Source organism: Sinorhizobium sp. GQ132, assembly GCF_059758575.1.
The window spans coordinates 1-54,839 of the sequence record NZ_JCAXDX010000010.1; the positions used below are offsets into that span (position 1 = coordinate 1).

The 54,839-nt window shown below is 61.8% G+C and carries 56 protein-coding genes, 1 tRNA gene and 1 pseudogene (1 of these 58 running past the window's edge); 34 read left to right on the forward strand and 24 right to left on the reverse strand.

Going from position 1 to position 54,839, the window contains the following annotated elements; all coding sequences use genetic code 11:
- From AC6CIG_RS22405 to lipB, 3 genes and pseudogenes are all read right to left on the reverse strand, one after another.
- Positions 1-79: pseudogene (locus tag AC6CIG_RS22405) on the reverse strand (GNAT family N-acetyltransferase); the annotation flags it as partial.
- 89 nt (positions 80-168) lie between these two features.
- Complete coding sequence (locus tag AC6CIG_RS22410; protein ID WP_437407813.1) at positions 169-567, reverse strand: helix-turn-helix domain-containing protein; 399 nt, start codon at positions 565-567, stop codon at positions 169-171.
- A gap of 183 nt (positions 568-750) precedes the next feature.
- Positions 751-1,509, reverse strand: a complete 759-nt coding sequence (lipB, locus tag AC6CIG_RS22415) for a lipoyl(octanoyl) transferase LipB (RefSeq protein WP_018097855.1) — start codon at positions 1,507-1,509, stop codon at positions 751-753.
- Positions 1,510-1,667: 158 nt separating this feature from the next.
- Here lipB and AC6CIG_RS22420 point away from each other — a divergent pair.
- The 4 genes from AC6CIG_RS22420 (at position 1,668) to AC6CIG_RS22435 (ending at position 7,187) form a co-directional block, all read left to right on the forward strand.
- Positions 1,668-1,752, forward strand: a tRNA-Leu gene (locus AC6CIG_RS22420).
- Positions 1,753-2,336: 584 nt separating this feature from the next.
- Positions 2,337-4,286 carry a PrkA family serine protein kinase gene (locus tag AC6CIG_RS22425; protein WP_018097854.1) on the forward strand — a complete coding sequence of 650 codons (1,950 nt, stop codon included), beginning with the start codon at positions 2,337-2,339 and terminating at the stop codon, positions 4,284-4,286.
- 24 nt (positions 4,287-4,310) lie between these two features.
- On the forward strand, positions 4,311-5,627 hold the full coding sequence (locus tag AC6CIG_RS22430; RefSeq protein ID WP_018097853.1) for a YeaH/YhbH family protein: 1,317 nt from the start codon (positions 4,311-4,313) through the stop codon (positions 5,625-5,627).
- A 12-nt stretch (positions 5,628-5,639) separates the two neighbouring features.
- Positions 5,640-7,187, forward strand: coding sequence for a SpoVR family protein (locus AC6CIG_RS22435; protein ID WP_498323842.1), 1,548 nt, complete (start codon positions 5,640-5,642; stop codon positions 7,185-7,187).
- A 280-nt stretch (positions 7,188-7,467) separates the two neighbouring features.
- Here AC6CIG_RS22435 and AC6CIG_RS22440 read toward each other — a convergent pair whose 3' ends face one another.
- The 3 genes from AC6CIG_RS22440 to AC6CIG_RS22450 form a co-directional block, all read right to left on the reverse strand.
- Positions 7,468-7,821 carry a hypothetical protein gene (locus AC6CIG_RS22440; RefSeq protein WP_010969207.1) on the reverse strand — a complete coding sequence of 118 codons (354 nt, stop codon included), beginning with the start codon at positions 7,819-7,821 and terminating at the stop codon, positions 7,468-7,470.
- 156 nt (positions 7,822-7,977) lie between these two features.
- Positions 7,978-8,244 (reverse strand): hypothetical protein, encoded by a 267-nt coding sequence (locus AC6CIG_RS22445; RefSeq protein ID WP_102762927.1) that lies wholly within the window; start codon positions 8,242-8,244, stop codon positions 7,978-7,980.
- A gap of 78 nt (positions 8,245-8,322) precedes the next feature.
- A complete protein-coding gene (locus AC6CIG_RS22450) occupies positions 8,323-8,841 on the reverse strand; it encodes a peptide deformylase (protein ID WP_437407811.1) in 519 nt (172 codons plus the stop codon).
- Positions 8,842-9,059: 218 nt separating this feature from the next.
- Here AC6CIG_RS22450 and mgtE point away from each other — a divergent pair, with 218 nt between their 5' ends.
- Positions 9,060-10,481: a magnesium transporter gene (gene mgtE / locus AC6CIG_RS22455; RefSeq protein ID WP_018097850.1), complete on the forward strand. Its 1,422-nt coding sequence runs from the start codon at positions 9,060-9,062 to the stop codon at positions 10,479-10,481.
- 83 nt (positions 10,482-10,564) lie between these two features.
- Positions 10,565-10,951 carry a MerR family transcriptional regulator gene (locus tag AC6CIG_RS22460; protein ID WP_003536722.1) on the forward strand — a complete coding sequence of 129 codons (387 nt, stop codon included), beginning with the start codon at positions 10,565-10,567 and terminating at the stop codon, positions 10,949-10,951.
- Positions 10,952-10,960: 9 nt separating this feature from the next.
- Here the strand turns inward: AC6CIG_RS22460 and AC6CIG_RS22465 are convergent, their stop codons facing one another.
- The 3 genes from AC6CIG_RS22465 to AC6CIG_RS22475 form a co-directional block, all read right to left on the reverse strand.
- Entirely contained in the window at positions 10,961-11,434 is a 474-nt protein-coding gene (locus AC6CIG_RS22465) for a methyltransferase family protein (protein WP_437407810.1), read from the reverse strand.
- 3 nt (positions 11,435-11,437) lie between these two features.
- A complete protein-coding gene (locus AC6CIG_RS22470; RefSeq protein ID WP_437407809.1) occupies positions 11,438-12,460 on the reverse strand; it encodes a heparan-alpha-glucosaminide N-acetyltransferase in 1,023 nt (340 codons plus the stop codon).
- 139 nt (positions 12,461-12,599) lie between these two features.
- Positions 12,600-13,331: a DUF599 domain-containing protein gene (locus AC6CIG_RS22475; RefSeq protein WP_018097847.1), complete on the reverse strand. Its 732-nt coding sequence runs from the start codon at positions 13,329-13,331 to the stop codon at positions 12,600-12,602.
- Positions 13,332-13,940: 609 nt separating this feature from the next.
- Between AC6CIG_RS22475 and AC6CIG_RS22480 the strand changes: the two genes are divergently transcribed.
- Both AC6CIG_RS22480 and AC6CIG_RS22485 read left to right on the forward strand, forming a co-directional pair.
- Complete coding sequence (locus tag AC6CIG_RS22480; protein ID WP_437407808.1) at positions 13,941-15,341, forward strand: L-serine ammonia-lyase; 1,401 nt, start codon at positions 13,941-13,943, stop codon at positions 15,339-15,341.
- 86 nt (positions 15,342-15,427) lie between these two features.
- A complete protein-coding gene (locus AC6CIG_RS22485) occupies positions 15,428-15,862 on the forward strand; it encodes a DUF1489 family protein (RefSeq protein WP_018097845.1) in 435 nt (144 codons plus the stop codon).
- A gap of 197 nt (positions 15,863-16,059) precedes the next feature.
- Here the strand turns inward: AC6CIG_RS22485 and AC6CIG_RS22490 are convergent, their stop codons facing one another.
- From AC6CIG_RS22490 to AC6CIG_RS22515, 6 genes are all read right to left on the reverse strand, one after another.
- Complete coding sequence (locus AC6CIG_RS22490) at positions 16,060-16,329, reverse strand: hypothetical protein (protein WP_018097844.1); 270 nt, start codon at positions 16,327-16,329, stop codon at positions 16,060-16,062.
- A gap of 174 nt (positions 16,330-16,503) precedes the next feature.
- Positions 16,504-18,000: an SPOR domain-containing protein gene (locus AC6CIG_RS22495; RefSeq protein ID WP_437407807.1), complete on the reverse strand. Its 1,497-nt coding sequence runs from the start codon at positions 17,998-18,000 to the stop codon at positions 16,504-16,506.
- 242 nt (positions 18,001-18,242) lie between these two features.
- Entirely contained in the window at positions 18,243-18,971 is a 729-nt protein-coding gene (locus AC6CIG_RS22500; RefSeq protein WP_437407806.1) for a hypothetical protein, read from the reverse strand.
- A gap of 219 nt (positions 18,972-19,190) precedes the next feature.
- Positions 19,191-19,799 (reverse strand): transglutaminase-like cysteine peptidase, encoded by a 609-nt coding sequence (locus AC6CIG_RS22505; RefSeq protein WP_127710734.1) that lies wholly within the window; start codon positions 19,797-19,799, stop codon positions 19,191-19,193.
- Positions 19,800-20,283: 484 nt separating this feature from the next.
- Positions 20,284-20,892: a PilZ domain-containing protein gene (locus AC6CIG_RS22510; protein WP_018097840.1), complete on the reverse strand. Its 609-nt coding sequence runs from the start codon at positions 20,890-20,892 to the stop codon at positions 20,284-20,286.
- Positions 20,893-20,959: 67 nt separating this feature from the next.
- Positions 20,960-21,541 (reverse strand): PAS domain-containing protein, encoded by a 582-nt coding sequence (locus tag AC6CIG_RS22515; RefSeq protein WP_437407804.1) that lies wholly within the window; start codon positions 21,539-21,541, stop codon positions 20,960-20,962.
- A 360-nt stretch (positions 21,542-21,901) separates the two neighbouring features.
- Between AC6CIG_RS22515 and AC6CIG_RS22520 the strand changes: the two genes are divergently transcribed.
- A complete protein-coding gene (locus AC6CIG_RS22520; protein ID WP_018097839.1) occupies positions 21,902-22,642 on the forward strand; it encodes a rhomboid family intramembrane serine protease in 741 nt (246 codons plus the stop codon).
- Between the two features lie 386 nt (positions 22,643-23,028).
- A complete protein-coding gene (locus AC6CIG_RS22525; protein ID WP_018097838.1) occupies positions 23,029-23,457 on the forward strand; it encodes a CBS domain-containing protein in 429 nt (142 codons plus the stop codon).
- Between the two features lie 158 nt (positions 23,458-23,615).
- Here AC6CIG_RS22525 and AC6CIG_RS22530 read toward each other — a convergent pair whose 3' ends face one another.
- The 3 genes from AC6CIG_RS22530 to folE all read right to left on the reverse strand — a co-directional run bounded on the left by AC6CIG_RS22530 (position 23,616) and on the right by folE (position 26,080).
- On the reverse strand, positions 23,616-24,581 hold the full coding sequence (locus AC6CIG_RS22530) for a patatin-like phospholipase family protein (protein WP_018097837.1): 966 nt from the start codon (positions 24,579-24,581) through the stop codon (positions 23,616-23,618).
- Positions 24,582-24,911: 330 nt separating this feature from the next.
- A complete protein-coding gene (gene hisI, locus AC6CIG_RS22535) occupies positions 24,912-25,364 on the reverse strand; it encodes a phosphoribosyl-AMP cyclohydrolase (RefSeq protein ID WP_018097836.1) in 453 nt (150 codons plus the stop codon).
- Positions 25,365-25,465: 101 nt separating this feature from the next.
- Positions 25,466-26,080 (reverse strand): GTP cyclohydrolase I FolE, encoded by a 615-nt coding sequence (gene folE, locus AC6CIG_RS22540; protein WP_003534700.1) that lies wholly within the window; start codon positions 26,078-26,080, stop codon positions 25,466-25,468.
- A gap of 338 nt (positions 26,081-26,418) precedes the next feature.
- Here folE and AC6CIG_RS22545 point away from each other — a divergent pair, with 338 nt between their 5' ends.
- The 5 genes from AC6CIG_RS22545 (at position 26,419) to thrS (ending at position 30,309) form a co-directional block, all read left to right on the forward strand.
- A complete protein-coding gene (locus AC6CIG_RS22545) occupies positions 26,419-26,865 on the forward strand; it encodes an iron-sulfur cluster assembly scaffold protein (protein WP_100673958.1) in 447 nt (148 codons plus the stop codon).
- 3 nt (positions 26,866-26,868) lie between these two features.
- Entirely contained in the window at positions 26,869-27,243 is a 375-nt protein-coding gene (gene yidD / locus AC6CIG_RS22550) for a membrane protein insertion efficiency factor YidD (RefSeq protein WP_018097834.1), read from the forward strand.
- Positions 27,240-27,677, forward strand: a complete 438-nt coding sequence (locus AC6CIG_RS22555) for a DUF2267 domain-containing protein (protein ID WP_437407803.1) — start codon at positions 27,240-27,242, stop codon at positions 27,675-27,677. Before yidD ends, AC6CIG_RS22555 begins: the two co-directional genes overlap by 4 nt.
- Entirely contained in the window at positions 27,674-28,213 is a 540-nt protein-coding gene (locus tag AC6CIG_RS22560) for a DUF1697 domain-containing protein (protein ID WP_437407802.1), read from the forward strand. The genes AC6CIG_RS22555 and AC6CIG_RS22560 overlap by 4 nt, the downstream gene beginning before the upstream one ends.
- 113 nt (positions 28,214-28,326) lie before the next feature.
- A complete protein-coding gene (gene thrS, locus AC6CIG_RS22565; protein ID WP_018097831.1) occupies positions 28,327-30,309 on the forward strand; it encodes a threonine--tRNA ligase in 1,983 nt (660 codons plus the stop codon).
- Positions 30,310-30,501: 192 nt separating this feature from the next.
- On the opposite strand, the gene AC6CIG_RS22570 is transcribed toward thrS, so the two are convergent.
- Positions 30,502-31,497, reverse strand: a complete 996-nt coding sequence (locus AC6CIG_RS22570) for an RgsD C-terminal domain-containing protein (RefSeq protein ID WP_437407801.1) — start codon at positions 31,495-31,497, stop codon at positions 30,502-30,504.
- Between the two features lie 100 nt (positions 31,498-31,597).
- On the opposite strand from AC6CIG_RS22570, the gene AC6CIG_RS22575 reads away from it, so the two are divergent.
- Both AC6CIG_RS22575 and AC6CIG_RS22580 read left to right on the forward strand, forming a co-directional pair.
- Positions 31,598-32,182, forward strand: coding sequence for a nitroreductase family protein (locus AC6CIG_RS22575; protein ID WP_018097829.1), 585 nt, complete (start codon positions 31,598-31,600; stop codon positions 32,180-32,182).
- Entirely contained in the window at positions 32,182-32,784 is a 603-nt protein-coding gene (locus AC6CIG_RS22580) for a flavin reductase family protein (RefSeq protein WP_275598046.1), read from the forward strand. Before AC6CIG_RS22575 ends, AC6CIG_RS22580 begins: the two co-directional genes overlap by 1 nt.
- A 45-nt stretch (positions 32,785-32,829) precedes the next feature.
- Here AC6CIG_RS22580 and AC6CIG_RS22585 read toward each other — a convergent pair whose 3' ends face one another.
- Entirely contained in the window at positions 32,830-33,549 is a 720-nt protein-coding gene (locus AC6CIG_RS22585; protein WP_498323851.1) for an aldolase/citrate lyase family protein, read from the reverse strand.
- 71 nt (positions 33,550-33,620) lie between these two features.
- On the opposite strand from AC6CIG_RS22585, the gene AC6CIG_RS22590 reads away from it, so the two are divergent.
- The gene (locus AC6CIG_RS22590; RefSeq protein WP_437407799.1) at positions 33,621-34,751 is read left to right on the forward strand and encodes a DUF2336 domain-containing protein; all 1,131 of its coding nucleotides are present in this window, start codon (positions 33,621-33,623) and stop codon (positions 34,749-34,751) included.
- 15 nt (positions 34,752-34,766) lie between these two features.
- Here the strand turns inward: AC6CIG_RS22590 and AC6CIG_RS22595 are convergent, their stop codons facing one another.
- Entirely contained in the window at positions 34,767-35,198 is a 432-nt protein-coding gene (locus AC6CIG_RS22595) for a hypothetical protein (RefSeq protein WP_100673950.1), read from the reverse strand.
- A 271-nt stretch (positions 35,199-35,469) separates the two neighbouring features.
- Here AC6CIG_RS22595 and AC6CIG_RS22600 point away from each other — a divergent pair, with 271 nt between their 5' ends.
- Positions 35,470-35,940 (forward strand): GNAT family N-acetyltransferase, encoded by a 471-nt coding sequence (locus AC6CIG_RS22600; protein WP_437407798.1) that lies wholly within the window; start codon positions 35,470-35,472, stop codon positions 35,938-35,940.
- A 14-nt stretch (positions 35,941-35,954) separates the two neighbouring features.
- On the opposite strand, the gene parE is transcribed toward AC6CIG_RS22600, so the two are convergent.
- The gene (gene parE / locus AC6CIG_RS22605; protein ID WP_018097823.1) at positions 35,955-38,015 is read right to left on the reverse strand and encodes a DNA topoisomerase IV subunit B; all 2,061 of its coding nucleotides are present in this window, start codon (positions 38,013-38,015) and stop codon (positions 35,955-35,957) included.
- Between the two features lie 192 nt (positions 38,016-38,207).
- Here parE and AC6CIG_RS22610 point away from each other — a divergent pair, with 192 nt between their 5' ends.
- Entirely contained in the window at positions 38,208-39,143 is a 936-nt protein-coding gene (locus tag AC6CIG_RS22610) for an alpha/beta hydrolase (protein ID WP_437407797.1), read from the forward strand.
- A gap of 147 nt (positions 39,144-39,290) precedes the next feature.
- Entirely contained in the window at positions 39,291-40,616 is a 1,326-nt protein-coding gene (locus tag AC6CIG_RS22615; protein WP_498323853.1) for an FAD-binding oxidoreductase, read from the forward strand.
- On the opposite strand, the gene AC6CIG_RS22620 is transcribed toward AC6CIG_RS22615, so the two are convergent.
- Positions 40,613-41,218 (reverse strand): YceI family protein, encoded by a 606-nt coding sequence (locus tag AC6CIG_RS22620; RefSeq protein ID WP_437407796.1) that lies wholly within the window; start codon positions 41,216-41,218, stop codon positions 40,613-40,615. The two genes, AC6CIG_RS22615 and AC6CIG_RS22620, sit on opposite strands and share 4 nt — an antisense overlap.
- Positions 41,215-41,841 carry a cytochrome b gene (locus AC6CIG_RS22625; protein ID WP_100673946.1) on the reverse strand — a complete coding sequence of 209 codons (627 nt, stop codon included), beginning with the start codon at positions 41,839-41,841 and terminating at the stop codon, positions 41,215-41,217. The genes AC6CIG_RS22620 and AC6CIG_RS22625 overlap by 4 nt, the downstream gene beginning before the upstream one ends.
- A 257-nt stretch (positions 41,842-42,098) precedes the next feature.
- Here AC6CIG_RS22625 and tpiA point away from each other — a divergent pair, with 257 nt between their 5' ends.
- The 13 genes from tpiA to lpdA all read left to right on the forward strand — a co-directional run.
- The gene (gene tpiA / locus AC6CIG_RS22630; RefSeq protein WP_437412521.1) at positions 42,099-42,869 is read left to right on the forward strand and encodes a triose-phosphate isomerase; all 771 of its coding nucleotides are present in this window, start codon (positions 42,099-42,101) and stop codon (positions 42,867-42,869) included.
- Between the two features lie 122 nt (positions 42,870-42,991).
- Positions 42,992-43,477 carry a preprotein translocase subunit SecG gene (gene secG / locus AC6CIG_RS22635; RefSeq protein WP_018097817.1) on the forward strand — a complete coding sequence of 162 codons (486 nt, stop codon included), beginning with the start codon at positions 42,992-42,994 and terminating at the stop codon, positions 43,475-43,477.
- 134 nt (positions 43,478-43,611) lie between these two features.
- Positions 43,612-45,249 (forward strand): CTP synthase, encoded by a 1,638-nt coding sequence (pyrG, locus tag AC6CIG_RS22640; RefSeq protein ID WP_437407828.1) that lies wholly within the window; start codon positions 43,612-43,614, stop codon positions 45,247-45,249.
- A gap of 151 nt (positions 45,250-45,400) precedes the next feature.
- A complete protein-coding gene (locus AC6CIG_RS22645) occupies positions 45,401-46,291 on the forward strand; it encodes a VOC family protein (RefSeq protein ID WP_018097814.1) in 891 nt (296 codons plus the stop codon).
- The gene (gene kdsA, locus AC6CIG_RS22650; protein ID WP_437407795.1) at positions 46,291-47,133 is read left to right on the forward strand and encodes a 3-deoxy-8-phosphooctulonate synthase; all 843 of its coding nucleotides are present in this window, start codon (positions 46,291-46,293) and stop codon (positions 47,131-47,133) included. The genes AC6CIG_RS22645 and kdsA overlap by 1 nt, the downstream gene beginning before the upstream one ends.
- A 136-nt stretch (positions 47,134-47,269) precedes the next feature.
- Complete coding sequence (eno, locus tag AC6CIG_RS22655) at positions 47,270-48,544, forward strand: phosphopyruvate hydratase (RefSeq protein ID WP_010969226.1); 1,275 nt, start codon at positions 47,270-47,272, stop codon at positions 48,542-48,544.
- A gap of 414 nt (positions 48,545-48,958) precedes the next feature.
- Positions 48,959-49,279, forward strand: a complete 321-nt coding sequence (locus tag AC6CIG_RS22660; RefSeq protein WP_018097812.1) for an FtsB family cell division protein — start codon at positions 48,959-48,961, stop codon at positions 49,277-49,279.
- A 136-nt stretch (positions 49,280-49,415) separates the two neighbouring features.
- Complete coding sequence (pdhA, locus tag AC6CIG_RS22665; RefSeq protein WP_003535472.1) at positions 49,416-50,462, forward strand: pyruvate dehydrogenase (acetyl-transferring) E1 component subunit alpha; 1,047 nt, start codon at positions 49,416-49,418, stop codon at positions 50,460-50,462.
- A 17-nt stretch (positions 50,463-50,479) separates the two neighbouring features.
- Entirely contained in the window at positions 50,480-51,859 is a 1,380-nt protein-coding gene (locus tag AC6CIG_RS22670; RefSeq protein ID WP_437407794.1) for a pyruvate dehydrogenase complex E1 component subunit beta, read from the forward strand.
- A gap of 13 nt (positions 51,860-51,872) precedes the next feature.
- On the forward strand, positions 51,873-53,219 hold the full coding sequence (locus tag AC6CIG_RS22675; RefSeq protein WP_018097810.1) for a pyruvate dehydrogenase complex dihydrolipoamide acetyltransferase: 1,347 nt from the start codon (positions 51,873-51,875) through the stop codon (positions 53,217-53,219).
- Between the two features lie 56 nt (positions 53,220-53,275).
- Positions 53,276-53,917 carry an SGNH/GDSL hydrolase family protein gene (locus AC6CIG_RS22680; RefSeq protein WP_437407793.1) on the forward strand — a complete coding sequence of 214 codons (642 nt, stop codon included), beginning with the start codon at positions 53,276-53,278 and terminating at the stop codon, positions 53,915-53,917.
- Between the two features lie 2 nt (positions 53,918-53,919).
- On the forward strand, positions 53,920-54,501 hold the full coding sequence (locus AC6CIG_RS22685) for a GNAT family N-acetyltransferase (protein ID WP_437412526.1): 582 nt from the start codon (positions 53,920-53,922) through the stop codon (positions 54,499-54,501).
- Between the two features lie 17 nt (positions 54,502-54,518).
- A protein-coding gene (gene lpdA, locus AC6CIG_RS22690; protein ID WP_437412520.1) for a dihydrolipoyl dehydrogenase crosses the window boundary here: on the forward strand, positions 54,519-54,839 show its beginning. It continues 1,125 nt past the right edge of the window; 321 of the gene's 1,446 nt are visible here — the first part of the coding sequence; its start codon is at positions 54,519-54,521; its stop codon lies off the right edge, out of view.

Genomic DNA, 54,839 nt, shown 5'->3' on the forward strand with positions numbered 1-54,839 from the left:
CCCGAGGGCCTTCGAGCTGCACGGTCATGACCTCCAGCGGCTTGCCGGCTTCCAGGGCCACGGCGGCGCGTACGTCCATTTCTCTACTCCATCAAACTAAGAACAACGAGGCGGGGCGACCGTCATATCGCGCCGGTCGCCACCGGCAAGAGGAAAAATCCTATCCGATCACCGAACGTCCTGGGTCAGGCGTTCGAATTCCATCTCGAGTGCCGAAATGGCCTCGGCGGTTTGATCGTGCAGCTTCTTTACGAGATCCAGCTGCTTGCGAAGTTCGTCCCCCGAAGCATCTGCGGCGTTATCATCCGGTGCGCGTCCGATACCGGCCATCAGCCAGGCGGGCGTCACGCCAAGCACGCCGGCCAGCATGAACAGGCGATTGGCCCGTGGCTCGGCGCGATCGCGTTCCCAGGAGGAAATGGTGTCGCTGCGGACACCGAGCTTGCTGGCAAGCTCCTTGGTAGAGAGTCCCGTCGCGTCACGCGCTCTCCAGATACGACCGCCCAGCGTATCGCCGTCTCCTGTCTCACGCAGACGTGCAATCGCATTCTCGGTTGATAACAGCATGGTAGCTCCTTTCGCCTGTTGTCGTTGTCGGGTGCCGAGGCACCCTGACTGCCCGCGGTGGGGCGAAGGTGAGGGGAGCTTATAGGCTTTTCCTTGCGGATGGGGCAATGTGAAGCGGCAAAAAGACGGCTAAAAGCGGCTTTGCCGACGTTTCCGAACGGAGCAACGTGCCGTGGGACCCTGCTATTCGTTCTCGATGCGGGTCGGGCCGAAGACCCTTTCGAAGGCCTCCCTCAGCCTGATATCGACATCGGCCATCATGACGGGCAGACCGAGATCGACGAGGCTGGTGACACCATAGCCGCGAATGCCGCAAGGCACGATGCCCCCGAAATGCTCAAGGTCCGGATCGACGTTCAACGACAATCCGTGAAAGCTCACCCATTTGCGCAAGCGAATGCCGATTGCCGCTATCTTGTCCTCCGCCATCGTGCCGTCCATGAGCGGCGGCTTTTCCGGGCGGCGCACCCAGACGCCGACACGATCTTCACGGCGTTCGCCCTTGACATTCATGGAATCGAGTGTGGCGATGATGACGCTCTCGAGTGCGGCGACAAATCCGCGGACGTCCTGGCGTCTGCGCTTCAAGTCGAGCATGACGTAGACGACCCGCTGCCCGGGACCGTGATAGGTGTATTCGCCGCCTCTTCCGGTGGCAAAAACCGGGAGCATATCCGGCATCACGAGGTCGGCGGCGTTGGCGCTGGTTCCCGCGGTGAAAAGCGGCGGGTGCTCGACCAGCCAGACCAGCTCGTCGGCGGTGCCGTCCGCGATCGCGGCGGCTTCGCGCTCCATCGTCTCGACGGCCTCCGGATATTCGACGAGGGAAGGCGCAATGCGCCACCGCACCGGCGGTGCATCCGGCGGAGCAAACATGCTCTGGATAAGATCTTCGCGTTGCATGGGAACCTTGCGAATACTGATTTTTTCCGGCCTGTACATGGGGTCGCCGACGGCAAGAGTCCAGCGTTTCCAGTGGTTCGCGGGGAGCCGATCGAAATAGTTTTGTTTCTCGTCAAATTTCTGTCGTCACGCACTTGTGCACCCGGAATCCTTTTGCTACATGCAGCCCCGCCGACGCAATCGGCACCTACCACGATGCGGTCGTGGCGGAATTGGTAGACGCGCAGCGTTGAGGTCGCTGTGGGGCAACCCGTGGAAGTTCGAGTCTTCTCGACCGCACCATCTAAGATGAAGAAGCCCTCGTAACCAAATGGTTCCGTGGGTTTTTTTATTTTTAATCCTCTTTCACGACGTTGTTGCTGGACGCGGTAGGACGCGAGGACTATCCTCTGATTTACGGCGCAAAACAGCTCGGCGTCATGCCTCGGGCCACAGCGTCGTCCAGGTCTCTGCTCCGTGCCGATGCGGAGCGCCCGCCACGACATCGACATGGCGGTGCCCGATCACGAAATCACCGTTCTACACGATGTTGTTGATGGCTAAATTCGTGGAATCGCAAAAAAAAAGTCGGCGAATGAGCAGGGACAAGTTATGATTCGCTTGTCATGACGGATTCGCGAGAAGCGCCGGCATGATGGGGTGACAGAGCGACGAGTCTTGCGGAGTGCGCCTCATAACGTTCATGAGGCGCCGATCGGTCGGTCCCGAACTGATAGGCGGATGTTCGTCGCTGGCTGCTGCTTCGGTATCCGTTTCAGTGTCGGTTACGTGAAGGAACTTTGAAGCTAGGAAAACCGTTCACCTGAAGCAGATGCCGAAAGGCAGCGAGCCCGTTTCAACCAAGCGGCCCGCCGCGGGAGAGCACGATGCAAAGGAGTGAATCTGACGTCTTCGATCTCTTTTCGGAGATTTATACGAGTGCAGCGCAAGAAGAGATAAGTCTACAGGAATATCTCCTCGCATGTCGCGATGACAAAAGCATGTACGCCACCGCTCAGGAACGAATGGTGGACGCAATTGGAGACCCGATTCTCGTCGATACCAGCGCTGACGAGCGTTTAGGTCGGATCTTCGCAAACCGAACCATCAAAATCTACCCGGCCTTCTCCGACTTCTTCGGCATGGAAGACACGATCGAGCGGATCGTCGGCTACTTCCGCTATGCCGCCCAGGGTCTCGAGGAGCGCAAGCAGATCCTTTATCTTCTGGGGCCGGTCGGCGGCGGCAAGTCTTCGCTCGCCGAAAGATTGAAGAAGCTGATGGAACTTCGACCCATCTACACGCTGATGGTCGACGGCAAGATCAGCCCGGTTTTCGAATCGCCGCTCGGCCTGTTCCATCCCGAACGGATGGCCGATCTCCTGGAAGACAAATACGGCATCGCCCGTAGGAGGCTGACAGGCCTGATCTCTCCCTGGGCCGCCAAGCGGCTGGACGAGGTCGGTGGCGACATATCCAAGTTCAGCGTCGTCAAGCTGATGCCGTCGCGCCTGCGTCAGATCGGCATCGCCAAGACCGAGCCGGGCGACGAGAACAATCAGGATGTCTCCTCGCTTGTCGGCAAGGTCGATATCCGCCAGCTCGAGAACTACAGCCAGGCCGACCCGGATGCCTACTCCTACAGCGGCGGCCTGAACCGCACGACGCAGGGGCTGCTCGAATTCGTCGAAATGTTCAAGGCGCCGATCAAGGTTCTGCATCCTCTTCTGACGGCGACCCAGGAAGGCAGCTACAACGGTACGGAAAACTTCGGCGCATTCCCGTTTCAGGGCACCATTCTCGCCCACTCCAACGAATCGGAATGGCTGCAGTTCAAGAACAACCGCAACAACGAGGCTTTCCTGGACCGCATCCTGGTGGTCAAGGTGCCCTATTGCCTGCGCGTCACCGAGGAGAAGCAGATCTACGAAAAGCTTCTTCGCGAGAGCGAACTGGTCAGCAATCCCTGCGCACCCGAGGTGTTGGAGATACTGAGCCGCTTCACCGTATCCACCCGGCTCGTTCCTCACGAGAACTCGTCTCTCTACACCAAGATGCGCGTCTATGACGGCGAGAACCTCAAGGATGTCGACCCGAAGGCACGATCGGTGCAGGAGTATCGGGACGCTGCCGGTGTCGATGAGGGCATGACGGGCGTCAGCACGCGCTTTGCCTTCAAGGTCCTGTCCGAGGCCTTCAATTACGACACGAAGGAGGTCGCGGCCGATCCCGTACATCTGATGTACATCCTGGAGCAGGCCATCAAGCGCGAGCAGTTTGCGAAGGAAACGGAGGCAGCCTATCTCGACTTCATCAAGTCGGAACTCGCAACGCGTTATGCGGAATTCATCGGTCACGAGATCCAGAAGGCCTATCTCGAGTCCTACAGTGAATACGGCCAGAACCTGTTCGACCGCTATATCGCCTATGCCGATGCCTGGCTCGAGGACCAGGACTTCAAGGATCCCGATACGGGGCAGATCCTCAACCGCAAGATCCTGGACAGTGAGCTGTCTCAGATCGAAAAACCGGCGGGCATCGCCAATCCGAAGGACTTTCGCAACGAGGTGGTCAAGTTCACCTTGCGGGCGCGGGCCAAGAACCATGGCAAGAACCCGTCCTGGACGAGCTATGAAAAACTTCGCGAGGTCATCGAGAAGCGCATGTTCGGTCAGGTCGAAGACCTGTTGCCGGTCATCAGCTTCGGGTCGAAGAAGGACAGCTCCACAGAGAAGCAGCATGTCGAATTCGTACAGCGCATGAAGGAGCGTGGGTACACCGAACGGCAGGTGCGGCGTCTCGTCGACTGGTACATGCGTGTAAACAAGGCGGGTTGAGGCTGCGGATGCGGGGGTTAGCTAATGCCGAATTTCATCGACCGTCGCCTCAATCCGAAGGATAAGAGTCTCGGTAACAGGCAACGCTTCCTGAAACGGGCACGAGAGGAACTGAAGCGCACCATCAAAGAGCGGGTCAAGTCGGGCAAGATCGCGGATGTCGATGCCGAACAGAACGTGTCCATGCCCGCCCGCGGCGTCAACGAGCCGGCTTTCCAGCCGGACTCCAACAGCGGCGAGCGACGCCACGTCCTGCCGGGCAACCGGGAGTTCGCGGCGGGAGACCGTATCCCCAAAAGGGGGTCAGGTGGCGGTGCGGGCAATGCGGGAGCCGGGACCGGACAGAGCGAAGACGAGTTTCAGTTCGTCCTTTCGCGCGAGGAGGTGCTCGATCTCTTCTTCGAGGACCTCGAACTCCCCGATATGGTAAAGCTCAATCTGAAGGAATCGGTTACCTTCAAGCGACGGCGGGCCGGCTTCAGCGCAAGCGGCTCCCCGACGAACATCAATGTCGGCCGCACCATGCGCAACAGCTACGGACGCCGCATCGCATTGCGGCGGCCGTCGCGCCGGGAAATCGAGGCGATTGCCGACGAGATTGCCGGGCTGGAGACGGAGCCGCGCGGACGCATCAAGCACCGGCAGCGCCTGGAGGAACTGCGCCAGAAGCTCGACGGTCTCGAGCGCCGGCGCCGGCGTATTCCCTATGTCGATCCCGTGGACATTCGCTTCAACCGGTTCGAGCCGCAGCCGCTGCCCAATGCGAGTGCGGTCATGTTCTGCCTCATGGATGTCTCCGCTTCGATGGGGGAGCGGGAAAAGGACCTCGCCAAGCGTTTTTTCGTGCTGCTGCACCTCTTCCTCAAGCGGCGCTACGAGCGGATCGACATCGTGTTCATCCGGCACACCGACGAGGCCGGCGAGGTCGACGAGAATACCTTCTTCTACAGCAAGCAGAGCGGCGGCACGGTCGTTTCCACCGCGCTGGAGGAGATGCTGCGCGTCATCCGGGAGCGCTATCCTGCCCATGAATGGAACATCTATGCCGCGCAGGCATCGGACGGCGAGAATATCTCAGGCGACTCCGAACGCTGCGCTTCCCTTCTTCACGACGAACTGATGGGACTTTGCCAATACTACGCCTATGTCGAGATTATCGATGAGCGAGAGACGGAGATTTTCGGCACTACCGATAACGGGACTTCGCTCTGGCGGGCCTATCGCACCGTCGACGGCGAATGGCCGAATTTTCAGATGACCCGCATCGCGAAACCGGCGGATATCTACCCCGTCTTCCGAAAACTCTTCGGCAAGCAGCCGGAAATGCAATTGCGCAAGTGAAAAGGGACCGGGATGTCAAAGGGCGCCGCCTCAAACCTTCTGTTCCAAAGTTCCGACTGGAATTTCGAGACGCTGGCGCGCACCTACGATGCCATCGAGGAGATCGCGCTCGACGATCTCGGTCTCGACGTATACCCCAATCAGCTCGAGATCATCTCCTCCGAGCAGATGCTGGATGCCTATTCGTCGGTGGGCATGCCGCTCATGTACCAGCATTGGTCCTTCGGTAAGCGCTTCGTTTTCGAGGATCATCTCTATCGCAGGGGCCGGCGGGGCCTCGCTTATGAGCTGGTGATCAACTCCAATCCCTGCATCACCTACTTGATGGAGGAGAACACCATGGCCATGCAGGCCCTGGTGACCGCACATGCAGCCTTCGGCCACAATCATTTTTTCAAGAACAATTACCTCTTCCGCCAGTGGACCGACGCCAGCGCAATCCTCAGCTATATGGACTTCGCGAAGAAATACATCAGCAAATGCGAAGAACGGCACGGAACGACGGCGGTCGAGGCGATCCTCGACTCTGCCCATGCACTCATGGAGCAGGGCGTCTTCCGCTACAGACGGCCCCCGCGTCTGTCGACCGAAAAAGAGCAGGAGCGGATGCGCGAGAGGCTGGAATATGAAGAGCAGACCTTTAGCGACCTGTGGAGAACGCTTCCGCCCGCGGGAGAGAATAACGATCCGACGCAATTGGAACGGGAGCTCTCCGAGCGGAAAAAATCGCTGAACCTCCCGGAAGAGAACCTGCTCTATTTCCTGGAGAAGACCAGCCTCATCCTTGAGCCCTGGCAGCGGGAGATACTGCGAATCGTTCGCGTGATCGCGCAGTACTTCTATCCGCAGCGACAGACGAAGGTCATGAACGAGGGTTGCGCCACTTTCGTCCACTACACCATCATGAACAGCCTCTTCGACCAGGGCAAAATAAGCGAAGGCGCGATGCTGGAGATTCTCCAGAGTCATACCAATGTCGTTTTCCAGCCGGGCTTCGACGATCCCCGCTTTCCGGGGATCAACCCCTATGCGTTGGGATTTGCCATGATGCAGGACATCGAACGCATCTGCGTCGAGCCGACGGCGGAGGATCGCGATTGGTTTCCCGAAATCGCCGGCACCGGCAATTGGCGCGAGACGCTTCTCGATGCCTGGGCGAACCACCGTGACGAGTCCTTCATCCTGCAATTCCTCAGTCCTGCGCTGATCCGAAAGTTTCGGCTGTTCCTGCTGACGGACGAGGCGGACGACAATTTCTGCGAGGTGGCATCCATCCATAACGAGCGCGGCTACGAAACGATTCGCGGCGCTCTCGCCCGCAGCTACGACATCGGAAACAGCCAGCCGGACATCCAGGTGATGGATGTCGATTTGTTGGGCGACCGGCACCTGCGATTGCAGCATAATGTAAAGAATGGAGTGCTCCTGGAGGAGAACAGCCGCGATGCCACTCTGCGCCACGTCCGCCGTCTGTGGGGCTACGAGGTGAGCCTCGCCGGCGTCGACATGCAGAGCGGCGAGACGCTCTACGAGTGCTCGACGGAGGAGCTGTCGGACTAAGGCCGTGCGCCACTCTTCACCCTCATCCTGTGCTCGTCACAGGGATCCAGCAGCGCCGCGTCTGCGGCGCGGGAAGTGTTCTTTCAGCCCAAGGACTTGGTCTGGCTGGATTCCTGTGACAAGCACAGGAATGAGGAAATCAAAGAAGCGGGGGCGGCCCGAATCTCCAGCACAGAGACAGGGGAAGGGAGAGACGGGCCGAGTGTGAGCGTCTTCGCCCGGCATACCGCCTCTCATAATGTTCTGAGCGCCTGCACCGGCCCGGCCGTCGACCAGGCGATTATTTCTCGGTCCCCTCCGGGGAAACCTGCTGCGACTCGCCGCCGGTGCCGGTCTGTGCCGTGGGATCCCGGTCGGTCGGGACGGGCTGTCCGGTGCCGACGCTGCCCGTCTGCTCCGGCGAGGGCGCCGGTTGAACCTGTTCGGTTTCGGTCAGGCGATCGTTGTCGGTGCTTTCACCCCAGATTTCGACGGCGCCCCAGGCGAGGAGGGCGAGGAACAGTCCGCCGACGAGGACCCCAAGCACCGGAACGCCCGTGCGGCCCTGCTTGGCTTCCTCACCGGTGAAATTCTCTCGATCCGCTCCGTGCGTTGCCGAGGCCGGATCGCCGCGTTCGTCAAGATATTTGGCCATCGCTTTGACTCCACTGGCTAACTACAGCGCCGCGCCTCAAGAGAGGCGAAAGGTCGGTGTAGCACCTTGAATTGCTGCATTTTTCGTCCTTGGACCGGCTAGGATCCGAGGATACATGCAGTAGGGAACGGAGCGGAGGCCGACAATGTTCCGTGATCAGTCGCCGGGCGGCCAGGAGTCGGCGACGCTGCGGCGAACGAGCTTATATGTATGGTCGGGTTGAACCTCATAGGTCTCGAAGACCATGGTGCCCTTATGAAGGAACCGGTTCTGGATCATGGTCCCAGGGGCCGCACGGGTCTTCCGAGAGGAGGCAGCTTCTCCATAGGTGAGGCTTCCGGGAAGCGGCTCCAGGTCGGGAGGGGTTGCGGTACAGGCTGCAAGCGCAACACCGCAGAGAAGCATGAGGGCTATTTTCTTCATCAATTGTCCTTCGCCTTGCTGTTTGGAGCCGATGGCCGACCGGAAGACGGTTTACGGCAGATCGAAGGGGTGCCGCAATCATTGCGTGCCGGGAAATGCTTCGGCGCGGTTAAATTTCTCGAACCGCTTGACGGCGCGTTCGCGCTTCAGCCTGGAAAGCCGTCGAATCCAGAAGATACCGTTGAGCTGGTCGATCTCATGCTGCAGGCAGACCGCCATCAATCCCTCGGCTTCTTCCTCGCGTGTCTCGCCGTCCAGAGTTTGAAAGCTGACACGCACGCGCGCCGGCCGCTCCACTTCTTCCGTGACACCCGGCATCGAGACACTGCCTTCGCTGTGGCGCACCGTCTCGCTCGACTGCCAGACGATTTCCGGGTTGACGAAGCTGCGCGGTCCCATCTGCGGGTCGACTTCGATGGCCGTCAGCCGCTGCAAAATGCCGATGTGGGGCGCGGTGATGCCTATGCCGGGGGCTGCGCGCATGGTGTCGACGAGATCTTCTGACAGCTGGCGAAGAGCGCCATCGAACCGGCTGATCCGCTCGGCTGAGGTCGTCAGCAGCGCACTTGGAAAGCGTATGATCGGTCGGACAGCCATGAGAAATGTCTCTGCTCGGGTGAGTGGTCGGGCCGGCGCCCGGTGGGATCGTCACATTCGTTTCATCATTTCCTATGTTTTTGCAACAGCTTGGATAAATGTTCCAAGGCGGACCGCCGATCTCGTCTCGACTGTGGACTGAGGCGGAGCTTTGCGCTAGCAGGGCAGAGGAGCCGTTCCGGCGCGGGCTCGGTCGGCGGTAATCTCTGGAGGGGGCCATGAGCAGCACCGGCGACGACGACCGCGGTTCCGACGAAATCGCTGTCCACGGCGACTCGGACATCTACGCTGAAGACGGCTCGGTACGCTCCGATTTCCTGATGCATGTCGGCGCCGCAATCGCGGATCGCGACATCATTTACCTTCGCCAGCATGTCGCCGGCCTTCATGCCTCAGAACTGGGCGACCTGATCGAGGCGATCCAGCCGGAGCAGCGTATCGCACTGGTTCTGCTGCTTGGCAAGGATTTCGACCTGGCTGCGCTGACCGAGGTCGATGAAGGAATCCGTCTCGACATCGTCGAACATCTGCCGAACGAGCAGATTGCCGAGGCGATCGGCGAGATGGATTCCGATGACGCGGTCTACATTCTCGAGGATCTCGACGAGGAGGATCAGGAAGAGATCCTCGCCAAGCTTCCCTTTACCGAGCGCGTCCGCCTGCGCCGCTCGCTCGATTATCCGGAGAGCACCGCCGGGCGGCGCATGCAGACCGAGTTCGTCGCGGTGCCGCCTTTCTGGACCGTCGGCCAGACGATCGATTACATGCGCGAGGACGACGACCTTCCCGAAAGTTTCACGCAGATCTTCGTCATCGATCCGACTTTCAAGCTGCTCGGGGCAGTCGATCTGGACCGGGTGCTGCGCGCGAAGCGCTCGGTAAAGATCGATGCGATCATGCGTGACACAAGCCATTCCGTGCCGGCGGAAATGGACCAGGAGGAGGCGGCGCAGCTTTTTGAACAGTACGACCTCCTCTCGGCCGCCGTCGTCGATGAAAACGGCCGGCTCGTCGGCGTGTTGACGATCGACGACGTGGTCGACGTGATCCAGGAAGAGGCGGAAGAGGATTTCCTGCGCCTGAGCGGCGTCGGTGACGAAGAGCTGTCGGACTCGGTCGCGGAAGCCGCGCGCTCACGCGTTCCCTGGCTTTTCATCAACTCGATGACGGCTTGCGTTTCTGCCTCGGTCATCGGCCTGTTCGATGCGACGATCCAGCAGATCGTCGCACTTGCGGTCCTGATGCCGATCGTCGCGGGCATGGGCGGCAATGCCGGATCGCAAACCATGACCGTGACGGTGCGTGCGCTCGCCACCCGGGGGCTCGATATTCACAACGCGCCGAGAATCATCCGCCGCGAGGCGGGCGTCGGACTCCTGAACGGCGTGATCTTCGGTGCGTTCATCGGTCTTGTTGCGGGACTTTGGTTCCAGGATCCCGACCTCGGCGGCATCATCGCGACCGCCATGCTGATCAACATGATGGCCGCCGCTCTCGCCGGCATCCTGATCCCGATTCTGCTCGAAAGATACGGTGCCGACCCGGCGGTCTCTTCCGCCGTCTTCGTGACGACCGTCACCGACATAACCGGCTTCTTCAGTTTTCTCGGCATTGCGACATGGTGGTTCAGTATCAGCTGAGGTGCGACGCACGCGGGGCCGCCGTGTTTGACTTTTACGTCAAAGTCAACAATAGTTGGGGGCGACTTTGATGGAATGGCTGCGTGAACAAATATTATAGCATTACCGAGCTGACCCGGGAATTCGGCATCTCGACCCGGACACTGCGCTTCTATGAGGATGAGGGTCTGATTCATCCGGAGCGTCGTGGCCGCACGCGTCTGTTCCGCCCCGCCGACAGGCACCTCATAAAGGAGATCCTGCGTGGTCGGCGCATTGGCTTTACCATTGCCGAAATTCGCGAGATCATTCAGGTCTACAAGGATCCGCCGGGTGAGATGGGTCAGTTGCAGCTCTTGATCAAGCGCGTCGAGGAGAAGCGCGAGGACTTGCGGCAGAAGCGCAAGGACATCGAAGACACACTTAGCGAACTCGACAATGTCGAAGAGGCCTGCCTCACGCGCCTTGCCGAAATCGGCGTCGGCACCTGACATCTCCGCTTAAATCCAACGGCTCGTGTGCCGGCAATATCGCTCGAACTCGAAACCGAAGCGCGACAGCAGGTGCCGCTCCTCCTTGCGGATCGCAAAAAGCGTGGTCAATCCGACCGCAGCAATTGCCGTGATGAAGAACCAGGGGTTGATCGTCGCCAATCCGAGGCCGGTCATCGCCAGCGTGTAGCTGAAATAGATCGGGTTGCGGGTGAAACGAAATGGGCCGCAGGTAACGAGGCAGGTGGCGCACCGGTTCGGAAGTACGGCTGTGTGGCGGTCAAGGAGGGTCTTGACGGCCCAGAGATCGATGGTGATCGCCAGCACGACAAGGCCGTAGCCCACCAGCGAGAGGATCCAGCTGTGCTCGTGCGCCACCGGAATCGGGAAAAGGTGGCCAAGGGCCAGCGCGGTGAGAACGGCCGCGCCATAGAGCAGAGGCGGCCATGGAAACTTCAGCGGCTTGGCACGAAAGGCATTCATGTCCTAGTCCCCCGACTGTGCCTCTCCTGATTGTGCATCCATTGTGCACTGACCCGCGATTCGCGCAATGCGTTCATCCGTGCTCACGTCGATCTTGCCCAGGTTCAGATCGTCGAACAGGTTCTGTTCCTTCAGGCCGGCGAGTGTGCAACCGCAAAAGGCGCTGCAGGAGATCGCGGAACTTTCGTTGCTGCATGCCCGTTCGCAATTCAGCAGATAGACCTGTGCCGGATCCGGCGTCGGGGCGGGAACGGCAAGAGAGAAAAGATAGACTGCCGCGATGAGCAGCGGCTGGTGGATGAGATATATCAGAAGGCTGTGACGGCCGCCAAAGGCGAGAGGCGTCATCCACGGGAGCTTACGGGTCCCGACGCTTCGGCTGCGCCGGGCGGAAAATAGCGGGTGGAGCAGCTTCGCGGTGCCGAGGCCGAGCAGGAAAGGGGCAACCCACGGAAGCAGAGGAACGTAGTCATTCGAGCGCGGGATCGCTTCCGAGAGGCCGACCCACCAGAGCGCCGGCATGTCGAAAAACGACGAGCGCAGATAGAGGGGAGCCGCGAAGGCCGCGGCAGCTGCAAGAAAGGAAACGGCGGCCGGCAATTTCAGAAAAAGGAGGCCGACGAGGCTTGCCGCGGCAATGGCGTGAAGAATCCCGAAGAAGATGAACGACTGGGGGAAGGCGAACCAGGTCCCGATGCTGATCAGCGCGGCTGCGCCGGCGATCTTCGCGAAACGTATGACGAAAGCGCGCGGACGGAGTTTCGGGAATTGGCCGAGCACGAGGCTGTAACCGGCAAGAAACAGGAAGCTGCTGGCAATCAAGCGTGCAAACATCCGCCAGCCGCCCGTCCCGGCGGTGCCGGCCGCGACATAGCCGAAGAATTCGAGATCCCACACAAAGTGATAGAGGGCCATGGCGACGAGGGCCAGGCCGCGCAGCGCATCCAGGAGGACCATCCGGTGGGTTCCGGTCACCTCCGTGCGCATTTGCACTTCAGGGGTCGTCGTCGCGCTGTGTTCGGACATCGAAGAGTCGCTCTGCTGCTGGAGATGGGTCTACGAGGGCGCCTCATTTCAGTCGCGTCGCGAATATGTTGAAATGAGGGCCGTCAGTCATTCGATCGCTTACCGCAAACCGCGGACCGGGTACAATCGCTGCAGCCTATTACGCATTCTCGATCAGCGCGGCGCGCGCTTCGGAGAAGAACTGCCGGCGCGCGAGGACGAAGATGACGAGGGCGGTAAGCACCATGAACACATAGGGGCTGATGAACCAGCCAAGATAGCCGATCGACAGGAAGATCGCCCGGAGCCCGGCATTGAAGTGCTTGGCCGCAAGTATGTTCATGCGGATCGCACGCTCCGCGGCGCGCTCGGCCGCCTTCTGGTCGCGTTGCATGTCCGCCGTCATCGGTATGCCGCCCATCAGGATCGAGCAATAGTTGAACAGCCGGTATGACCAACCGAACTTGAAGAAGGAATAGCCGAAGAGGCAGGTCAGTCCGCCGACTTTCAGCTCGAAGGCGGTCCGCCCGCTTCGGAATATCTGCGGAAGGTCGCTGAAGATCATCTGCACTTGGTCTGTCGCGCCGAGCAATGCGAAACAACCGCCGAGCGCGAAGATCGTCGTCGAGGCGAAGAAAGCGGTGCCAGCCTGCAGCCCGGCGATGATCTGCGTGTCGATCATCTTCAGATCGCGATTGAGCGAATTGCGGATCCAGCGCGCCCTGTGCTCGTTCATCAAACGCGTCAGGCTGACGCGCTCGAAGCCGCGCCCCCCGTCGGAAGCCCAGCTGAAGCCGGCCCAGAGGAGGACGAAGATAACGAGCGCGAGGTAATCTTCAGAGGTCATAGCGGTGTTTTGGCACGGTCGTCCGAAAATGCAAGATGGACGCATGTCGGCCTGTCTTAAGATTCACGGCGAAATCGAGGCGGCAGCACCGAGCGGGCGCTCCGGGGATTCCACCGCTTGCACACGGCTTTGTGTCCGCGTCCAAGGCGTCCAGCATCGGTTTGACACTATTTCGCCATATTTCACCATTGCGCGTTAACAGATTCTTCGCTATTGGACGGCCACACGACTTAATGGTTACCGAGCTTCGGTATTCGGAGACATCATGGACAAAACAGTAGAGAAGTCGTGCTGGGGCGTGACGGTTCGCGCCGTGGCGGGTTTCGGGGGTGTTCTCGTTCTCGCCTATCTCTTCGGCGGCTTCTGAAGACAGATTGAAATGCAAGGCGTTGCAGTCCACGGGCTGCAACGCTTTTTTTTGACCGCTCTCGATCGCCGATCACATGCGCTGTTCTTCAGCGGCATGTCGCACCAACAGAATCCGATGTCGGTCGGTCGCCTGACGGGTCGGCATAGGATCGCTTAGGTTTCGATCCTATATTAGGAACGATCGACACCGCCCGAGCAGGAAAACGGTCGGCTTCGGTCCTATCATCGACGCAAACGTGGAGCTCATCGCCAGCAACGTTGCGTCAGGCTCTGGGCAGGCAATTCATGTTTCTTTCCGTCTTCGACGTTTTCAAGATCGGTATCGGTCCATCGAGCTCACACACGATGGGGCCGATGTCGGCCGCCAACAGGTTTCTCGATCTCATCCTGTCGGATGAATGGCCGCGACCGTCTCATGCGGCTGTCGGCGCCATCAAGGTAAGCCTCCATGGCTCGCTGGCGCATACGGGCATCGGCCATGGAACGGGCAGGGCGGTCATTCTCGGCCTGATGGGCGAGCGGCCGGATCTCGTCGAGCCGGACAGGATGGACGGGATCATCGAGCAGGTGGAGCGTACGGGCCGCATCACCCCGCCGGGCCATCCGGGCTATATATTCCAGCCGAAAACCGATCTGGTCTACGACAAGAAGACGCCGCTGCCGGGCCATGCCAACGGCATGTCCTTCTCCGCCTTCGACCGGGACGGCCGGCTGCTTCTGAAACGCATCTATTATTCGATCGGCGGCGGCTTCGTGGTGACCGATACGGAACTGGACGCGATGAGGGCCCAGAAGAACAAGCCCGCCGGCGTAAAGGTGCCCTATCCCTTTGCCACGGCTCAGCAGATGCTCGACATGGCCGCGCGCTCCGGGCTGACGATCGCCCAGATGAAGCGCGCGAACGAGGAATGCAGCATGTCGAGGGACGAGCTCGACGCCGGGCTCGACCGCATCTGGACGGCGATGAGCAGTTGCATCGACCGCGGCCTCAGCCAGGACGGCATCATGCCGGGCGGTCTGAAGGTGCGCCGGCGCGCCCGGGCGATCCACGACAAGCTGCAGGAGGAATGGCGCTCCAACAAGACCAATCCTCTCCTCGCAAATGATTGGTTGAGCGTCTATGCGATGGCGATCAATGAGGAGAATGCTGCCGGCGGCCGGGTGGTGACTTCGCCGACCAACGGCGCGGCCGGCGTCGTTCCGGCGACGATCCGCTACTATCTGCATTTCCACGACGATGCCGATCAGGAAGGCATCCGGGATTACCTGCTGACCGCAGCGGCGATCGGCGGTATCATCAAGCACAACGCCTCGATTTCCGGCGCGGAGGTGGGCTGTCAGGGCGAAGTCGGATCAGCGTCGGCGATGGCCGCGGCGGGTCTTGCTGCCGTCATGGGCGGAACGCCCGAGCAGATCGAGAATGCGGCCGAGATCGCGCTCGAACACCATCTCGGCATGACCTGCGATCCGGTCGCAGGTCTCGTTCAGGTGCCGTGCATCGAACGCAATGCCCTCGGCGCCGTCAAGGCGGTTACGGCCGCCTCGCTCGCACTCAAGGGTGACGGCAAGCATTTCGTGCCGCTCGACGCCTGTATCGAGACGATGCGCCAGACCGGCGCGGACATGAACGAGAAGTACAAGGAAACATCGACCGGGGGTCTCGCGGTCAACGTGGTCGAGTGCTGAGCGATAAGTCTGAAGCCGATGGGGCTGTGGACGAATATGCCCGGACGGCTTGACCGCAGCCGTCGGCCGGGTGTTCAAGATTTGCCATGGCTTTGCATCTCATCAAACTCTGTGTCGGTGCCGAATCGATCGAGGACCTGCGCGAATGGGTGGCGCGCAAGGCCCTGGCGGCGATCGCAGCCGGGCAGCAGCCGCACTCCTTCCACACGACCCGGATGGTCCCGAAGCGGACGGAAGAGCTTCTCGCCGGCGGTTCGCTCTATTGGGTGATCAAGGGATACGTTCAGGCGCGACAGCCGCTGATCGGCATCGAGACCTTCACCGACGGCGAGGGCATCGGCCGCTGCAATCTCCTTCTCGGCCCGGAAGTCATGGAGACGGAAACGCAGCCGCGTCGGGCTTTTCAGGGCTGGCGCTACCTCGAGGAGAAGGAAGCCCCGCGCGATCTTGCCTCGCTCGCCGATGGCGGGGAGATGCCGCTCGAACTGCGGCGTGAACTTGCCGAACTGGGGCTGTTATAGCCGGCGGACGGGAAGAGGCGCTTGCTAACGCTATGCACTTCTCCCGGTACGCGCCGCGGCTTGCTTGATCCTCATCCTGTGCTCGTCACAAGGATTCAGCCAGACCAGGTCCCCGGCCTGAAAGAACGCTTCCCGCGCCGCAGGCGCGGCGCTGCTCATCTCTGTGACGCGCACAGAGATGAGCAGGCCTTCGTTGTTTAGTGCAGGCGCATTCTGAGGGGATGACTACGACCCGGTGCCGCGACATGCAGATGGATGTCGGCCCGGGGCTGGGTCGAACGCCACGCGCGCGCGCCATGCGTAAGGAGCATACCCACCAGGTCGCGGGTCTTTGCCTTGGATCGGTTCAGGCCGATGTCGGCGATGCGCATGGCCGCCTCATGCAATGGATGCAGCCGGATGCGCGAAGACCTTGCTTTCCGGTCGGATATCAGGCTGTCGCCGGGGACGTTCTCGTTCATTGCCATGCTGACCTCGTCACGCTGTACTAATCCGAGGAGGACAGCCGGAAAACGCCCGGCTGCCGCTGCAGCGCCGCGCGTCTTATCAGCCGCGCAAAAGTCGCTGTAGCACTTCGTTTGCCGCATGCTTTGTCCTTGGATCGGATTGGACCAAAGGAAACATGCAGTAGATGGCGTCTCTTACTGCTGGCTCGCCCAGCAAGCGAAGCCCTTCTTCTTCAATGCCCTGCATGCGTTGACGGCCTTGTCCTGATCGTCGAAGCCGCCGAAGCGGGCGCGGTAGAGCTGAGCTCCGCCATTGCTGAAGGCGACCGTGAAGGGGGTGGCGTTACGCAGTGCCTTGCCGCCCTTTTCCTTGGCATTGTCGAGCAGCGTCATGGCCTGCGTCTTGTCCGGCGTGGCGCCGATCTGGATGACCCAGCCCTGCATCCCGACAGTTGCTTCGGTGCGCGCTTCGGCCGCGGCAGGTGCGGTTTCAGCTGTGGCGACCGAATTGGTGATCTGCGTATCGACGTCGCCAGCGGCTTCCTGGGCAAGTCTGGCGCTCTGTGAATCGAGCGTGTTCGGCGCGATCTTGGCTGCAAGCACGGGATTGTCCGAGGCCGCTTTCGTCGATGCATAAGCCATCGCCACGCTGCCGGCGCTTTCGCCGGTGTAGCGGAAATCCGGGACCGGCCCGGTATTCGGCAGGTCCATCGCTGCCGACGCGACAGCCGCGGCGGTTGCCGGCCGTATTTCGGCTTCGGCTACCGTCGTCACGGGTTCGGCCGGAACCTGGGCGATCAGATTGCCGCTGCCGCGGCGCGACGCGGAAGGCATGTATTTCGCGACGAGCTTGCGCATCTGCGCATCGCGGGCGCCACCGGACGTGCCGCCCATGACGACCGCCACGATGCTACGCCCGTCGAGCTGGGCCGAGGTCACGAGATTGAAACCGGATGCGCGTGTATAGCCGGTCTTGATACCGTCTACTCCGCGGACGTTGCCGAGCAACCGGTTGTGGTTGCCGATCGTCTGTTTGCCGAAACGGAAGCTGCGCGTGGAGAAGTAGTCGTAATACTGCGGAAAATGCTGCCGGAGCGCGATGCCGAGGCGGGCCTGGTCGCGGGCGGTCGTGCGTTGTTCGGAATTGGGCAGGCCATGGGCGTTGCGATAGGTGGTGCGTGTCATGCCGAGCGCGCGGGCCTTGTTGGTCATCATCCGGGCGAAGCGCTGCTCCGAACCGCCCAGGAGCTCGCCGAGCGCCGTTGCCGCATCATTGGCGGAGCGCGTTACCAGCGAGAGGATCGCCTGCTCGACGGTGATCGATTGCCCGGCGCGTACACCGAGCTTCGACGGCGGCTCTGCCGACGCCTTTTTGGAAAAGGGAACAGGCGTGCTTTTGCTGATCCGTCCGGCTTCAAGCGCCTCGAACGTCAGATACAACGTCATCATCTTCGTCAGCGAAGCCGGATAGCGTAATTGATCAGCGTCTTCGCCGTAAAGAACCTTGCCGGTTTTCGCGTCGACGACGATGCCGGCATATTTGGAATTCGCGAAGGCGGGCGCCGAAAAGGTCAGCGCGGCGATCAGGCCGGCAAGAAAAATCCGCCCCACAACTTCTGAAAAGACGCCGAACGGGCGTTTCGCGAGATCAAAAAAAACGGATTGAGACACTGTATTGCTCTTCATTCTCATATCAGGGGTGCCGTCCGGACGCCGTCTCCGGATACGACCTTTCCCGAGACAGTATCGGGATAGCGTTACCAATCGGTTTATGATGAACGATTGGTTGCCCGGCACCGGTCGTTTTGTTCAGGATCGGCACCTTCAACCCGCGCTAGATCATGACGTTTGGTAGGCTCGGCCGAAAACCCCGCGCATACTCCCCCATCCCGTTCTAGCCGGCGCATTGGCTGCATCACGACTCTTCGTCAAAATCACGGCACGAGATGTGTGCTGATGTAAGTTTCTATCGAATCTTCGATGGTACGCCACTGCGGCAGCAACCTGCTGGAGAAACGGTAAAGAACGATGAGGTCCTTGCCCATGTGAACGTCGCGCTGGCAATCGGCGCTCGTCGATGCCGCGGGGGGCTCAGGAAGCACGCAGCGCAGCACATAGGCAGGGCGCCCGTCCCTCTCGGCAGTGAAGAAGACTTCGCCGGCATAGCTGGAATCCGGCTTTGCGTCGTACCTTGTGAGGCCCTCGGGGCCGGCCTGCGGCGCGTGCTGCAGGACATGGCGGTAGACGGGGGCCAGACGCCCCGACATGTCGCGAGACATCGTACTTTGCGCGACCTGCAGGAAGATCAGATTTTCCGGCCGGCTGACATCGTCGAACAATGGCCGCGTCTCCTCGCTGTAGCCTTCGAGCCCCGGCCAGGTGAGATAGAGATCCACGCGCTCGACGATGCTCGTGTTACGTTGGTTTTCGAAGCGAATGACATTCGCGGGCAGGCGCAAATGGTCCTGGCCGATGAAGATGTCGTAGGTTTCGCGGCTCGCAGTGTGGCCGGCCTGGGCGAGATGTTGACCGAACCAGCGTCCGGAAAAGGAGAGCGCGATCGTCAGCGCAAGGAGGATCACGACGGCTGCGGCAGCTGTGCATACGGAGCGGGATGAAAGGAGCGGCAGGAGTTCCGGTTCGGGAATGTGGGGCGGGTTCATGGCTGCGCCGTGGGATACCTGATCAGGGGCGCGTTCTATCCGCTCGAAGGCCAATGAATGACCGCGCCGCGCGGAACTCGCTCGCGGCCAAGGCTCGTCCAACTTGGTTAATATTGGGTGAAGCGTGGCGGCGGCCCGGGAAAATCGGCCCGGGCCCGGACGGGGTGCCGACGGGGGCCGATCAGAGGCGCAGGCCATGGCCTGCGCCTGCTCATGTCGTTACTGCGCGCTGACGCTGCCGACGGCGAGAGCGCGACCATCCTGCAGTTTCACCCAGCGCCCGGCATGTTCCGAGGACTGCCGCTTCAGGTAGGTATATTCCGTGTCCGACCAGAGCAGCACCTTGCTGCGCATGTTGTCGAGAACGAAGTCGCCGCGATCGGTGCGCACCGTCAGGACGGCATGACCGTCGCCATTCGGCTGCAGGACGACGGTGATCAGAAGATCGGCGGGGGAGAAGCCGCTTTCGATCAGCTTGCGGCGCTTCAGCAGCACGTAATCCTCGCAGTCCCCGACGGCATCCGGGTAGGACCAGTTTTCCTCGACACCATGGATTTCCATGTCGGTCATCGGAGCGATCGCCTGATTCACCTCGTAGTTGATTTCGAGGATCTTCTTCCAGCTTTCGCGCGTCAGCTCCGCCGGGCCAGGATCCTTGCCAATGGCCTGGCATTCGGAGGGATTGGCCTTGCAGAACTCGTAATGTCCGATCGGCGGGTTGGTCGCGCCGCCGACCGTCATGTTCGCCGGCGCCGCGTAAGCCGCCCCGGTGATGAGGCCGGTGGCAAGGGCTGCGGCAGCGATCGCCATGGTGATGATTGTGCGCATGATTGTCTCCCCGTTGTGGTTCGACATTGGCACAGAGTTTTTTACCGGCGGCGAAGATCGGAAGTAAAAACAAGAACAAACTCGAATAACATAAGAATAAAAATTGAGGAGAACTGTAATAAAATTCGATTCAAAATTTATCGATTTTTATGCCGCTTGTCGGCGCCCACCGGGAGCGACTAGGGGAAAAGGTCGCGTAAGACGTTGAATATTTTGAAGAAACATAGTCGCGGCGAGCGTGGCAGGACCGCGATTGCGCGTCCCGCCAGGCATGCAGCCGGTGACGGTATGACCCATCGGAGCCATCAGCAAGTAGTGCCAGATCGCTGGGAAGAGTAACGCCCGGTTTACCAGAAGCTGTTTCTGTTGTCGGCCCGTCGCGGAAGAGCCGATTTGCACTGGCGAGGGCAGAGGCCTGGTCCAGGCGGTCCGCCGAGCAATCGCCGCCTCTGCGGACGTTATTCCGGGGCTACGTCGGGTGCGCTTACAGAAACTCGGTCAGCGCCTCGCGGGACTGTATCCCGGAGAATTCGATGGCGACGCCTTCCTGGAAATGACGGACGATCCTGCCCTTCATATTGCCCAGCCTGACCGGCGATCCTACGGCGGGCCGTGTGTCGATGTCGACCGCCGCGCCGGAGAGCGAGAGGTCGATGATCCGACAGCTGTATCTCTCGCCGGTATCGACGGTGAGTTCCGTCAATGTCTTGCGGGGCGCAAGCCGGTCATGGCGCCGGTCTTCCGGCAGACCGAGTTCGTGTTTGTTGGCGATCCAGGTCAGCTGTGCCGCAAGCTTCTCGCGCTTGCGCTCCGTGGCGTTGAGCTGAATCACGAACGTATCGTCCGCGACGCGCGACACTGTGCCTTCGAGGCGACCTACATGGTCGACATAGGCAATGATACGCTCCCCGCCGCGCGGACGCGCGGGGGAGGTTAAGAGAACGTCGCCCGGCGACATCTCCAAGGCGGTACAGTCATACTCCTCGTGACTGGCAAGCATCAGTCGTCCCGAAAGATTGACCGAAACGCGCTGAAACGCACTTTCCTGATGTGGTTTCGGGGCGCTGTTCTGCGCATGCTGGAAGGAGAACATGATCACTCTATGATGGATATAGTTTGCAGGCGAAAGTATAGACCGCACCGATTAACAGAAGGTTCGCTCAGTTTCGTCTTCCGCCCTCGAAGACGCGCAGGTGCTGCGTCATGCGGAAGGGGCGGTCGCAGGCATCGATGCGGCTGGCGGTCAGACCGGCAGTGGAGCGCTCAGACGCGGGGAATGCGGCACACCGGCTGTCGAGGACAAGGTGCTGCAATGGCTTCATGTGCAGCCATATCGGACGGGACAGCGGCGACAGCGCGCCGAGTATGCGGTCGCCCGTGCCATCGGGAGAGGCGAGGGGGGTGAGCAGAACTTCCACGTCCAGCCGATCCCCGGTTGCGGTTGCGCCGGACGCGGCCAGAAGCATCGGCGTGCATCGCTTCACGACCTCACCGGCGATACCGGCAGCCTCCTCCTGCTGTCCGCCGAGCCACAAGGCGGAGAATTGACGGTGGCGGAGTTCGTCGCCGAACAGGCCGCAGATGTGGGTGCCCGCGAGACGAAAGTGTATTCCGCCGTCCGCCTGCGCCTGGAGGATGAAGATGTTGGGCAGGAGTGAACGAATATCGGCGGGCTGGATTTCGTCACGGCGCGGGAGATCGCGGTCGCCGCGAACTTCGTTCCAGTATTGAAACAGTTCCATGCTCGTTCTGCTGCGCATTTTTGCCCGATCGGTCGTTGTTGCGGCGCAGACCGTCCCGAATCGGGAGAGTCGGCGGCCCATTGCGTGGTCCTTGAGTGAATGGAGCGATTTTCGTGCCAGCGCGAAATTAAGGTTAACGGCCGGTTTCGATTGCGCTCGACGCCGGCGGCTGCCATTTCATTCGGCAGCACTTCACGAAGGATTGCCTTCAGCACATCGACTGATACGCGCGGATCGGCGCGTGACGCCGTTCAGTTTTCACTGGACGGCGTTTTTTTGTTTGCTTATCCCTTGCGCGCTGCTGCGGGCGGTTCGCCGCCGTTTGAGCGCAACCGCAGCGACCGAAGGGAAGAGGCAGCTATGGAACGGGATCAGGCGGCAACATCACCGGAAACCGATGTCGAAAGTCCCGGCGTCCGCAGTCGCGAGCCCGCCTTCAATCTTCCGCCGGGGCTGACCGGCATCCTTTTGTTCCTGATCGCGGTCCATGTCTTGAGGACCTATGTTCTGCCGGCCGAGATCGACCAGGAGCTGATCCTCAACTTTGCCTTTCTGCCGGTGCGCTACACGCTGCCGCTCGGTGAGCAGGGGCTGGTCTGGCTCTGGACGCCGGTGACCTATTCCTTCCTGCACGGCAGTTGGGAGCATCTCATCTTCAATGTCTTCTGGATGGTCGCGTTCGGCGCACCCGTCGTCAGACGGATCGGGATGGCCAGGCTCGCCTTGTTCTGGTGCCTGTCGGCGGCGGCCGCCGTCGGCTTGCACATCATCTTCCATTGGGGCGAGATGGCGGTGGTGATCGGGGCTTCGGGTGTCGTTTCCGGCTTGATGGGGGCGGCGGCCCGGTTCGTATTTTCCCCGAGCGGTCGCATCAGCCGCCAGTTTGCCCATCTCAATCGGCGGCTGTCGTTCGTGGAGACGCTCACCAACCGGTCCGTGCTCGTCTTCACCGGGATATGGTTCCTGACCAATTTGCTGGTGGGCTTTGGCATTCTGTCGATCGGAGGGGCAGGAAGCGTGGCCTGGGAGGCGCATATCGGCGGTTTCCTCTTCGGCTTCCTTCTGTTCGCATTCTTCGATCCCCGAAGGCAGGAAAGGTGAGGCGCCGCCAGCCGGGAAGAAGCTTCGACCGGCTTCGGGCGAGGGGTGCGACAATCGATTGTGTCAACCGCGGAATTTTTCGTGATGCCTGATTTCGCCGCAGAGGCGGACGGCTTTCTGCAGAAGCCTTGATTTCCTGAAGTCGCTGGAGCACCATTCATCACGGCCGCCGAATTGCTCGAGGCGACCGCGGAAAAGGCCGGGTGCCGGCGTAGCTTTGTGCTCGAGGAGGCGAAGGGCTGCGCAGGCGCCGGAATGGGTACGGGTTTCCTGCGGCCATTTGCACTGTCATCGCGGTCTTCCTTCCACCGGAGGAAAGTGCAGTGACCGGCACGGACGGAAACTCTTCCCGTCGGCCCGGTTTTGTCGCAACGGGAGATGTGCGCATGTCGGTGAAAGCGATTCTCAACGAAAAAGGCAGCAACGTCGTCACGGTCACGGCGCAGGTGACGGTGCAGCAGGTCGCGACTTTACTGCATGAAAATCATATCGGAGCCGTTGTCGTCGTCGATCCGGAGGAGCATATCGTGGGCATCATGACGGAGCGCGACATCGTCGCCTCGATTGCGAGATATGGTGCCGCCTGCCTCGACAAGCCGGTTTCTTCCGTCATGTGGCAGAACGTCTATTGCTGTCGCGAGGAAATGTCTGTCGACGCGCTGATGGAGATGATGAGTAAATTTCGCGCGCGTCATCTACCCGTGGAGCGGGAAGGCCGGCTGGCCGGCATTATTTCGATTGGAGACGTGGTGAAATATCACATCCGCGCCATCGAGAACGAGGCCGAACAGATCAAGGCCTATATCTCCGGCTAAGGCCTGTTGGGATTCATTTTGAGTTTATGACGGCTGACCGTGCGCCACTCGACTCCTGTGGCAAGCACAGGAATGGAGAAATCAAACAAGCGCGCCGGGTGTACGGATCTCAACGGGCCTTGGAACACTTGGGCCGATCCGCAAGTTCTCCCGGCCTTTCAACGAGGCAGCGGTTCCTGCATGCGCCGGATTTCCGAAAGCTTGATCTTGGCTTCCTGATAACCGCGCTCGATCGCTTCGCCGGCGCGGTGGAATTCCGAAAGTCCGATATCGTTCAGCTTCGGGTGGAGCGACAGATCCGGCGGATCGCCAGCCAGCCGGGCGCGCGAAATGCGGTCCTGAATGATGTTGAAGGCCTGGACCATCACACTGGTCATGCCGAGCCGTGCCGAAAAACGGTTTGTCTCCGTCGCCGGCGCGTCCGGCGTTTCCATGCCGGCACTGTGCTTGACGACCGCCGAGCGCCCGTAGACGTCGTAGTTCAGGTTGACGGCGACGACGTGCAATTGCTCATGTGCGCGGCAGACCGAAACGGGAACGGGGTTGACCAGCGCGCCGTCGATGAGCGTCCGGCCATTGGCGTTGACGGGCTCGAAGATGCCAGGCAAGGCGTAGGATGCGCGAATGGCGGTAATCAGGGATCCTTTCTCGATCCAGACCTCGTGGCCGCTGTAGACTTCCGTGGCGACGGCCACGAAGGGCCGGTCGAGATCCTCGATACTGAGGTTCTGCAGATGTTCCTGCATCCGCTTGGTGAGCCGCAGACCGCCAAAGAGGCCACCGCCGCCGATCGCGAAATCGAGCAAGCCGGCAATACGGCGCACGGTAAGCGAGCGGGCGAAAGCCTCCAACTCATCGAGCTTGCCGGCGAGGTAACAGCCGCCGACCAGCGCACCGATCGATGTGCCCGCAATCATTCCGACTTCGATGCCCTCCTCGTCGAGGGCTTTCAGGACACCGATATGGGCCCAACCTCGCGCAGCACCGCCGCCGAGCGCCAGCGCGATCCTGGGTTTCACGGACTGGGAAATGGGTGGTTCTGGAGGAGTGGTCGTGATCGATGACCCGTTCGCGCCGGAAAGATCGGCGATCTGACTGTTACGCGTGAATGTCCAGTTCAGCATCCGGCACCTCCGACACCGCCGAATAGATTAGCTTCCGACACGGCCCTGCAGCCCTACTACCGCATATTCCTGGAACCGAAGCGATTCGGCCATCGAAACATGCCGGTGCCGGCTTCACGTTTGGTCGCTGAAAGTCTGACACCATGATCGAGATATAGCACTGAACCGGCTACAAATGCGGCCCGCCCGATAAACATTGGATACAGCCTGCAACACATTTTGGTACTCCGCCGTTACCGCGGGAACCACTTACAAGATTAATGATTAGATGCCCGTTTGGTTGCCAAAAGATGAATATATCACCCAGGTGAACCAGGAAAATGCAGATGCTCAGTTGCCGGCGTAAATCTGCGCCGGATCGAAATGCCTGTGGTCGTCGGTGATCGCCACTTTTGCTTCGCCATCGGTGACGCCGACCGTCCGATAGAAGCACGAGCGGCGCCCGGTATGGCAGGTAGCATCGTGGCCAGCCACAGAGACTTTCAACCACACGGCATCCTGGTCGCAATCGGTTCGTATTTCCCGGACGGTCTGCAAATTGCCCGAGCTTTCGCCCTTCTTCCACAGGCGTTCGCGTGAGCGGCTGTAGTAATGCGCGATTCCGGTTTCGAGCGTGAGGGACAGCGCTTCGGCATTCATGTGCGCGACCATCAGCAATTCGCCGTCGCGGGCATCGGTGACGACGACCGTGATCAGACCCTTCTCGTCGAAACGCGGGGTGAAGGCCGGGCCGCTTTCCAGTTCGGCCTTGTCCTGCGGAGGGGATGCAAAAGTGAGCGTCATAGTCCGAGCTCCACTACAGCGCCGCGCGTCTCGGTCAGACGCGCAAGGTCGCTGTAGCACTTGGGGGTTGCTGCATGCTTTTCAACATGCGGTGGCGGAGCTTACTTGAAGCCCCGGAGCATCGTCATGAAACGGACCTGTTCGGCCGGCTCGCTCTTGAACGCACCGGTGAAGGTGGTCGTCAGCGTCGTCGCGCCCTGCTTCTTGATGCCGCGCATCGCCATGCACAGATGCTCGGCCTCGATCATCACCGCCACGCCTCGGGGCATGAGGGTCTCGTCGATGGCCTTGGCGATCTGCGCCGTCATCGCTTCCTGCGTCTGCAGACGACGGGCGTAGATATCGACGACCCGGGCGATCTTGGAAAGGCCGAGCACGCGGCCGTTCGGCAGATAGGCGATATGAGCCTTGCCGATGATCGGCACCATGTGGTGCTCGCAATGCGAATAGAACGGGATGTCCTTTTCCAGCACGATATCGTCGTAGCCGGAGACTTCCTCGAAGGTTCGCCCGAGCACGTCTTCAGCCACGAGATCGTAGCCGCCGAAAATTTCCCGATACGCCTTGGCGACGCGCGAAGGCGTGTCCTTCAGGCCTTCTCGTGCCGGATCTTCACCTGCCCAGCGCAACAAGACGCGAACGGCTTCTTCGGCTTCCTTCTGCGTCGGACGACCTGTGTCGTCGAGCACAGGAAAATTCTTCACTATGGCGTCCATATGGCCCCTTCAAGCAATACGAAATTGCTGACGTTTTATCTTTTCGGACAACTCGCCATTGGCCATACGCCTAACCCTGCAGGCTTGGGTTCCGTTGGCGGGCTCCGGGGCTTTCGGGTCTCGGCTTAGCAGTGCACTGGACCGTCCGGCACGGTTTCCCAAACAACAGGCGACATTTGATCCCCTTGCGGAACTGTCACCCCAACACGACATAGCATATAGTATGGTGCCACATGGATAAAAGAGCCCGAATGCGCCACGCCTTGCTTTTTTCCCGCCGCCTGGGGAAAATCATGCGCCGAACGCCCGAAACCGCGAAAAATCCACCGGATTCCTAAATGATAGACGACATTTACAACAGCAGAATTCTCGAATTCGCAGGGAATATTCCGCGCCTCGGAATGTTGACCGACGCCGACGCCGAAGCCGCCGCGCATTCCAAGCTTTGCGGCTCGAAGGTGAGGATCTGGCTGAAGATGGACGGCGACGTCGTCATCGACTTCGCCCATGACGTCAAGGCCTGTGCGCTCGGCCAGGCGTCCTCATCCATCATGGCGCGCCATGTCGTGGGTGCCCATGCGGACGAGATCCGGCAGGCTCGCGAGGACATGCTGGCCATGCTGAAGGCGGATGGGGAGGGGCCATCGGATCGTTTCGAAGACATGCGCTTTCTGAAGCCCGTCAAGGACTACAAGGCGCGTCATGCCTCGACAATGCTGACTTTCGATGCCGTCGTCGATGCCATCGGTCAGATCGAGGCGAGGCGCCTCGCCGCGGCCGTCTGAGCCATGTGCCCTCAGCCCCATGCCGATCATGCATTCACCCGTGGCGATGCCGGTGCCGCCGGAGGGCGGAATTGGTCTGGGCCGTTCCGCAAGACGCCGGGGCGCCTCGTCGGCGTCACCCTGATCCGCGCCTATCAACTGACGCTGTCGAGTTTCATCGGCAATTCCTGCCGGCACTTGCCGACCTGTTCGGAGTACGGCTTCGAGGCGATCGCCCGATACGGCCTCTGGGCCGGCGGGTGGCTGACCTTGTTCCGGGTCATCCGCTGCGGCCCGGGCGGAACCCACGGATTCGATCCGGTGCCGGAAAGCCTCGCACCGCGCCAGCGCTGGTACACGCCATGGCGCTACTGGCAATTACGCCGAAAGGACGCATGAGAGCCGTGACCATTCCGATGGAATACCGGCAGGCCTCTGCGGATTTCGACCGGTTCATCGTCGACGCGCGCGATATCGCCGCTCTTCAGACAACCAATCAGGCCTATACCATGGTGCAGGCGGTGCTTTACACTTTCCGCCGTCGCCTCGATATTTCCGGCGCCCTGCTTTTCGCCAAGGCGCTACCGCCGGTCCTTCGAGCGATCTTCGTCGCCGACTGGGACCTGGAGGAGCCGACCGTGCCCTTCTGCGAACGCCGGGCGATGACGCGCGAGGTGCAAGCCTTCCGCGGCAATCACAACGTCTCTCCGGAAACGGCGATCGCAGACGTAGCCGCGGCGTTGCGGCGCAATATAGACGAAATGCTGCTCGATCGCGTGCTCGCGCGCCTACCCGCGGGCGCTGTCGATTTCTGGCGGGCTTCAGGCGAATGAAGGCTTACGTCGCCTTGCTGCACAGCATCGTTCTCGCCGGCGGCCGGCGCGTCGTTATGGCCGACTTGAAGGCAATGGCCGAAGCGCTCGGCTACAGGGCGCCGCGCACGCTCGTCGCCACGGGCAATCTTCTGTTCGAGTCGCCAGCAAAGCCGCTCGCGGAATTGGAGGCCGAACTCGAAGGGACTTTCGAGAAGACCTTCGGCCGTCACGTCGACATCATCCTTCGTTCCGCGGAGGACTGGTCGAGACTTGCGGCAGGCAACCCTTTTCTTGCGGAAAGCGAAAGGGATCCTGCGAGCGTCCACGTGCGGGTGATGCGCTCTCCTCTCGAAGCCGACATGCGGGAAAAACTGCTCGGCCATTGCTCCAGGGGCGAGCGGGTGGCCATCGTCGACGGCGATCTCTGGGTCGATTTTGCCGGCAGGGCGAGCGAATCGAAGTTGCTCGGGGCGCTAACGACCAAACGGCTCGGCATCGGGACGGTGCGCAACTGGAACACGGTGAGGCGACTGCGTGAAATGGTTGCCGGTTGAGCGGCCGCCGCGCCTTTACTCCACGGTGAAAAAGCTTTATCAGGCCCGCGAACCGGCCCGGCCGGCAAACCATACCACCCGCATTCGTTGGCGGGACTGGATAGGAGATCATGATGTCGCATTCTGTTTCCCTTACATTTCCTGATGGCTCCGTTCGAGAATTCGCCGCCGGCACGACCGGTCGCGATGTCGCGGAATCGATCTCGAAGTCTCTCGCCAAGAAGGCCGTCGCGATCGCCATCAGCGGCGAACTGCGCGATCTCTCGGATGCCGTGACGGAAGGTAGGATCGAGATCGTCACGCGCGACGACAAGCGCGCGCTCGAGCTCATCCGCCACGACGCGGCCCATGTCATGGCGGAAGCCGTGCAGGAGTTGTGGCCGGGAACGCAGGTGACCATCGGTCCGGTCATCGACAACGGCTTCTATTACGACTTCGCCAAGAACGAACCCTTCACGCCGGACGACCTGCCCGTCATCGAGAAGAAGATGCGGGAGATCATCGCCCGCAACAGGCCCTTCACCAAGGAGGTCTGGTCGCGCGAAAAGGCCAAGGAGGTCTTTGCCGCCAAGGGCGAGAATTACAAGGTGGAACTCGTCGACGCCATCCCCGAGGGGCAAGACCTGAAGATCTATTACCAGGGCGACTGGTTCGATCTCTGCCGCGGGCCGCACATGGCCTCGACAGGCCAGATCGGTACGGCGTTCAAGCTGATGAAGGTGGCGGGCGCCTATTGGCGCGGCGACAGCAACAATCCGATGCTGACGCGCATCTACGGCACTGCGTGGCACACGCAGGAGGAGCTGGATCAGTATCTGCACGTGCTCGCCGAAGCCGAGAAGCGCGACCATCGCCGGCTCGGCCGCGAGATGGACCTCTTCCACTTCCAGGAGGAGGGGCCCGGCGTGGTCTTCTGGCATGGAAAGGGCTGGCGGATATTCCAGAGTCTCGTCGCCTATATGCGCCGCCGGCTCGAAGGCGATTACCAGGAGGTCAATGCTCCCCAGGTTCTCGACAAGTCGCTGTGGGAGACCTCCGGTCACTGGGGCTGGTATCGCGACAACATGTTCAAGGTGACTGTCGCCGGCGACGATACGGACGATGACCGCGTCTTCGCGCTGAAGCCGATGAATTGCCCCGGACACATTCAGATCTTCAAGCACGGTCTGAAGTCTTACCGCGAACTTCCTGTTCGGCTGGCGGAATTCGGCGCAGTCCACCGTTATGAACCCTCCGGCGCGCTGCATGGCCTCATGCGCGTCCGCGGCTTTACGCAGGACGATGCGCACATCTTCTGCACCGACGAGCAGATGGCGGCCGAATGCCTGAAGATCAACGACCTGATCCTTTCCGTCTATGAGGACTTCGGCTTCAAGGAGATCGTCGTGAAGCTGTCGACGCGGCCGGAAAAGCGCGTGGGCTCCGATGAGCTTTGGGATCGCGCCGAAGCCGTGATGACGGAAGTCTTGCAGACCATCGAGGCGCAGTCCGAAGGCCGCATCAAGACCGGCATCCTGCCGGGCGAGGGCGCCTTCTACGGCCCGAAGTTCGAGTATACGCTGAAGGACGCGATCGGCCGCGAATGGCAGTGCGGAACAACGCAGGTCGACTTCAACCTGCCGGAGCGTTTCGGCGCCTTTTACATCGACAGCGAATCCGAGAAGCGCCAGCCGGTGATGATCCATCGCGCCATCTGCGGTTCGATGGAGCGTTTTCTCGGCATTCTGCTGGAGAACTATGCCGGCCACATGCCGCTGTGGATATCGCCGCTGCAGGTGGTGGTCGCAACGATCACGTCGGAAGCGGACGATTACGGCCGCGAAGTCGCCGAACGCTTGCGTGATGCGGGGCTGACGGTCGAGACCGATTTCCGCAACGAGAAGATCAACTACAAGGTCCGCGAGCATTCGGTGACGAAGGTTCCGGTGATCGTCGTCTGCGGCAAGCGCGAAGCGGAGGAGCGCTCGGTCAACATCCGTCGCCTGGGTTCTCAGGCGCAGACGCCAATGTCGCTGGACGAGGCGGTCGCTTCGCTTTCCGCCGAAGCCATGGCACCGGACCTAAAGCGCAAGAGCAATTCCAGGAGAGGTGTGTAACGGTTTTCGTGCGCGAGTGCGTAGTTTCAAAACGTTCGAGCGCACGCCCGCAACTGAAACTGTGGGATTCCGTGAGCACCGTTGTGAGGCTCTTGTCGCGCGGCTGCCGCTCATCCGGCGGCCGCCACCTACTGCCATCTTGATGGGTGAAGGTACCGGCAGGCGGTTGAGGGGTCGGGCGGGGCTACGTCTTCAGTCCTGCGCGTCCGCGGCCTCGTCGGGTTCGCCGCTGCCGTTGAGCAGCACTTCAACATCAGTGTTGACCCCGGCCTTCACGGCGAAGTCGCGCTGGTAGATCTTGTCCTTGTTGCGCGCCACCGCCGTGTAGCTGCCCTCGGCAAGGATGAGGGTCGGGAAGGCGCCGACGCTCTCGCTGACGACGTCGCCGGAGGAGGTGAGAATCGACCAGGCGGTATCCGCAATGGCTTCGCCGCCGGCTTCCGAGACGAGTTTCAGGGTCAGCTTCGCGGCGCGGTGCTGGATCGTCGCTTCGGTCAGCTTGCCGGCTTCGATCTGGATGTCGGCACGGATGACGGCATTCACCGATCCGTAGTTCGACACGACGTGGTAGGTGTCGGCATTGAGCTGAACCACCGTACCGGGCTTCACGTCGGCGACCACGAGGCCGCGCTCGCCATCCTCCCTCACGTCGGAAGAGAAGATCGAAAAGCTGAGTTCGTTCGGCGGGATGCGGACATCGCTGCCGGAGACGGCGTTCAGCATGACGCCCCCGGCATCGAGCACGAGCACCTGTTTGTCGAGCGGGCCGTCTTCGGGCACACGAATCTTGCGGGTCGCGCCGGCCCGGCCAAAAGCGACATTGACGAAATATTCGCCGGGCACGAGATTGAAAGCGGTGGAGCCGCCCTCGGAGGTCGCGAGCAGCGGCAGCTTTCCGTCGCTGCCCGGAATGGGGCTGAAGACCCGCCAGGTAAGGCCCGATTGGACCGGCTTTCCATTATCCGTCAGCAGTGCCTCGAGCTTCACGTCCTTCAGTTGGCCGCCCTGCATCGGATCGGTGATGAGCGGGCTGAAGCCGGTAAGCTTCGGCATCTTGTGCGTGCCGGAGATCGAGGGAAAGCTCTTGAAGGCGTCTGTGGCATCCTCCGCAAGCGCACGTCCCGCACCGGGCCCGGCGAGTGTGATCGCCAGAACGGTTCTCAGGAAAATACGAGGACGGAGACGCATGAGAGCAGTTGACTTCTTGACTGGGTGACTCCACTTGGGACGCCGGTATGGCATTTTCGTGGCTGCCGATCCGGCGGCAAACTAGTGGAATTCGCTCGATATGAAAACCGAAATAAAGCTTGTCGACTATCTTGCCTCCCGCAGGTCCATCCCGGCCTTTCAGATGGGTGAGCCAGGACCCAGCAAGGCGGAAGTCGCGGAGATGCTGAAGCTCGCCTCGCGCGTGCCGGATCATGGCAAATTGGCGCCGTGGCGCTTCATTGTCTATCGGGGCGAGGAGAGGGCGCGCATCAGCGCCGAACTGAAGAAGATGGCGCTTGCCGCCAGGCCGGACATGCCGGAAGAGATGATCAAGGTCGAGGAGGCGCGGCTGACGCGCGCGCCCGTCGTGGTCGCCGTGGTCAGCAAGGCGGCGCCGCATTTCAAGATTCCGGAATGGGAGCAGCAGATGTCGGCTGGTGCCGTCTGCCTCAATCTGCTGATGGCCGCAAATGCGCTCGGTTACGCTTCGAACTGGCTGACCGAGTGGTATGCCTTCGAGGAACGGGCCTATCCGCTGCTCGGCGTGGCGCCGGGCGAGAAGATTGCGGGCTTCATTCACATCGGCACCGCAATGGTGCCGCCGACGGAGCGCCCCAGGCCCGAACTCGAAGAGATCGTCACCTGGGTCGGGGAGGGCGACTGATGTTCTACGATACGGCCGGAAACGGACACGGCCTGCCGCACGATCCCTTCAAGGCGATCGTGTCGCCGAGACCGATCGGCTGGATCGGCACGCGCGCGGCCGATGGGGCGCTGAATCTCGCGCCCTATTCCTTTTTCAACGCCATCAGTGACCGGCCGAAGCTCGTGATGTTCGCCTCGAGCGGCTACAAGGATTCGGTACGCAATATCGAGGCGACCGGGGATTTCACCGCGAGCTTTGCCAGCCGCAACCTGAGCGAGGCGGTCAATCTCACCTCGGTGGCAGCCCCGCATGGTGAAAGCGAGTTCGAGATTGCCGGGCTGACCCCCGTCGACGGAACGCTCGTGAAGGCTCCCTTCGTGGGAGAGGCCTTCGCGGCGCTCGAATGCCGGATGACGGATATCTTTCGTCCCAAGGGCGTCGACGGCGTGGCTTCCGACAGCTATGTCGTCATCGGCGCAGTGGTCGGCATTCACATCCGCGAGGAGGCCATTCGCGACGGGCGGTTCGATATGGCGACCGTGAAGCCGCTCGCCCGGCTCGGCTACATGGACTATTGCGATGGCGGCGACGTCTTCGAAATGATCCGGCCTGTCCGCTAGATCACGATGGTTCAGGTGATCGACCTGAGACCGTCGTCCATCGATTCATCCCGTCTGGGCTTGGGGCGCGACACCTGCAGCGGCAAGAAGACCGATCTGTTGCGGCGAGCGGATGGCAACGCTGGAAAAGCCATTCTCTACGCTGCTTTTCCACAGGCGTCGCACGGCCCCCTCATCATCGGCGTCGACCGGCAGCATGTCGTAAGCCGCGATGCGGGCCTCGTGAGCTCTCAGGACCGCCGCCGCGCGGCCGGCCCGAACGACGGCCGGCGCATCGCCGGTTTCGGTGACGCGCCTGCAACCACACGCTTCCGCCAGGGCCGAAGCATCGAATATCAGTGCCGAGAGGCGCGGTGATGCACCCGCCAGCGAATGCGGCGACAGGACGCTTTCCGGCGTCGTCGCGTATTCGGCAAGAATCACCGTTCGGCCCTCGGCCTTGCCGGCCGCCGCCTCGGCGACCCTGAGCAGCACATCGAGCCGCTGAATGTCTGCGGGGCCGCGGCATCCGGGCAGCACGATGCCATCGAAGCCGTTGCCGATCAAAGCGGCAAGCTCGTCTTCGCCGGGATCGCCGCTCGTCCCGATCCGGGCGAGCAACAGGCAGCCTGCATCCTGCCGAGGCAGGTCCGAGAGTGGCCGGCCAGTTTGGCCGCCGGTCATCACGACCGCTTGAACGGCGGTCAGGATCTCCTTCGGAGGCGACGGGTCGCCGGCCGGCAGATACAGGAGCGGTAGGGTGGTTATCGCGCCGTTAACAGACATGGTGAACCAATCTTAAACCTTTGGCCGCTAGGCTTCGAGCATGGGGCTGCTCGGTGACTAGTGGGGCATAGGTGATCATACAAGCATTTCTTCGCTGGGTGGAAACGGCGAAAGCCAGCGAACGTGCCAGTGCTGCCAGTGCGCTTGGTCGCGCCTATGCTGAAGCCGCTGTGAACGGCATCGATCGGCGAGCGGCCGAAATGGCCATGACCTTTCTCCTCGACGATCCTTCGCCCAAGGTGCGTCGATCTCTTGCCGAGGCGCTGGCCGATTGCCCGGTTGTACCGCGCTCGATCATCAAGGCGCTTGCGCAGGATCAGCCCGAGATCGCCTACGTCACCATTTCCCGCTCTCCCGTCCTGAACGACGAAGATCTTGTCGACATGACGGCGGACGGCGGCGCGGAGATGCGGGCAATGATCGCCTCCCGTAGCGCCGTCTCATGCGCGGTTGCGGCTGCGATCGCCGAGATTGGCGGCGAGGAAGAGGTGCTCATTCTGTTGGAAAACCCGGGGGCCAGACTTTCTCCGGGCTCGTTGCGGCGAATAGCCGACCGCCTCGGCGATAGCGTGGCCGCCCGTGGCCTGTTGCTCGAGCGTCATGATCTGCCGAGCGACGCGCGCCAGATACTCGCCGAAAAAGTCGGCGCGGCGCTTGCGGCCTCCGACCTGGTACGCGCCGTTGTGGGCGAGGAGCGGGCGCAGCGTGTCGTGCGGGAGTCGTGCGATGCGGCAGCGCTGACGCTTTCCTCGGCCTCCGCGAGGGAGGAATTGCAGCGGATGGTTGCCGGTCTCCGCAAAGCCGGCCGCCTGACGCCGGCTCTGCTGTTGACGGCGCTTTGCAGCGGCCGGACGGAGTTTTTTTCCGCGGCGATCGTGGATCTGTCCGGAGTCCCGGAAAAGCGTGTCCGATCGATCCTTTCGGGCGGGCGGTTCCACTCGATCAGGGCTCTCCTCGAAACTGCGGGTCTTGGCCGTGAAGTAAGCGGAGTGTTTTCGGAGGCCGTATTGTTCTGCCAATGCGAGGCAGATGCGGATCACGATGGGGTCTCGCCCTCCGTGGCCGCCAGACTTTCGGATCGCCTTCGCCGCCGAAGCCGCGGCGCATATCACGTCGTCGCCGAACTGGCGGAGCGGCTGGCTTTTGCCGAGCAGCGGCAGAGGGCGCGCAACTACGCGTCGCAATCCCGCCAGGCCGCGTAAGAGGACTTGATTACCTCAATTGCCGAATCGGCGCGCCACCCAGGAATAGCCGTCTTCGACGTAGTGGACCGGTGCGCTGACGATCGCCTTCAGTTTCTCCCGGTCGGGTACGGCGCCACTGATCAATGCCAAAGCGCGCCTCGGCAAGGTTGGTTCTCCGCCTTCCGCCGCTGGGGGTGTGTTTTGCTGCAGGCCCGGCTCGGTCGGAAGCGTTGCATTCATCTCCGGAACCGGCTCGGTTTCCGCCGTCATGCCCGGCCCTGAGCTCTCGCACACGGCCACCACGACCGGGTAGTTCCTGTCGGAGAACCGCGGCAGTTCCTTTTGCGATTCCGCGTCGCACTGCACGATCGACGGCCAGTCGCCGTTCACGGTCGAGATGTAATGGCATTGGGTCACGTTGTCGTCGCAACCGAGAATGGTCATGACGATCAGGGCGGCTTTCATGGTCACTTCTTCCGTTCAGATGATGGCGACTCCCTGTTTATGGCCGTCCGATTCTTTCCAAAGAAGGGCAAAGCCGGCCGGGCCTGAAACAAATTGTTTCTCCCCGTTACGCGGATTGATTGTGATAGCTGCGAACTTGCGTCGTTTGGCGTATTGGTCCCGGCGTCCTTCGGCGTTAGAGCGTTGGTACCGGGCGCTTCCGGGGCGGGACCGAATGGATTCCTTTGGAAGCTCACATCCAGCTTACGATCGTGCATGGGGAGAGACTGAAATGACCGCCGTAGCCATCGCCGAAGAGTCGCCGCGCCAGCCGGCCGTCATCCGCCTGCTCGAATTGTCCGACGCCTATGCGGCATCGCTCTATCCGGCCGAAAGCAATCATCTGGTCGATCTGTCTCAGTTGGAGCAGCCGGCCGTATCCTTTTTCGTCGCTCGACGTGACGGCGAAATCGTCGGCTGCTGTGGCCTCGTCGAAGCAGGCGACGGTACGGCCGAGATCAAGCGGATGTTCATCGACCCGGAGGCGAGGGGGCTGAAGATTGGCAAGCTGCTCATATCGGCCCTTGAAGCCAAAGCGGCAAAGCTCGGTCTGACGGCGATCCGTCTTGAGACCGGCATCCATCAGCCGGAAGCGATCGGCCTGTACAGGGCATCCGGCTACGTGGAGCGCCCGCCCTTCGGCACCTATCTGCCGGATCCGCTGAGCCTGTTCATGGAAAAACCGGTTCGGCAGGAGCCGTGAGGGCGATCACGCGTTCAGATATCCAGGTTGTCCGCAAAAACGGCGCGCTCCTGGATGAAACGGAAGCGGGCCTCGGCTTTCGTTCCCATCAGGCTGTCGACGGCATCGCGGGTACCCTCGAAGTCGACATCGTCGATTTCGACCTTGAGGAGCGTCCGCTTGGCCGGGTCCATCGTGGTTTCCTTGAGCTGCGCGGGCAGCATCTCGCCGAGGCCTTTGAATCGCCCGAGTTCGACTTTGCCACGGCCATTGAACTCCGTCCGCATCAGCTCTTCGCGATGCGCGTCGTCGCGGGCATAAAGCGTCTTGGAACCCTGGCTCAGGCGATAGAGCGGCGGCACGGCGAGATAGAGATGGCCGCCGCGAATCAGCTCCGGCATTTCCTGGTAGAAGAAGGTGATCAGAAGAGATGCGATGTGCGCACCGTCGACGTCGGCGTCGGTCATGATGATGATGCGCTCGTAGCGCAGGTCCTCTTCGCGATACTTCGAGCGCGTGCCGCAGCCGAGCGCCTGGACGAGATCGCCGATCTGCTGATTGGCACCGAGCTTCTCCCGGCCGGCGCTGGCGACGTTGAGAATCTTGCCGCGCAGCGGCAGGATCGCCTGGTTGGCGCGGTTGCGCGCCTGTTTGGCCGATCCGCCGGCCGAGTCCCCTTCGACGATGAAGAGTTCGGCACCTTCCGCCGTATTCTGGGCGCAGTCCGCGAGCTTGCCCGGCAGGCGCAGCTTGCGGACCGCCGTCTTGCGGCTGACTTCCTTTTCCTTGCGCCGCCGTACGCGCTCTTCGGCGCGCTCCACCACCCAGTCGAGAAGCTTGGCCGCCTCTGCCGGATTGTCGGCGAGGTAATGGTCGAAAGGATCGCGAAGCGCGTTTTCGACGATCCGCTGCGCCTCCACCGTTGCCAGCTTGTCCTTCGTCTGACCGACGAATTCCGGCTCGCGAATGAAGACCGAGAGCATGCCTGCCGCGGAGATCATGACATCGTCGGTGGTGACGATCGCAGCGCGCTTGTTCTGGGTGAGCTCGGCGTAGTTCTTGAGCCCCTTCGTCAGCGCAATGCGCAGGCCCGCCTCGTGCGTTCCCCCTTCGGGTGTCGGGATGGTGTTGCAGTAGGAATGGATCTGCTGGTCGCCGCCATACCAGGTGACCGCCCATTCGAGCGAACCGTGGCCGCCGGACTTTTCCGATTTGCCGGCAAAAATCTCGCGGGTGACGGTGAATTCCTTGCCGAGCGTGGCGGCGAGATAGTCCTTGAGGCCGCCGGGAAAATGAAACACGGCCCTGTCCGGGATTTCCGAACCTTCCGGCAGGAGCGCCGGATCGCAGGACCAGCGGATTTCGACGCCGCCGAAGAGATAGGCCTTGGAGCGGGCCATTCGGAAAAGTCGCGCCGGCTCGAAGCGGGCATGCGGTCCGAAGATCTGCGGGTCGGGGTGGAAGCGGACCCTGGTGCCGCGCCGGTTGTGTACGTCACCCAGGTCTTCCAGGCCGCCCTGCGCGATGCCGCGGGAGAAGCGCTGGCGATAGAGCCGGCGGTTGCGTGCAACCTCGACTTCAAGGTCGTCCGACAGTGCGTTGACCACCGAAACGCCGACGCCGTGCAGGCCGCCGGAAGTCTCATAGGCCTTGCCGTCGAACTTGCCACCGGCATGCAGCACCGTCATCACCACTTCGAGCGTCGACTTGCCGGGAAATTTCGGGTGGTTCTCGACCGGGATGCCGCGGCCGTTGTCGGTCACCGTCAGGTAGCCGTCGGCGTCCAGGCTCACGTCGATGAAGTTGGCGTGCCCTGCGACCGCCTCGTCCATCGAGTTGTCGATGACCTCGGCGAACAGATGATGCAGCGCCTTTTCGTCCGTCCCGCCGATATACATGCCCGGACGGCGCCGGACCGGCTCCAGACCTTCCAGCACCTCGATTGCCGAAGCGTCGTAGTCGCTGCCGTCGCTCGTCTTGGGTGCGGGGCGCGGCGCTTCGTTACCGGCGACGGGGGCCGCGGGCTTGCGTGGCGCGGCATCCGCCGGCTTCGGCTGTTGGGGCATAGCGGAAAAAAGGTCGCTGCTGTCGTCCATGAAGCGTTCAGATCGTTCCTGTCTAAGTGTCGGCTAGGCCATAGCAAGACCGCGGCGCGGCCGCCATCCTTTGTCGCGCGAATCACCGGAATTCTGCCAGAGTCTCGCCGGAAGAGCGAACAAAAGGCGAATTTCGATGCCCCGGAGGAAGAAATATCCTTTAATGAGTCAGATTTGCCGCGCCAGTGTTGCTTGGCCGAGGCGCCGGTGGCAAGGCATGCGCCGAACGAGGGAGCCGATCGGGTGTCCATGTCCACAATTCTTTTCTCCGTACGGCATCTGATCGGCGCGCTTCTTTTCGCGAGCCTTGCCGTTTCCGCAAGGGCCGAACCCCTTGAGCCCTACAAGGATGCGCTGTTTCGCAATAGCAAGCTGCTTCAGGAGGCGGATGGCGGCGACTTCCGCGTTGTCGATTACCAGGAGCTCCGCGACATCAACGAGCGCGACCAGATCCCCGAGCGGCGGGTGAAGCGCGCTTACGTGTCGCTCGGTGTCAAGAGCGTGCAGGTGAACGAGACGCTCGGTCTGGGCGAGCGGGGGCTTGACGTCACCCGCGTCGGCCCCGATCGCGGCGCCGCATTCACCGTGATCTTCATCCATGGTCGCGGCGGCGACCGCCGTCTCGGCGTCAATGATTTCTCATTCGGAGGCAATTTCAATCGCCTCAAAAATCTAACTGTCGTCAATGGCGGTACGTATTACGCTCCAAGCGTCAGGTCCTTCGATGCTGCGGGCGTAGCGGATATTTCGGCTCTGATCCGCTTCGCCGCGGAGCGCTCCGGCGGCCGGCCGGTGGTCCTTTCCTGTGCCTCCATGGGAAGCTTCATCTGCTGGGGCATAGCCCGCCGAGAGGCAACCGTCTCGGCCCTTGGCGGCATGATGATCATGGGCGGTCCCGCCGACCCCGACTTTCGCAAAAGTGCGGCCTACGGCGCGCGGCTGCCGATATTCTTCAGCCACGGCAGCCGCGACAGCGTCTATCCGGCCGCGTCCCAGATCGCGTTCTATCGCAGCCTCAGATCGAAGGACTATCCTGCCCGTTTCGTCCTGTTCGAAACAGGTTCGCATGGAACGCCGATCAGGATGACGGACTGGCGAGAGGCGCTGAACTGGATTCTCGACCGCTAGATCACGATGTTTTTAGGTCGGGTCGACCTAAAAACATGAACGTGATCGATTCCAAGAAGTTGGAGCGGGATGCGGGCGGAAAACCGCACACACTTTTCCTCACCCCGCTCTAGATTAACGCGATCGGTTGTGGAGTTGACGGCGGCAATGAGGATGGACGATTCCGAGAACGCAGGGCGGTTTGGAAACCGCTCTCAACCGACCGTTTCACCCGATGACTACGAGGACGGCATGAGCTCGGTGGGCCCCATGGCGTTTCTTCCCGTGGGCAATGGCCTGAGCTATGGCGACGTTTGCCGCAATGAACTTGGGACCCTTATCGCAAGCAGGAGGCATAACCGCATCCTGTCTTTCGATCCGGGAAGTGGGACCATTCGCTGTGAGGCCGGCGCTATCCTTGCCGACCTGCTCGCGCGCGCCGTCCCGCACCGCTTTTTTCTTCCCGTGACGCCGGCGACGGGCCTCGTCACCGTCGGCGGTGCCGTCGCCAACGACGTCCACGGCGGCAATCACCATGCGCGTGGCTCCTTCGGCAATCACGTCCGGCGCCTGACCCTGCTCCGTTCGACGGGCGAACGCCTGGTCTGCTCGCCCGAGGAGAATGCAGAGCTCTTCGCTGCGACGATCGGCGGCCTGGGACTGACCGGGCTGATCCTCGACGTCGAGCTTCGGCTGATGAAGGTGCCGTCGCCGCATGTCCAGCGGCACGTGCATCGCTTCGACAGCCTCGATCGATATTTCACGCTGGCCGAACGAGCCGAAGAGGAGCACGAGTATTTCGTAGCCTGGCTCGACCAACTCGCGACGGGACGGCGCATGGGGAGGGGCGTGCTGTTCGCCGCGGATCACGCCGACGGCGCTTGCGAATATCCTGACATCCCGAAGGGGCCGAGGCTCGCCGTGCCTTTTTCTCCGCCCTTCAGTCTGTTCAACAGCGTGACGCTGAAACTGCTGAACGAATACCGCTTTCGCAAGCACGACCGTGGCGAGACCGTGTCGACGGAGACGTGGGCTTCCTACTTTCACCCTCTCGACGCGATCGGCGGGTGGCGCAGGCTCTACGGGCGGCGTGGACTCTGCCAGCATCAAAGCGTCTATCCCGTCGCGACCGCGCCGGAGACCACGGCGCGGTTGCTTGAAACAGCCCGCCGCGCCGGTCATGCGTCCGTAGGGACGAAGCTGCAGCGTTTCGGTGACATAGCCTCCCCTGGGGTTCTCTCCTTTGCGAGGCCGGGCTTCACCCTGACCATGGACTTTGCCGATCAAGGCGAGGCGACGGTCAAGCTGCTCGACGCTCTCGACGAGATTGCCGTTGTGGCCGGCGGTGCGGTCAATCCGTGCCAGGACTTCCGAATGAGCTCGGCCGTTTTCGAAGCATCATTTCCCGCCTGGAAAAGACTGGAGGCACTGCGCGATCCGGCAATGGTCTCGGCCTTCTGGCGGCGCACGGCTTTGGCGCCTGGGCAAACCTAACGCTTCTGCCCCCTTATGTTCATGTCGAATTCCACGACATTGGAATAAATGGGCGTCCCGACGGTCATGCCGTAGGGCGAGCGACGGATGCTGCCGCGGATCGTGAAGGAAATCGACCGCCTGTTCCAGTCGGTAAGCCTCACGTCGAAACGCTCCTTGCGGCTCTTGCCGCGGGCGGTCAGAACGCCCTCGATCGTTGCGGTGTCCGGGCCGGTCTGGCTGACGCCGGTAGAGTGGAAGGTCACGGTCTTGTGGTTGGCCGCATCGAACACTGCGCTGGAGCGCAGGAAGTCCTCGATCCGGCGCTCGGTGGACCTCACGCTCTCCGGAAAAAGCGTGAATTCCACGGAGGATCGCCCGATGTCATGGCCATCGATCCGGAATACGCCCGAGAATTTAGTGAAGCTGCCGGCAATGCCGCCGCTGCCACCTACTTGTCCGACGCTGAACTGAATACTCGAGGAGCTCGCGATACGGTAGTTCCCGGCAGCATTCGCAAGTGCCGGCGCTTTTGCGCCCTCAACCGGCGTCCCTGCGAGGCCAAGGGCGAGAAGCGAAAGCGGCAGGGCCACTGCCATGGACTGCTTGCCTGGGCTGGTCATATGCGTTTCCTCTCGACAACGGTGTCGTCCTTTTCGGAAGTGTCGGCGGTGCTGCCGGTGCGCGGCATCGGCCCGGAGCGAAGCATGCGGATGAGCACCAAGTCGCGCCGCACGAGATGGTGATAGAATGCTGCCGCCGCGTGGATTGCGACCAGGCCAAGCGTCACATAGGCGAGCGTTGCATGGGCGAAGGCCCAGAACGCTTCCGAAGCCCCGGATGTCGGGAGCGGCAGATGCGGAATGACGATCAAGTTGAAATAAAAGCTCGGGATCGCCAGCGTGGAGACCGACACGACCGCCCAGCCGGACAGCGGCACGAGGAGTGCGAGCGCGATGAGCGACAGATGCGTGGCCCGCGCAGCCATGTGCTCCATCGGGCCAAGGGTGGGAGAGGCGGCCGGACTGGTTTCCACGAGCCACCAGAGCATCCGAAACGCAGCCAGTCCCAAGGCCGTGAAGCCGAACGACTTGTGCCACTGGTAAAGGGAGAACTGCAAAGCCGGGTCGATCTCGATGCGCCGCATGACGATGCCGGCGAGGATAAGCCCGAGGATCAGAACGGCGATCGTCCAGTGAAGGGCGATCGTCACCGTTCCGAAACCGTTGTCGCTGTTGCGCAGCATGGCAGACTCCGACGCCCGGTGCGTACGTCTACGTGGCGGTAGAACGTCTCCGCCTTAGACGCCCACGGCGCCGTTTTTATTCGCTTTCGCCGGGACGATTTCCCATTGGCTTGAGCGCCGGCAACGCTGGACGGGGTGGGCGGATTCGCCGTGCTCGGAGAGGCGACACCGAATAATCCGGCTGGTGCCTTTTTTTTACGCGAGCGATTTGCTACGCCGCTTGCCGAGACGAAGAGACCTGATCTGGAGGAGACCCCATGACGCCCGATATCCGCCCGCTCGTCGCCGGCAACTGGAAGATGAATGGAACCCGCGCGTCTCTCGATCAGATCAAGGCAATGGCCGAGGGCGTCAAAGGCGACCTTTCCGCGAGGGTGGACGCCCTGATCTGCCCGCCGGCCACATTGCTTTACGTTGCGACCGCGCTTTGCGACGACAGCCCTTTGATGATCGGGGCTCAGGACTGCCACCAGAAGCAGTCGGGAGCCCATACCGGCGAAGTCTCGGCTGAAATGGTCGCCGATTGTTTCGGCACTCATGTGATCGTCGGCCATTCCGAACGGCGCACCGATCATGGCGAAGGTGACGCACTGGTGCGTGCCAAGGCCGAGGCCGCGCATGGCGCGGATATCGTCGCGATCGTTTGCGTCGGTGAGACGGAACAGGAGCGCAAGGCCGGCCGGACGCTCGACATCCTGAAGCGCCAGCTCGCCGAGAGCCTCCCGGACCAGGCGACGTCCGAAAACACGGTGATCGCCTACGAACCCGTGTGGGCGATCGGCACCGGCCTGACGCCCACCGTGTCCGACGTCGACGAGGCGCACGCCTTCATGCGCCGCGAGCTCGTCTCGCGCTTCGGCGCGGAAGGCGGCAAGATGCGCATCCTCTATGGAGGCTCCGTCAAGCCCTCGAATGCGAAGGAACTCATGGGCGTTGCCAATGTCGACGGCGCCCTGATCGGCGGCGCGAGCTTGAAAGCGGATGATTTCCTCGCCATCTACAGGGCCTATGAAGAATTGACTGCCTGATTGCCGCGGGACTTGGAATAGCTGGCGGCTTGGTATAAAGAGGCGCCAAATTTGACGCGGCCCCACGGTGAGGCCGGCGCCGTTCGATTCGCATGCCCCGCAGAGGGCAGGACTGGAAGCTGATGCAGACCATACTACTCGTCATCTATCTCATGGTGGTCGTCGCCCTGATCGGCGTCGTTCTCATTCAGCGTTCCGAAGGCGGCGGTCTCGGAATCGGCGGCGGCTCGGGCTTCATGTCTGCGCGTGGGACGGCCAATGCGCTGACCCGAACGACCGCCATTCTGGCCTTCCTTTTCTTCGCGCTGGCGCTGGCGATGGGCATTCTTTCGCGCTACGAGCCGCAGGCGACCGACATTCTCGACCGTATCCCGGGAACGAGCTCGAGCGGCGGCGTTCTCGATTCGCTCGGTGGCGGTCAGACCGCACCGGCCGGCGGAAACACCGAGACTCCGGCCAACGGCAACGGCGCCAACAACGCCGCCCCGGCAGGTGGTACTGCCGCGCCTCAGGCCCCGGCAGATGCCGCGCCTGCCGCTCCGGCTCCCGCGGCCCCGGCTGCTGGCGCCAACGGCAATACGGGATCGCAAGTTCCGAGCGGTCAGTAAGGCCGGAAATCAGAAGATCTGCCGGCGGATGGCTTCATCCGCCGGTTTTGTTTTGTGTGAAATCCGCCCTTCCGCACGGAAAATTCTGAAAGATGAATTTTTCGGTGGCGGAATCGTTTGTGAAAAGGTATCCGGTGACTCCCATGGCGCGATATGTATTCATCACTGGCGGCGTGGTCTCCTCCCTCGGAAAAGGCATCGCTGCGGCCGCTCTTGGAGCGTTGCTGCAGGCGCGTGGCTACCGTGTGAGGCTGCGCAAGCTCGATCCCTACCTGAACGTCGATCCGGGCACCATGAGCCCCACCCAGCACGGAGAGGTGTTCGTCACCGACGACGGCGCGGAGACGGATCTCGATCTCGGGCACTACGAGCGTTTCACGGGCCGCTCCGCGACCAAGACCGACAACATCACCACAGGGCGGATCTACAAGAACATTATCGACAAGGAGCGGCGCGGCGACTATCTCGGCGCGACGGTCCAGGTGATCCCGCACGTCACAAATGAAATCAAGAACTTCGTCACCGAAGGCAATGAGGACTACGATTTCGTCATCTGCGAAATCGGCGGCACCGTCGGCGATATCGAGGCGATGCCTTTCATGGAGGCGATCCGCCAGCTCGGCAACGACCTGCCGCGCGGGACCGCCGTCTACGTCCATTTGACGCTGATGCCCTACATTCCGGCCGCGGGCGAGCTGAAGACAAAGCCGACCCAGCATTCCGTGAAAGAACTGCAGGCGCTCGGCATTCACCCGGATATCCTGCTCGTGCGCGCCGACCGCGAAATTCCGGAAGCGGAACGCCGCAAGCTGTCGCTCTTCTGCAATGTCCGCCAGTCCGCGGTCATCCAGGCGCTCGACGTCGCTTCGATCTATGACGTGCCGATCGCCTATCACAAGGAAGGGCTCGACAACGAAGTGCTTGCCGCCTTCGGCATCGAGCCGGCGCCGAAGCCGCGCATGGAAGCTTGGGAAGACGTGGCGCACCGGATCCGCACGCCGGAAGGCGAGGTGACGATCGCGATCGTCGGAAAATATACCGGTCTGAAGGATGCCTATAAGTCGTTGATCGAGGCGCTCTACCATGGCGGCATCGCCAATCGCGTCAAGGTCAAGCTCGAGTGGATCGAGTCGGAGGTCTTCGAAAAGGAGGACCCGGCGCCCTATCTGGAAAAGGTCCACGGCATTCTCGTTCCGGGCGGCTTCGGCGAACGCGGCTCGGAAGGCAAGATCAATGCGGCGCGGTTCGCCCGCGAGCGTAAGGTGCCCTATTTCGGCATCTGCTTCGGAATGCAGATGGCCGTCGTAGAAGCGGCGCGCAATCTTGCCGGTATCGAAAAGGCGTCCTCGACGGAGTTCGGCCCGACCAAGGAGCCGGTCGTCGGCCTGATGACCGAGTGGGTGAAGGGCAATGAACTCGAGAAGCGGTCGGCCGCGGGCGATCTCGGCGGCACCATGCGCCTCGGCGCCTATCGCGCGGCCTTGAAGCCCGACACCAAGATCGCCGCGATCTATGGGGCGCCCGATATTTCCGAGCGTCATCGCCACCGCTACGAGGTCAATGTAGATTATAAGAGCCGCCTGGAATCCTGCGGCCTGGTCTTCTCCGGCATGTCCCCGGATGGCGTTCTGCCGGAGACGATCGAGTATCCAGACCATCCCTGGTTCATCGGCGTTCAGTACCATCCGGAACTGAAGTCGCGTCCGCTCGATCCGCACCCGCTCTTTTCGAGCTTCATCGAGGCAGCGCTCGAACAGTCCCGGCTCGTGTAGCCGGGTCACCGAACGGGCAATCACTTCTGCGGCCGCCTGCAAGAGGCGGCCGTTCGCATTTCCGGTCACGGTTCCGGGCGCCCGCCGCCGCGCTTGCAATCGGCGGTCAAAAGTTGCAAACAGCGGCAAACCGGTCATCAGGGAATCCGCCATGAGCCAATCCAAGCGAACCGCCCGCCCGCTCGATCATCTCGTGCTGCCGGTGGCCGATCTCGCGCGGACGAGGCAGCGCCTGGCGGCGCTCGGCTTCACGGTTGCCGATGAGGCGCGCCACCCGTTCGGCACCGCAAATGCCTGCGTCTTCTTCTCGGATAACACCTATCTGGAGCCGCTCGCCGTCGCTTCGCGGGAGGAATGCGAGGCAGCCGCGCTTGAAGGCAACGCCTTCGTGGCGCGTGACCAGGCTTTTCGCTTTCGCCAGGGGGCCGAGGGTCTGTCGGCCGTCGTGCTCGGGACGCCGGACGCTGCCGAAGATCACATCCGGTTCCGCTCCCGCGGCATATCCGGCGGCGAAATGCTCGAATTCTCACGGCCTATGCGGCTGCCCGACGGGCGCGAAGGGCTCGGTTCCTTCCGGCTTTCCTTTGCAGCGGATCTGCGTTCGCCGGACTTTTTCCTTTTTGCCTGTCAGCGCCTGCGTGCGCTGCCGGTCGACAGCAGCTCGCTTCACCGCCATGGAAACGGCGTGCTCGGCATTGCCGAGGTCGTGCTTTCGGAGCAGAACCCGACGGATTTCCAGTATCTTCTGCAGGAAGCCGTGGACGAGCGCGAGGTCTCGGCCCATTCCTTCGGCATGGACATCCAGGCAGGCAGTGCCAAAATCAGCGTCCTGACCCCGGCCGGCGTGCAGGCATTCTTCGGTCGCTCAATCGAGGGTGCAGAGCGCGGCTTGCGGGGTCGCGCCGTGGTCTTCCGCGTGAGCGACCTGGAGGCCACGCGGGCGCTGTTTGCGCAGAACGATATCGAATTCGCAGAAATGGGCGGACGCCTCATCGTTCCGGAAGCGCCGGGGCAGGGTGTAATCTTCGCCTTTGGAGGATGATGATGGAAACCAATTCAAGAGTCGTCGTCGGCGAAGGTGCCGGCCAGGTGGTGTTCTCGCAGAAGGAACGGCTGACACTGATCGCCGGACCGTGTCAGATGGAGAGCCGCGAACACGCCTTCACGATTGCGGGGGAGCTCGTCGAGCTCTGCAAATCGCTCGGGCTCGGACTCGTTTATAAATCTTCGTTCGACAAGGCGAACCGCACCTCGCTCTCCGGCAAGCGCGGCATCGGGCTCGACAAGGCGATGGAGGTCTTCGCCGACCTCAAGCGGGAGTTCGGTTTTCCGGTCCTGACGGACATCCATACGGAAGAGCAATGCTCTGCCGTGGCCGAGATCGTCGACATCCTGCAGATCCCGGCCTTTCTGTCACGGCAGACGGATCTGCTCGTCGCCGCGGCGAAGACGGGGCGGGCGATCAACGTCAAGAAGGGCCAGTTCCTCGCCCCTTGGGACATGAAAAATGTCCTTGCCAAGTTCACCGAGAGCGGCAACCCGAACGTGCTCCTCTGCGAGCGCGGCGCTTCCTTCGGCTATAATACGCTGGTCTCCGACATGCGCTCGCTGCCGATCATGGCGGCACTCGGCGCTCCGGTGGTCTTCGATGCGACCCATTCCGTGCAGCAGCCGGGCGGTCAGGGAGGCTCCACGGGCGGCCAGCGTGAGTTCGTCGAGACATTGGCGCGCGCGGCCGTCGCTGTCGGTGTCGCCGGTGTCTTCGTAGAGACCCACGAGGATCCCGACAACGCGCCTTCCGACGGTCCGAACATGGTGCCGCTGAAGGACATGCCGCGGCTGCTTGAAAAGCTGCTGGCCTTCGACGCCGTTGCAAAAGCGTGAGCCTCGGTGTCCCGCTTCGTGAATTTTTCATGAAGCGGGCCCGGCGGCCGGATTTTGCAATCCCGGCGCCATTGTAATTTCGGGGCCCTGAATTAAGACAGGCCGACCATTATCATCGTCCATAAGGGAAGAGATCATGACTGCAATCATCGACATCATCGGCAGAGAGATACTCGACAGCCGCGGCAACCCGACCGTCGAGGTCGATGTCCATCTCGAGGATGGCAGTTTCGGTCGCGCGGCGGTTCCCTCGGGCGCCTCCACCGGTGCGCATGAAGCCGTCGAACTGCGCGATGGCGGCACGCGTTACCTTGGCAAGGGCGTCGAACGCGCCGTCGATGCGGTGAACGGCGAGATATTCGAAGCGATCGGCGGCCTCGACGCTGAAAACCAGATTCAGATCGACCGTACCATGATCGAGCTCGACGGCACGCCGAACAAGTCGCGCCTCGGCGCCAACGCCATTCTCGGCGTTTCGCTCGCCGTCGCGAAGGCCGCCGCTGAAGCCTCCGGCCTGCCGCTCTATCGTTATGTCGGCGGCCCGAATGCGCATCTTCTGCCCGTTCCGATGATGAACATCATCAATGGCGGCGCTCACGCCGACAATCCGATCGACTTCCAGGAATTCATGATCATGCCGGTCGGCGCCGAGACCCTGAAGGACGCCGTCCGCATGGGTTCGGAAGTCTTCCACACGCTGAAGAAGCAGCTCGCCGCGGACGGCCACAATACCAATGTCGGCGACGAAGGCGGCTTCGCGCCGGGCCTCGCTTCCGCGCCGGCAGCCCTCGACTTCATCATGAAGTCGATCGAGAAGGCCGGCTACAAACCGGGCGAGGACATGTATGTCGCTCTCGACTGCGCTTCGACCGAATTCTTCAAGGACGGCAAGTACGTCCTCGAGGGTGAGGGCCGTACGCTGGAGCCGGGCGCCATGGCCGAGTATCTCGCCGAGCTCGCCGGCAAATATCCGATCATCTCGATCGAGGACGGCATGGCTGAAGACGATTGGGACGGCTGGAAATCCTTGACCGACCTCGTCGGCAACAAGTGCCAGCTCGTCGGCGACGACCTGTTCGTGACCAATTCTGCGCGCCTGCGCGACGGCATCAAGATGGGCGTCGCGAACTCCATCCTCGTCAAGGTCAACCAGATCGGGTCGCTTTCGGAAACGCTCGACGCGGTCGAGACCGCGCACAAGGCGCGTTACACCGCCGTCATGTCGCACCGCTCCGGCGAGACCGAGGATTCGACGATTGCCGACCTTGCGGTCGCCACCAATTGCGGTCAGATCAAGACCGGCTCGCTCGCACGTTCCGACCGGCTCGCCAAGTACAACCAGCTGATCCGTATCGAAGAGCAGCTCGGCCCGCAGGCGCAATATGCCGGCCGCTCCGTGTTGCGCGGTTGATTGAAAGGCGGGGGCATCTGATCCTCTCGCGGGACGATTGCCCTGGGGCAGACGATAAACGTTTGACCTTCGCATGCCCAAAACTGCTACGGGTTCTCCCCCCTTGTGGGGGGAGACGACAAGCGGCCTGACCAGTCGGTTCTCTCCGTAGCAACGGTTCCGCCAGAGGAGCAGCCCTGGCGGTTTGACGGGGAGAAGGGAAAAGCGGCGGCGCTACGAGTCTCCTTCGCCCCGCTTGCGAGCCGACCGCTCCGTCCTCCGAGTTCTCTTTCCATTCGCAAATTGCTTATGGTCAACCGTCGGTTAATCAATCGACGCTAGTCTTCATCTCCGTACTGCGTATTGGAGCGGGCGCGGGACAATGGTTTGCAGTATCTCCTGCAGCCCGCGCCAACTCAATTCAGGGCATGAGCGATGTGGACACGGCATCATAAGAAGCGGAGACTGGGGCGATTGGTGGTGCCGTTGCTGGCGGTCGCCTTCCTTTCCTATTTCGGCTATCATTCGATCCATGGCGGTTATGGTCTGGAGGCGACGAAGGAGTTTGACCGTCAGATTGCCGAGCGGCAGGCACGGCTGGACGAGCTCACTCAGACGCGAAAAATCCTGGAAAAGGAAGTCGAGCTGATGAGCGACGGTTCGCTCGAGAGAGACATGCTGGATGAGAAGGCTCGCCTCGCGCTCAACATGTCGCGCAGCGACGAGATCGTTATTTTCCACCATTCTGAGGATTAACCTGAAATAGGTTAATCGAAAATTCGCGTTATATATCAACGTGTTGACGCGAATAATAGCCATGCAAATATAGCATTGCTGCCGCGCTTTTCTTTCCCTATGGTAGCCGCCAAAGGCTAACCATTGGGAGGAACGAATGGCTCCGCGAAAATCCGCGTCCGTTTCCAGCCGCAAGACCGCTGCCAAGCCGGCCAAGAAAGATTTTGCCGGCGGCACGATCGCCGAATTCTCCAAGGAAGACGATCTCAAGGCCTACCGCGAAATGCTGTTGATCCGGCGTTTCGAGGAAAAGGCCGGCCAGCTTTACGGCATGGGATTCATCGGTGGTTTCTGTCACCTCTATATCGGCCAGGAAGCCGTCGTCGTCGGGATGCAGCTGGCGCTGAAAGAGGGCGACCAGGTCATCACCGGCTATCGCGACCATGGCCACATGCTCGCCTGCGGCATGAGTGCGCGCGGCGTGATGGCGGAGCTCACCGGTCGCCGTGGCGGCCTTTCCAAGGGGAAAGGCGGCTCGATGCACATGTTCTCCAAGGAGAAGCACTTCTACGGCGGCCACGGCATCGTCGGTGCACAGGTCTCGCTGGGGACCGGCCTCGCTTTCGCCAACAGGTATCGCGGCAACGACAATGTAAGCCTCGCCTATTTCGGCGACGGTGCGGCGAACCAGGGTCAGGTCTATGAGAGCTTCAACATGGCCGCTCTCTGGAAGCTGCCGGTGATCTACATCGTCGAGAACAACCGTTATGCCATGGGTACCTCCGTGTCGCGGGCATCGGCGCAGACCGATTTCTCCCAGCGCGGCGCTTCCTTCGGCATTCCCGGCTATCAGGTCGACGGCATGGATGTCCGCGCCGTCAAGGCCGCTGCCGACGAGGCGGTCGAACATTGCCGTTCCGGCAAGGGCCCGATCATCCTCGAAATGCTGACCTACCGCTATCGCGGCCATTCGATGTCCGATCCGGCGAAGTATCGCTCGAAGGACGAAGTGCAGAAGATGCGTTCGGAGCATGATCCGATCGAGCAGGTGAAGGCCCGTCTGACGGATAAAGGCTGGGCCACCGAGGACGAACTGAAGCAGATCGACAAGGAGGTTCGCGACATCGTGGCGGACAGTGCCGATTTCGCCCAGTCTGATCCGGAGCCGGATGTCTCCGAGCTCTACACCGATATCCTGCTTTGATCCGGGGAGGGACAAATATGCCTGTAGAAATCCTTATGCCTGCCCTTTCCCCGACAATGGAGGAAGGCACGCTCTCCAAGTGGCTGAAGAACGAGGGGGACAAGGTGTCCTCCGGCGACGTCATCGCAGAAATCGAAACCGACAAGGCCACGATGGAAGTGGAAGCGGTAGACGAAGGCACGATCGGCAAGCTGCTGATTGAAGCCGGCACCGAGGGTGTGAAGGTGAACACGCCGATCGCCGTGCTGTTGCAGGATGGCGAAGCCGCAAGCGACATCGATTCCATGAAGGCCGAAGCCCCGAAAGCGGAAGCACCGAAGCCGGCCGAGGCGGAAGCGCCGGCTGCTTCCGCGGCGCCCGTCGCGGCGCAGCCCAAGGCGGTTCCTTCCGACCCGGCTATTCCGGCCGGAACCGAAATGGTGACGATGACCGTCCGCGAAGCGCTTCGCGACGCGATGGCCGAAGAGATGCGCGCCAATGAGGACGTCTTCGTCATGGGCGAAGAGGTCGCCGAATACCAGGGCGCCTACAAGGTCACGCAGGGCCTGTTGCAGGAATTCGGTGCGCGCCGCGTGGTCGACACGCCGATCACGGAACATGGCTTTGCCGGCGTCGGCGTCGGCGCGGCGATGACGGGTCTGCGCCCGATCGTCGAGTTCATGACCTTCAACTTCGCCATGCAGGCGATAGACCAGATCATCAATTCGGCCGCCAAGACGCTCTATATGTCCGGCGGCCAGATGGGCGCGCCGATCGTCTTCCGCGGGCCGAGCGGTGCTGCTGCCCGCGTCGCCGCGCAGCACTCCCAATGCTATGCCGCCTGGTACAGCCACATTCCGGGCCTGAAGGTCGTCATGCCCTATACGGCGGCAGACGCGAAGGGGCTGCTCAAGGCAGCCATCCGCGATCCGAACCCGGTGATCTTCCTCGAAAACGAGATCCTTTACGGCCAGTCCTTCGAAGTGCCGAAGCTCGACGATTTCGTGCTGCCGATTGGTAAGGCCCGCATTCATCGTGCCGGCAAGGACGCGACGCTCGTCTCCTTCGGCATCGGCATGACCTATGCGATCAAGGCCGCGGCGGAGCTCGAGGCGCAGGGTATCGACGTCGAGATCATCGACCTTCGCACGATCCGTCCGATGGACCTGCCGACCGTCATCGAATCCGTCAAGAAGACCGGCCGCCTGGTTACCGTCGAGGAAGGCTATCCTCAATCCTCCGTCGGCACCGAGATCGCCACCCGCGTCATGCAGCAGGCCTTCGACTATCTCGATGCGCCGATCCTGACGATCGCCGGCAAGGACGTGCCGATGCCTTATGCGGCCAACCTTGAAAAGCTTGCTCTGCCGAATGTCGCGGAAGTCGTCGATGCGGTGAAAGCCGTCTGCTACAAATAAAGGGGGTCGTTCGATGCCAATCAACATCACCATGCCGGCCCTCTCTCCGACCATGGAAGAAGGCAATCTGGCCAAATGGCTGGTCAAGGAAGGCGACAAGGTCAAGTCCGGCGATGTGATCGCCGAGATCGAGACCGACAAGGCGACGATGGAAGTGGAAGCCGTCGACGAGGGCACGGTCGCCAAGATCGTCGTTCCCGCCGGCACTGAAGGCGTCAAGGTCAATGCGCTGATCGCGGTTCTCGCCGGCGAGGGCGAAGACATCGCGACTGCCGCCAAGGGCGGCAACGGTGCAGCGGGAGCAGCCCCGGCACCGAAGCCGCAGGAAACAGGCGAAACGGCACCGGCCGCCGCGCCGGCACCCGCCGCCGCGCCGGCACCGCAGGCTGCTGCTCCGGCTTCTCCTGCACCCGCCGCCGACGGCGAAGGCAAGCGGATCTTTTCGTCGCCGCTGGCCCGCCGCATCGCTAAGGAGGCAGGCATCGACCTTTCGGCGATCGCCGGTTCCGGACCGCATGGCCGCGTCGTCAAGAAGGACGTCGAGGCAGCCGTTTCCGGCGGCGCAGCCAAGCCCGCCGCCGCGCCGGCAGCAGCTCCGGCCCCGGCGACGCTCGCAAAGGGCATGTCGGAGGATGCCGTCCTCAAGCTCTTCGAGCCGGGCTCCTACGAACTCGTGCCGCATGACGGCATGCGCAAGACGATCGCCAAACGCCTTGTCGAATCGAAGCAGACGATCCCGCACTTCTATGTTTCGGTCGATTGCGAGCTCGACGCGCTTCTGGCGCTGCGCGCCCAGCTGAACGCCGCAGCACCTGAAAAGGATGGTAAGCCGGTCTACAAGCTTTCCGTGAATGACATGGTGATCAAGGCGCTTGCTCTGGCATTGCGCGACGTTCCGGATGCGAATGTGTCCTGGACCGATCAGAACATGGTCAAGCACAAGCACGCGGACGTCGGCGTTGCTGTTTCCATTCCCGGCGGCCTGATCACGCCCATCGTCCGCCAGGCGGAGTTGAAAAGCCTCTCGGCGATCTCCAACGAGATGAAGGATCTCGGCAAGCGCGCCAAGGAGCGCAAGCTGAAGCCTGAAGAATATCAGGGCGGCACCACGGCCGTTTCGAATATGGGCATGATGGGCGTCAAGGACTTCGCCGCCGTCGTCAATCCGCCGCACGCGACGATCCTCGCGGTCGGCGCCGGCGAGGACCGTGTCGTCGTCAAGAACAAGGAGATGGTCATCGCCAATGTGATGACCGTTACGCTTTCGACCGACCATCGCTGCGTCGATGGCGCGCTCGGCGCCGAACTGCTCGCCGCCTTCAAGCGCTACATCGAAAACCCGATGGGCATGCTCGTCTGATGCGATCCGGACCGGCTTCCCAGCCGGTCCTTTCCCCATGAAAAGCGAGTAGGCAGATGAAGACAGTCCTTTGCTACGGTGACAGTCTGACCTGGGGATACGATGCAAGTGGTTCCGGCCGGCATGCGCTGGAGGACCGCTGGCCGAGCGTGCTGCAGAATGCGCTCGGTTCGAATGTGCATGTCGTCGCCGAAGGGCTGAACGGGCGGACGACCGCCTATGACGACCATCTCGCCGATTGCGACCGGAACGGGGCGCGTGTCCTTCCGACGCTCCTGCACACCCACGCGCCGATCGATCTCATCCTCCTCCTGCTCGGCTCGAACGATATGAAGCCGATCATTCACGGCACCGCTTTCGGTGCGGTGAAGGGTATCGAGCGCCTCGTCAATCTGGTGCGCAGGCACGACTGGCCGACGGAAACGGAGGAGGGGCCCGAAATCCTCATCGTCTCGCCGCCGCCGCTCTGCGAAACGGCCAACAGCGCTTTTGCCGCCATGTTCGCGGGTGGGGTCGAGCAATCCGCAATGCTGGCGCCGCTTTATCGCGATCTCGCCGACGAGCTCGACTGCGGCTTCTTCGACGGCGGATCAGTGGCCAGGACGACGCCGATCGACGGTGTCCACCTCGACGCGGAGAACACCCGGGCGGTCGGCAGAGGATTGGAGCCTGTCGTGCGGATGATGCTCGGGCTTTGACGATGACGGCTGGCGCGACCTTCAGGCCTGCGAAGCGAAGCGAGGCAGCGGAACTTGCGATCCTGATCGACATCGCCTCACACGGCTTTGCCTCATGGCTCTGGTACGGCGGCGTTCTGAGCAAATCCGCGGAAACCGCCTTCGAGCATGGCCGCAACGTGCTGCGTCGGGATACCGGGCCGGGTGCCTGGCGCGATGCGGTGGTGGCCGAAATCGGAGACGAGATCGTCGGCATGTCGGTTTCCTACGGCATCGATGCATCGATTCTCGAGATCGAGCCGAAACATCCCGTGCTTGCGCCCTTGCTTTTCCTGCAGAAGCAGGTGGTCGGCCACTGGTTCGTCGATAGCCTCGGCGTTTACCGCCATCACCGTGGTAAAGGCATTGGCCGCGCTCTGCTCGAGAACGAGTTTTCCCGCGCTGGGCAGGGGCCGGTGAGCCTGATCACCGAAAGCCACAATGAAACGGCGCAGGCGCTCTACAGGATGAACGGCTTCGAGGAGGTGGCGCGGGCCGGGGCCGTGCCGCTCTTCGAAGACAGCAGAAAACACGACTGGGTGCTTTTCACCCGCAACGCCGCTTGACCAAAGGTAGGAAAAACATGGCTGAGAATTACGACGTGATCGTTGTCGGTTCGGGTCCGGGCGGATACGTGACCGCCATTCGTTCGGCGCAGCTGGGCTTGAAGACGGCGATCGTCGAGCGGGAGCATTTGGGCGGGATCTGCCTCAACTGGGGCTGCATTCCGACCAAGGCGCTGTTGCGCTCCGCCGAAATTCTCGACCATGCCAACCATGCCAAGAACTACGGGCTGACCCTCGAAGGCAAGATGACCGCCAACGTCAAGGATGTCGTCGCCCGCTCGCGCGGCGTCTCTGCGCGGCTGAACGGCGGCGTCGCCTTCCTGATGAAGAAGAACAAG

What these genes read in the sequence shown, in the direction of transcription:
- AC6CIG_RS22410 (WP_437407813.1), bottom strand. Translation starts at nt 567, where the DNA reads ATGCTGTTATCAACCGAGAATGCGATTGCACGTCTGCGTGAGACAGGA.
- lipB (WP_018097855.1), bottom strand. Translation starts at nt 1,509, where the DNA reads ATGTACAGGCCGGAAAAAATCAGTATTCGCAAGGTTCCCATGCAACGC.
- AC6CIG_RS22425 (WP_018097854.1), top strand. Translation starts at nt 2,337, where the DNA reads ATGCAAAGGAGTGAATCTGACGTCTTCGATCTCTTTTCGGAGATTTAT.
- AC6CIG_RS22430 (WP_018097853.1), top strand. Translation starts at nt 4,311, where the DNA reads ATGCCGAATTTCATCGACCGTCGCCTCAATCCGAAGGATAAGAGTCTC.
- AC6CIG_RS22435 (WP_498323842.1), top strand. Translation starts at nt 5,640, where the DNA reads ATGTCAAAGGGCGCCGCCTCAAACCTTCTGTTCCAAAGTTCCGACTGG.
- AC6CIG_RS22440 (WP_010969207.1), bottom strand. Translation starts at nt 7,821, where the DNA reads ATGGCCAAATATCTTGACGAACGCGGCGATCCGGCCTCGGCAACGCAC.
- AC6CIG_RS22445 (WP_102762927.1), bottom strand. Translation starts at nt 8,244, where the DNA reads ATGAAGAAAATAGCCCTCATGCTTCTCTGCGGTGTTGCGCTTGCAGCC.
- AC6CIG_RS22450 (WP_437407811.1), bottom strand. Translation starts at nt 8,841, where the DNA reads ATGGCTGTCCGACCGATCATACGCTTTCCAAGTGCGCTGCTGACGACC.
- mgtE (WP_018097850.1), top strand. Translation starts at nt 9,060, where the DNA reads ATGAGCAGCACCGGCGACGACGACCGCGGTTCCGACGAAATCGCTGTC.
- AC6CIG_RS22465 (WP_437407810.1), bottom strand. Translation starts at nt 11,434, where the DNA reads ATGAATGCCTTTCGTGCCAAGCCGCTGAAGTTTCCATGGCCGCCTCTG.
- AC6CIG_RS22470 (WP_437407809.1), bottom strand. Translation starts at nt 12,460, where the DNA reads ATGTCCGAACACAGCGCGACGACGACCCCTGAAGTGCAAATGCGCACG.
- AC6CIG_RS22475 (WP_018097847.1), bottom strand. Translation starts at nt 13,331, where the DNA reads ATGCGTCCATCTTGCATTTTCGGACGACCGTGCCAAAACACCGCTATG.
- AC6CIG_RS22480 (WP_437407808.1), top strand. Translation starts at nt 13,941, where the DNA reads ATGTTTCTTTCCGTCTTCGACGTTTTCAAGATCGGTATCGGTCCATCG.
- AC6CIG_RS22485 (WP_018097845.1), top strand. Translation starts at nt 15,428, where the DNA reads ATGGCTTTGCATCTCATCAAACTCTGTGTCGGTGCCGAATCGATCGAG.
- AC6CIG_RS22490 (WP_018097844.1), bottom strand. Translation starts at nt 16,329, where the DNA reads ATGGCAATGAACGAGAACGTCCCCGGCGACAGCCTGATATCCGACCGG.
- AC6CIG_RS22495 (WP_437407807.1), bottom strand. Translation starts at nt 18,000, where the DNA reads ATGAGAATGAAGAGCAATACAGTGTCTCAATCCGTTTTTTTTGATCTC.
- AC6CIG_RS22500 (WP_437407806.1), bottom strand. Translation starts at nt 18,971, where the DNA reads ATGAACCCGCCCCACATTCCCGAACCGGAACTCCTGCCGCTCCTTTCA.
- AC6CIG_RS22505 (WP_127710734.1), bottom strand. Translation starts at nt 19,799, where the DNA reads ATGCGCACAATCATCACCATGGCGATCGCTGCCGCAGCCCTTGCCACC.
- AC6CIG_RS22510 (WP_018097840.1), bottom strand. Translation starts at nt 20,892, where the DNA reads ATGTTCTCCTTCCAGCATGCGCAGAACAGCGCCCCGAAACCACATCAG.
- AC6CIG_RS22515 (WP_437407804.1), bottom strand. Translation starts at nt 21,541, where the DNA reads ATGGAACTGTTTCAATACTGGAACGAAGTTCGCGGCGACCGCGATCTC.
- AC6CIG_RS22520 (WP_018097839.1), top strand. Translation starts at nt 21,902, where the DNA reads ATGGAACGGGATCAGGCGGCAACATCACCGGAAACCGATGTCGAAAGT.
- AC6CIG_RS22525 (WP_018097838.1), top strand. Translation starts at nt 23,029, where the DNA reads ATGTCGGTGAAAGCGATTCTCAACGAAAAAGGCAGCAACGTCGTCACG.
- AC6CIG_RS22530 (WP_018097837.1), bottom strand. Translation starts at nt 24,581, where the DNA reads ATGCTGAACTGGACATTCACGCGTAACAGTCAGATCGCCGATCTTTCC.
- hisI (WP_018097836.1), bottom strand. Translation starts at nt 25,364, where the DNA reads ATGACGCTCACTTTTGCATCCCCTCCGCAGGACAAGGCCGAACTGGAA.
- folE (WP_003534700.1), bottom strand. Translation starts at nt 26,080, where the DNA reads ATGGACGCCATAGTGAAGAATTTTCCTGTGCTCGACGACACAGGTCGT.
- AC6CIG_RS22545 (WP_100673958.1), top strand. Translation starts at nt 26,419, where the DNA reads ATGATAGACGACATTTACAACAGCAGAATTCTCGAATTCGCAGGGAAT.
- yidD (WP_018097834.1), top strand. Translation starts at nt 26,869, where the DNA reads ATGTGCCCTCAGCCCCATGCCGATCATGCATTCACCCGTGGCGATGCC.
- AC6CIG_RS22555 (WP_437407803.1), top strand. Translation starts at nt 27,240, where the DNA reads ATGAGAGCCGTGACCATTCCGATGGAATACCGGCAGGCCTCTGCGGAT.
- AC6CIG_RS22560 (WP_437407802.1), top strand. Translation starts at nt 27,674, where the DNA reads ATGAAGGCTTACGTCGCCTTGCTGCACAGCATCGTTCTCGCCGGCGGC.
- thrS (WP_018097831.1), top strand. Translation starts at nt 28,327, where the DNA reads ATGTCGCATTCTGTTTCCCTTACATTTCCTGATGGCTCCGTTCGAGAA.
- AC6CIG_RS22570 (WP_437407801.1), bottom strand. Translation starts at nt 31,497, where the DNA reads ATGCGTCTCCGTCCTCGTATTTTCCTGAGAACCGTTCTGGCGATCACA.
- AC6CIG_RS22575 (WP_018097829.1), top strand. Translation starts at nt 31,598, where the DNA reads ATGAAAACCGAAATAAAGCTTGTCGACTATCTTGCCTCCCGCAGGTCC.
- AC6CIG_RS22580 (WP_275598046.1), top strand. Translation starts at nt 32,182, where the DNA reads ATGTTCTACGATACGGCCGGAAACGGACACGGCCTGCCGCACGATCCC.
- AC6CIG_RS22585 (WP_498323851.1), bottom strand. Translation starts at nt 33,549, where the DNA reads ATGTCTGTTAACGGCGCGATAACCACCCTACCGCTCCTGTATCTGCCG.
- AC6CIG_RS22595 (WP_100673950.1), bottom strand. Translation starts at nt 35,198, where the DNA reads ATGAAAGCCGCCCTGATCGTCATGACCATTCTCGGTTGCGACGACAAC.
- AC6CIG_RS22600 (WP_437407798.1), top strand. Translation starts at nt 35,470, where the DNA reads ATGACCGCCGTAGCCATCGCCGAAGAGTCGCCGCGCCAGCCGGCCGTC.
- parE (WP_018097823.1), bottom strand. Translation starts at nt 38,015, where the DNA reads ATGGACGACAGCAGCGACCTTTTTTCCGCTATGCCCCAACAGCCGAAG.
- AC6CIG_RS22615 (WP_498323853.1), top strand. Translation starts at nt 39,291, where the DNA reads ATGAGGATGGACGATTCCGAGAACGCAGGGCGGTTTGGAAACCGCTCT.
- AC6CIG_RS22620 (WP_437407796.1), bottom strand. Translation starts at nt 41,218, where the DNA reads ATGACCAGCCCAGGCAAGCAGTCCATGGCAGTGGCCCTGCCGCTTTCG.
- AC6CIG_RS22625 (WP_100673946.1), bottom strand. Translation starts at nt 41,841, where the DNA reads ATGCTGCGCAACAGCGACAACGGTTTCGGAACGGTGACGATCGCCCTT.
- tpiA (WP_437412521.1), top strand. Translation starts at nt 42,099, where the DNA reads ATGACGCCCGATATCCGCCCGCTCGTCGCCGGCAACTGGAAGATGAAT.
- secG (WP_018097817.1), top strand. Translation starts at nt 42,992, where the DNA reads ATGCAGACCATACTACTCGTCATCTATCTCATGGTGGTCGTCGCCCTG.
- AC6CIG_RS22645 (WP_018097814.1), top strand. Translation starts at nt 45,401, where the DNA reads ATGAGCCAATCCAAGCGAACCGCCCGCCCGCTCGATCATCTCGTGCTG.
- kdsA (WP_437407795.1), top strand. Translation starts at nt 46,291, where the DNA reads ATGATGGAAACCAATTCAAGAGTCGTCGTCGGCGAAGGTGCCGGCCAG.
- eno (WP_010969226.1), top strand. Translation starts at nt 47,270, where the DNA reads ATGACTGCAATCATCGACATCATCGGCAGAGAGATACTCGACAGCCGC.
- AC6CIG_RS22660 (WP_018097812.1), top strand. Translation starts at nt 48,959, where the DNA reads ATGTGGACACGGCATCATAAGAAGCGGAGACTGGGGCGATTGGTGGTG.
- pdhA (WP_003535472.1), top strand. Translation starts at nt 49,416, where the DNA reads ATGGCTCCGCGAAAATCCGCGTCCGTTTCCAGCCGCAAGACCGCTGCC.
- AC6CIG_RS22670 (WP_437407794.1), top strand. Translation starts at nt 50,480, where the DNA reads ATGCCTGTAGAAATCCTTATGCCTGCCCTTTCCCCGACAATGGAGGAA.
- AC6CIG_RS22675 (WP_018097810.1), top strand. Translation starts at nt 51,873, where the DNA reads ATGCCAATCAACATCACCATGCCGGCCCTCTCTCCGACCATGGAAGAA.
- AC6CIG_RS22680 (WP_437407793.1), top strand. Translation starts at nt 53,276, where the DNA reads ATGAAGACAGTCCTTTGCTACGGTGACAGTCTGACCTGGGGATACGAT.
- AC6CIG_RS22685 (WP_437412526.1), top strand. Translation starts at nt 53,920, where the DNA reads ATGACGGCTGGCGCGACCTTCAGGCCTGCGAAGCGAAGCGAGGCAGCG.